The sequence below is a fragment of the uncultured Candidatus Thioglobus sp. genome, assembly GCF_963981275.1.
Taxonomy (GTDB): domain Bacteria; phylum Pseudomonadota; class Gammaproteobacteria; order PS1; family Pseudothioglobaceae; genus Thioglobus_A.
The window spans coordinates 1-47,071 of sequence record NZ_CAXCCZ010000007.1 but is presented as its reverse complement, the minus strand read 5'-3'; the positions used below and the strand labels follow the sequence as shown (position 1 = coordinate 47,071).

General features: G+C 38.3%; 54 protein-coding genes and 1 tRNA gene. 37 read left to right on the top strand and 18 right to left on the bottom strand.

The features are described 5' to 3' along the window. Together ABNR88_RS02260 and ABNR88_RS02255 are read right to left on the bottom strand one after the other, a co-directional pair. On the bottom strand, window positions 1-3,007 hold a 3,007-nt coding region (locus ABNR88_RS02260; protein WP_348669915.1), incomplete at its 3' end, for an efflux RND transporter permease subunit. A gap of 7 nt (window positions 3,008-3,014) precedes the next feature. Continuing rightward, a complete protein-coding gene (locus ABNR88_RS02255; RefSeq protein ID WP_291925840.1) occupies window positions 3,015-4,163 on the bottom strand; it encodes an efflux RND transporter periplasmic adaptor subunit in 1,149 nt (382 codons plus the stop codon). Between the two features lie 231 nt (window positions 4,164-4,394). Here ABNR88_RS02255 and pdxA point away from each other — a divergent pair, with 231 nt between their 5' ends. From pdxA to ABNR88_RS02235, 4 genes are read left to right on the top strand one after another with little or no spacing between them, the layout of a single operon-like run. Further along, a complete protein-coding gene (pdxA, locus tag ABNR88_RS02250) occupies window positions 4,395-5,357 on the top strand; it encodes a 4-hydroxythreonine-4-phosphate dehydrogenase PdxA (RefSeq protein ID WP_291925837.1) in 963 nt (320 codons plus the stop codon). Then, on the top strand, window positions 5,350-6,138 hold the full coding sequence (rsmA, locus tag ABNR88_RS02245; RefSeq protein WP_291925834.1) for a 16S rRNA (adenine(1518)-N(6)/adenine(1519)-N(6))-dimethyltransferase RsmA: 789 nt from the start codon (window positions 5,350-5,352) through the stop codon (window positions 6,136-6,138). The genes pdxA and rsmA overlap by 8 nt, the downstream gene beginning before the upstream one ends. Next, window positions 6,116-6,487: a Co2+/Mg2+ efflux protein ApaG gene (apaG, locus tag ABNR88_RS02240; protein WP_291925832.1), complete on the top strand. Its 372-nt coding sequence runs from the start codon at window positions 6,116-6,118 to the stop codon at window positions 6,485-6,487. Before rsmA ends, apaG begins: the two co-directional genes overlap by 23 nt. Continuing rightward, window positions 6,488-7,285, top strand: coding sequence for a symmetrical bis(5'-nucleosyl)-tetraphosphatase (locus ABNR88_RS02235; protein ID WP_291925831.1), 798 nt, complete (start codon window positions 6,488-6,490; stop codon window positions 7,283-7,285). On the opposite strand, the gene dapF is transcribed toward ABNR88_RS02235, so the two are convergent. After that, the gene (gene dapF, locus ABNR88_RS02230) at window positions 7,282-8,091 is read right to left on the bottom strand and encodes a diaminopimelate epimerase (RefSeq protein WP_291925883.1); all 810 of its coding nucleotides are present in this window, start codon (window positions 8,089-8,091) and stop codon (window positions 7,282-7,284) included. The two genes, ABNR88_RS02235 and dapF, sit on opposite strands and share 4 nt — an antisense overlap. 96 nt (window positions 8,092-8,187) lie before the next feature. Between dapF and ABNR88_RS02225 the strand changes: the two genes are divergently transcribed. The 16 genes from ABNR88_RS02225 to fabF all read left to right on the top strand — a co-directional run bounded on the left by ABNR88_RS02225 (window position 8,188) and on the right by fabF (window position 24,047). Then, window positions 8,188-8,541, top strand: coding sequence for a DUF971 domain-containing protein (locus ABNR88_RS02225; protein WP_291925829.1), 354 nt, complete (start codon window positions 8,188-8,190; stop codon window positions 8,539-8,541). A 5-nt stretch (window positions 8,542-8,546) separates the two neighbouring features. Continuing rightward, window positions 8,547-9,884 carry an RIP metalloprotease RseP gene (rseP, locus tag ABNR88_RS02220; protein ID WP_291925828.1) on the top strand — a complete coding sequence of 446 codons (1,338 nt, stop codon included), beginning with the start codon at window positions 8,547-8,549 and terminating at the stop codon, window positions 9,882-9,884. 13 nt (window positions 9,885-9,897) lie between these two features. Then, a complete protein-coding gene (bamA, locus tag ABNR88_RS02215) occupies window positions 9,898-12,183 on the top strand; it encodes an outer membrane protein assembly factor BamA (protein WP_348669912.1) in 2,286 nt (761 codons plus the stop codon). Window positions 12,184-12,203: 20 nt separating this feature from the next. Continuing rightward, entirely contained in the window at window positions 12,204-13,202 is a 999-nt protein-coding gene (gene lpxD, locus ABNR88_RS02210) for a UDP-3-O-(3-hydroxymyristoyl)glucosamine N-acyltransferase (RefSeq protein ID WP_348669911.1), read from the top strand. Window positions 13,203-13,204: 2 nt separating this feature from the next. Further along, window positions 13,205-13,648, top strand: coding sequence for a 3-hydroxyacyl-ACP dehydratase FabZ (fabZ, locus tag ABNR88_RS02205; RefSeq protein WP_291925816.1), 444 nt, complete (start codon window positions 13,205-13,207; stop codon window positions 13,646-13,648). 32 nt (window positions 13,649-13,680) lie between these two features. Beyond that, window positions 13,681-14,478 (top strand): acyl-ACP--UDP-N-acetylglucosamine O-acyltransferase, encoded by a 798-nt coding sequence (gene lpxA / locus ABNR88_RS02200; RefSeq protein ID WP_291925810.1) that lies wholly within the window; start codon window positions 13,681-13,683, stop codon window positions 14,476-14,478. A 14-nt stretch (window positions 14,479-14,492) separates the two neighbouring features. Next, window positions 14,493-16,022, top strand: a complete 1,530-nt coding sequence (murJ, locus tag ABNR88_RS02195) for a murein biosynthesis integral membrane protein MurJ (protein WP_291925807.1) — start codon at window positions 14,493-14,495, stop codon at window positions 16,020-16,022. Beyond that, a complete protein-coding gene (locus ABNR88_RS02190; protein ID WP_291925805.1) occupies window positions 16,019-16,288 on the top strand; it encodes an oxidative damage protection protein in 270 nt (89 codons plus the stop codon). The genes murJ and ABNR88_RS02190 overlap by 4 nt, the downstream gene beginning before the upstream one ends. Continuing rightward, a complete protein-coding gene (gene gmk, locus ABNR88_RS02185) occupies window positions 16,288-16,893 on the top strand; it encodes a guanylate kinase (protein WP_348669908.1) in 606 nt (201 codons plus the stop codon). The genes ABNR88_RS02190 and gmk overlap by 1 nt, the downstream gene beginning before the upstream one ends. 40 nt (window positions 16,894-16,933) lie before the next feature. Continuing rightward, entirely contained in the window at window positions 16,934-17,776 is an 843-nt protein-coding gene (gene rpoH, locus ABNR88_RS02180; protein WP_291925801.1) for an RNA polymerase sigma factor RpoH, read from the top strand. 50 nt (window positions 17,777-17,826) lie between these two features. Continuing rightward, a complete protein-coding gene (locus tag ABNR88_RS02175) occupies window positions 17,827-18,114 on the top strand; it encodes a co-chaperone GroES (protein ID WP_291925799.1) in 288 nt (95 codons plus the stop codon). A gap of 14 nt (window positions 18,115-18,128) precedes the next feature. Continuing rightward, window positions 18,129-19,760 carry a chaperonin GroEL gene (gene groL / locus ABNR88_RS02170; protein ID WP_291925797.1) on the top strand — a complete coding sequence of 544 codons (1,632 nt, stop codon included), beginning with the start codon at window positions 18,129-18,131 and terminating at the stop codon, window positions 19,758-19,760. Window positions 19,761-19,852: 92 nt separating this feature from the next. After that, window positions 19,853-21,736, top strand: coding sequence for a DNA topoisomerase IV subunit B (parE, locus tag ABNR88_RS02165; RefSeq protein WP_291925795.1), 1,884 nt, complete (start codon window positions 19,853-19,855; stop codon window positions 21,734-21,736). Next, complete coding sequence (gene queC, locus ABNR88_RS02160) at window positions 21,729-22,415, top strand: 7-cyano-7-deazaguanine synthase QueC (protein ID WP_291925792.1); 687 nt, start codon at window positions 21,729-21,731, stop codon at window positions 22,413-22,415. The genes parE and queC overlap by 8 nt, the downstream gene beginning before the upstream one ends. An 84-nt stretch (window positions 22,416-22,499) precedes the next feature. Beyond that, a complete protein-coding gene (gene acpP, locus ABNR88_RS02155; RefSeq protein ID WP_053952101.1) occupies window positions 22,500-22,727 on the top strand; it encodes an acyl carrier protein in 228 nt (75 codons plus the stop codon). Between the two features lie 81 nt (window positions 22,728-22,808). Then, entirely contained in the window at window positions 22,809-24,047 is a 1,239-nt protein-coding gene (gene fabF, locus ABNR88_RS02150; protein ID WP_291925785.1) for a beta-ketoacyl-ACP synthase II, read from the top strand. 48 nt (window positions 24,048-24,095) lie between these two features. Here the strand turns inward: fabF and ABNR88_RS02145 are convergent, their stop codons facing one another. Together ABNR88_RS02145 and ABNR88_RS02140 are read right to left on the bottom strand one after the other, a co-directional pair. After that, window positions 24,096-24,311 (bottom strand): hypothetical protein, encoded by a 216-nt coding sequence (locus ABNR88_RS02145; RefSeq protein ID WP_291925783.1) that lies wholly within the window; start codon window positions 24,309-24,311, stop codon window positions 24,096-24,098. A 36-nt stretch (window positions 24,312-24,347) separates the two neighbouring features. Continuing rightward, window positions 24,348-26,267 carry a M3 family metallopeptidase gene (locus ABNR88_RS02140; RefSeq protein WP_291925780.1) on the bottom strand — a complete coding sequence of 640 codons (1,920 nt, stop codon included), beginning with the start codon at window positions 26,265-26,267 and terminating at the stop codon, window positions 24,348-24,350. A gap of 467 nt (window positions 26,268-26,734) precedes the next feature. Between ABNR88_RS02140 and ABNR88_RS02135 the strand changes: the two genes are divergently transcribed. The 6 genes from ABNR88_RS02135 (at window position 26,735) to ABNR88_RS02110 (ending at window position 30,820) form a co-directional block, all read left to right on the top strand. Next, entirely contained in the window at window positions 26,735-27,637 is a 903-nt protein-coding gene (locus ABNR88_RS02135; RefSeq protein WP_291925778.1) for a sulfurtransferase, read from the top strand. An 8-nt stretch (window positions 27,638-27,645) separates the two neighbouring features. Then, on the top strand, window positions 27,646-28,563 hold the full coding sequence (locus tag ABNR88_RS02130; RefSeq protein ID WP_291925775.1) for an MBL fold metallo-hydrolase: 918 nt from the start codon (window positions 27,646-27,648) through the stop codon (window positions 28,561-28,563). Window positions 28,564-28,574: 11 nt separating this feature from the next. Next, window positions 28,575-29,108, top strand: a complete 534-nt coding sequence (locus tag ABNR88_RS02125) for a sigma-70 family RNA polymerase sigma factor (RefSeq protein ID WP_291925773.1) — start codon at window positions 28,575-28,577, stop codon at window positions 29,106-29,108. A 73-nt stretch (window positions 29,109-29,181) separates the two neighbouring features. Next, the gene (locus tag ABNR88_RS02120) at window positions 29,182-30,240 is read left to right on the top strand and encodes a permease (protein WP_291925770.1); all 1,059 of its coding nucleotides are present in this window, start codon (window positions 29,182-29,184) and stop codon (window positions 30,238-30,240) included. 10 nt (window positions 30,241-30,250) lie between these two features. Beyond that, a complete protein-coding gene (locus ABNR88_RS02115) occupies window positions 30,251-30,544 on the top strand; it encodes a hypothetical protein (RefSeq protein WP_291925765.1) in 294 nt (97 codons plus the stop codon). A 33-nt stretch (window positions 30,545-30,577) separates the two neighbouring features. After that, on the top strand, window positions 30,578-30,820 hold the full coding sequence (locus ABNR88_RS02110; RefSeq protein WP_291925762.1) for a thioredoxin family protein: 243 nt from the start codon (window positions 30,578-30,580) through the stop codon (window positions 30,818-30,820). Between the two features lie 90 nt (window positions 30,821-30,910). Here ABNR88_RS02110 and ABNR88_RS02105 read toward each other — a convergent pair whose 3' ends face one another. The 3 genes from ABNR88_RS02105 to ABNR88_RS02095 form a co-directional block, all read right to left on the bottom strand. Beyond that, window positions 30,911-31,204 (bottom strand): ribbon-helix-helix domain-containing protein, encoded by a 294-nt coding sequence (locus tag ABNR88_RS02105; RefSeq protein WP_053952092.1) that lies wholly within the window; start codon window positions 31,202-31,204, stop codon window positions 30,911-30,913. Between the two features lie 49 nt (window positions 31,205-31,253). Next, the gene (locus ABNR88_RS02100) at window positions 31,254-31,877 is read right to left on the bottom strand and encodes a hypothetical protein (protein ID WP_053952091.1); all 624 of its coding nucleotides are present in this window, start codon (window positions 31,875-31,877) and stop codon (window positions 31,254-31,256) included. A gap of 134 nt (window positions 31,878-32,011) precedes the next feature. Beyond that, on the bottom strand, window positions 32,012-32,968 hold the full coding sequence (locus ABNR88_RS02095; RefSeq protein ID WP_291925756.1) for a rhodanese-like domain-containing protein: 957 nt from the start codon (window positions 32,966-32,968) through the stop codon (window positions 32,012-32,014). Between the two features lie 341 nt (window positions 32,969-33,309). Between ABNR88_RS02095 and ABNR88_RS02090 the strand changes: the two genes are divergently transcribed. The 9 genes from ABNR88_RS02090 (at window position 33,310) to ABNR88_RS02050 (ending at window position 36,771) form a co-directional block, all read left to right on the top strand. Then, on the top strand, window positions 33,310-33,801 hold the full coding sequence (locus ABNR88_RS02090; RefSeq protein WP_348669901.1) for a YeeE/YedE thiosulfate transporter family protein: 492 nt from the start codon (window positions 33,310-33,312) through the stop codon (window positions 33,799-33,801). Window positions 33,802-33,813: 12 nt separating this feature from the next. Then, complete coding sequence (locus tag ABNR88_RS02085) at window positions 33,814-34,407, top strand: YeeE/YedE thiosulfate transporter family protein (RefSeq protein WP_291925750.1); 594 nt, start codon at window positions 33,814-33,816, stop codon at window positions 34,405-34,407. Continuing rightward, window positions 34,407-34,721 (top strand): sulfurtransferase TusA family protein, encoded by a 315-nt coding sequence (locus ABNR88_RS02080; RefSeq protein ID WP_291925746.1) that lies wholly within the window; start codon window positions 34,407-34,409, stop codon window positions 34,719-34,721. The genes ABNR88_RS02085 and ABNR88_RS02080 overlap by 1 nt, the downstream gene beginning before the upstream one ends. 3 nt (window positions 34,722-34,724) lie before the next feature. Continuing rightward, complete coding sequence (locus ABNR88_RS02075; protein WP_348669899.1) at window positions 34,725-34,943, top strand: hypothetical protein; 219 nt, start codon at window positions 34,725-34,727, stop codon at window positions 34,941-34,943. Between the two features lie 97 nt (window positions 34,944-35,040). Then, window positions 35,041-35,325, top strand: a complete 285-nt coding sequence (locus ABNR88_RS02070) for a hypothetical protein (protein WP_291925742.1) — start codon at window positions 35,041-35,043, stop codon at window positions 35,323-35,325. A 3-nt stretch (window positions 35,326-35,328) separates the two neighbouring features. Further along, window positions 35,329-35,973, top strand: a complete 645-nt coding sequence (locus ABNR88_RS02065; protein ID WP_053952084.1) for a hypothetical protein — start codon at window positions 35,329-35,331, stop codon at window positions 35,971-35,973. Between the two features lie 11 nt (window positions 35,974-35,984). Beyond that, entirely contained in the window at window positions 35,985-36,275 is a 291-nt protein-coding gene (locus ABNR88_RS02060; RefSeq protein ID WP_053952083.1) for a hypothetical protein, read from the top strand. Continuing rightward, on the top strand, window positions 36,272-36,556 hold the full coding sequence (locus ABNR88_RS02055; protein WP_053952082.1) for a hypothetical protein: 285 nt from the start codon (window positions 36,272-36,274) through the stop codon (window positions 36,554-36,556). Before ABNR88_RS02060 ends, ABNR88_RS02055 begins: the two co-directional genes overlap by 4 nt. A 17-nt stretch (window positions 36,557-36,573) precedes the next feature. Further along, window positions 36,574-36,771: a hypothetical protein gene (locus ABNR88_RS02050; protein ID WP_053952081.1), complete on the top strand. Its 198-nt coding sequence runs from the start codon at window positions 36,574-36,576 to the stop codon at window positions 36,769-36,771. 268 nt (window positions 36,772-37,039) lie between these two features. On the opposite strand, the gene ABNR88_RS02045 is transcribed toward ABNR88_RS02050, so the two are convergent. After that, window positions 37,040-37,127, bottom strand: a tRNA-Ser gene (locus tag ABNR88_RS02045). Window positions 37,128-37,322: 195 nt separating this feature from the next. Beyond that, window positions 37,323-39,326 (bottom strand): methionine--tRNA ligase, encoded by a 2,004-nt coding sequence (gene metG, locus ABNR88_RS02040; RefSeq protein WP_291925733.1) that lies wholly within the window; start codon window positions 39,324-39,326, stop codon window positions 37,323-37,325. An 84-nt stretch (window positions 39,327-39,410) separates the two neighbouring features. Here metG and apbC point away from each other — a divergent pair, with 84 nt between their 5' ends. Then, complete coding sequence (gene apbC / locus ABNR88_RS02035) at window positions 39,411-40,493, top strand: iron-sulfur cluster carrier protein ApbC (protein WP_291925731.1); 1,083 nt, start codon at window positions 39,411-39,413, stop codon at window positions 40,491-40,493. A 61-nt stretch (window positions 40,494-40,554) separates the two neighbouring features. Then, window positions 40,555-40,977 carry a hypothetical protein gene (locus ABNR88_RS02030; RefSeq protein WP_291925729.1) on the top strand — a complete coding sequence of 141 codons (423 nt, stop codon included), beginning with the start codon at window positions 40,555-40,557 and terminating at the stop codon, window positions 40,975-40,977. 92 nt (window positions 40,978-41,069) lie between these two features. On the opposite strand, the gene fdx is transcribed toward ABNR88_RS02030, so the two are convergent. The 8 genes from fdx to cysE form a co-directional block, all read right to left on the bottom strand. After that, the gene (fdx, locus tag ABNR88_RS02025; protein WP_291925726.1) at window positions 41,070-41,408 is read right to left on the bottom strand and encodes an ISC system 2Fe-2S type ferredoxin; all 339 of its coding nucleotides are present in this window, start codon (window positions 41,406-41,408) and stop codon (window positions 41,070-41,072) included. 26 nt (window positions 41,409-41,434) lie between these two features. Continuing rightward, window positions 41,435-43,279 (bottom strand): Fe-S protein assembly chaperone HscA, encoded by a 1,845-nt coding sequence (gene hscA / locus ABNR88_RS02020; RefSeq protein ID WP_291925724.1) that lies wholly within the window; start codon window positions 43,277-43,279, stop codon window positions 41,435-41,437. 3 nt (window positions 43,280-43,282) lie between these two features. Then, window positions 43,283-43,798: a Fe-S protein assembly co-chaperone HscB gene (hscB, locus tag ABNR88_RS02015; protein WP_291925721.1), complete on the bottom strand. Its 516-nt coding sequence runs from the start codon at window positions 43,796-43,798 to the stop codon at window positions 43,283-43,285. A 26-nt stretch (window positions 43,799-43,824) separates the two neighbouring features. After that, window positions 43,825-44,148, bottom strand: a complete 324-nt coding sequence (iscA, locus tag ABNR88_RS02010) for an iron-sulfur cluster assembly protein IscA (protein WP_291925719.1) — start codon at window positions 44,146-44,148, stop codon at window positions 43,825-43,827. A gap of 6 nt (window positions 44,149-44,154) precedes the next feature. Then, a complete protein-coding gene (iscU, locus tag ABNR88_RS02005; protein ID WP_291925718.1) occupies window positions 44,155-44,532 on the bottom strand; it encodes a Fe-S cluster assembly scaffold IscU in 378 nt (125 codons plus the stop codon). 76 nt (window positions 44,533-44,608) lie between these two features. Continuing rightward, complete coding sequence (locus tag ABNR88_RS02000; RefSeq protein WP_291925717.1) at window positions 44,609-45,823, bottom strand: IscS subfamily cysteine desulfurase; 1,215 nt, start codon at window positions 45,821-45,823, stop codon at window positions 44,609-44,611. Window positions 45,824-45,825: 2 nt separating this feature from the next. Then, entirely contained in the window at window positions 45,826-46,248 is a 423-nt protein-coding gene (locus tag ABNR88_RS01995) for an Rrf2 family transcriptional regulator (protein ID WP_291925715.1), read from the bottom strand. A gap of 88 nt (window positions 46,249-46,336) precedes the next feature. Further along, on the bottom strand, window positions 46,337-47,035 hold the full coding sequence (cysE, locus tag ABNR88_RS01990; RefSeq protein ID WP_291925713.1) for a serine O-acetyltransferase: 699 nt from the start codon (window positions 47,033-47,035) through the stop codon (window positions 46,337-46,339). Between the last annotated feature and the right edge of the window lie 36 nt (window positions 47,036-47,071).

Here is a 47,071-nt window from a genome sequence, read left to right as displayed (position 1 = left end):
AGATAGAGTTACGCACAATGATACCTGCCAAGGCAATCCAGCCAATCATTGAGGTAGCGGTAAATTCTGCACCTAACAACCAATGACCCGGAACAATACCCAATAGTGTTAAGGGAATTGGTGCCATGATAATTGCTGGAATAATGAAGTTACCAAATTGCCAAACAACCAACATATAGATAACAACAAGCGCAACACCAAATGCAGTACCCATATCACGGAAGGTTTCAAATGTTACTGTCCACTCACCACCCCATTCAAATCCTGGGATATTTTGATTTTTTGGTGGCCCTAAGTACTCACCTTGAAGCTGTGTACCGTCTAATGTTTGATATCTAAGTAATAAATCATCTACAGCAAACATGGCATAGATTGGTGCACTAAGACGACCTATTGGCTCGCCCAATACATACTCTACATCTGCTAGATCCTTATGGTAAATAAGATCATCTTCCTTCTTATAGCTAAACGAACCTAATTCGGAAATAGGAATCATACTGCCATGCTGAGATGGCACAGGAAGTTGTGTTAAATATGAAAGTTGAGAGCGCTTTGTCAATGGCACCTGAAGACAGATGCGTGAAGGCTCTAAGGCATTTTTCAGGCGAATAGTGCCCACATTAAAACTACTCATAGCCATAGCTAACGTTTCTTTAATAGTCATAACACTAACACCAAATCTTGATGCCTTGGCTGTATCAACCTGAAAGTCAATTACCGGATATTCATCGCGCATTAGATTATCAACATCTGCCATAGTGCCAGATTCAACAAATAATTCAGTTAAGTCATTCGCCAGTTTACGGCGAGTATCTTTATCAGGACCATAAACCTCTGCTACTACCGGTCTTAATACTGGGGGGCCAGGTGGCATCTCAACAACAGCATAATCTGCACCAGCATCTTCGGCAATTGTTTTTAATAAACCGCGAGCTTCAAGTGCAATTTCATGGCTAGAGCGTGAACGATCGGCTTTTTCTGCAAGTTGCACCTGCAACTCACCAACAGATGAAGATTGGCGTAAGTAAGAGTGCCTAACCAGGCCGTTGAAATCAAACGGTTTTGCTGTACCCGAGTATGACTGAATGTCAATAACCTCTGGAACATTGCGAAGCGTTTGCGCCATCAAGTGTAGTGTTGAAGCAGTATCCGCCAATGAGGTTCCATCAGGCATATCCAGCACAATACCAAACTCTGATTTATTGTCGAGTGGCAACATTTTAACAGGCACTGCTGTTGTATAAAACATCGACATGGCCAAGAAGAACACAACCACCAAGCCTAGTAAAAAGCTCCAACCATAAGCTGCTTTATTAAACAGTTTAGAGATGGTCGAGTGATAAAAAGAGTACATTATTTTTGCTTCTCTTTCTTCCTTTTCATGCATTTTGTGTAAGACGTTCAAAGGGGGAACGAACTTCATAATAAAGTAAGGTGTAAAGACAAATGCAGCAAACAACGAGAACATCATTGCAACAGATCCCAAAACTGGTATTGGTGCCATATATGGCCCCATCATGCCACTTACAGCCGCCATTGGTACAAGTGCCGCAACCACTGTAAAGGTTGCTAAAATTGTAGGGTTTCCTACTTCGCGCACTGCATCAATTGCGGTACCGATGGTAATTTTGTTATCAATCAGCCAGCGTCTATAAATATTTTCCGTGACAACAATTGCATCATCAACCAAAATTCCTATTGAAAAGATAAGGGCGAATAAACTCACCCTGTCAATTGTCATGCCTAAAATCCAAGCAGAGAAGATTGTCATTAATAGCACAACTGGAATAACCAGGGTAACTACGATCGCCGGACGAACGCCCAATGCAAACCAAACTAGCAAGGTAACAGCACCTGTGGCGATGAATAACTTCTTAATAAGAGCGTTAACCTTGTCCTTTGCAGATTTTCCATAGTTTCTAGTAACTGCTATTTCCACATTGTCTGGAATTAATCGACCTTTTAATTCTTCCACTTTGGCTAGAATATTTTCAGCAACTGCCACACCATTGGAGCCAAACTTCTTAGCAATTGCAATGGTGACCGCTTGCTCTCCAGTGGCTTTTTGGTTTGTCTTGTTAGCCTTGCCTGTGTAGTAACTCACCATATGTTCAGTTTCTTCTGGTGCGTAATAAACATCGGCAACATCTCGAATATAGATAGGCTTGCCATCATTAATAGCAACTACTAAATTTTCAATATCTTCAACTTTAGTAAAGAAGTCACCCGAATAAACTTCCATTTTGTAACCGTTTAGCTCGATATTGCCCGTGTGTTCACGAACATTAGCATTGCCCACTGTGCCGGCTATTTGCTGAATAGAAACACCATAGCCAGCTAAACGACCCGGATAAGCATCAATATGGAATATTTCCTTGCGACCACCAACAATGAAGCCGTTATTGGTATCTTTAACTTTTTCTAATTGCTGGATTAACTCCAGACCAAGCGAGCGCAACTGTCCATCATCTAAGGATTTGGACCATAGGGTTAAATTGATAATGGGTACATCATCAATCTCTTTAGGCTTGATCAGAGGCTGCCTTGCACCAGGCGGCATAAAGTCAAGATTGGCCAGCATCTTGTCACGAACCTTAATAATAGATGCGTTCATATCTTGACCCACATCAAATTCAACCGTGATAATTCCCTGGCCTTTGTCACTCACTGAATAGACATGTTTTACGCCTAAAATCTGCGACATTAAACGCTCTAATGGCTTAACCACGATATTAGAAACCTCTTCCGATGAAGCGCCTGGGTACTCAACAAAGAGATCAATTAGAGGAACTGAAATTTGTGGATCCTCTTGTCTAGGTGTTGAGATAAGACCGATAATACCGGCGCCCAACATAGCAAAGAAAATAATAATAGATAAAGGCGAAGTAATAAAGGCCTTGGTTAGCTTTCCAGCAATACCAAGTTCGTATTCCTTTATAGCTTCCTTAATTACTTTTTGATTTATATTCTTATCTTTAGAAAGATCAATATGTTCGTGTTTTGACATAATTCCCTTAGATACTCATTCCTGAAACCATTAATATATTTGGATTGGCAACAATCTTTTCACCAATTTTTAAGCCCGATAAAATACTTTTCTTATCCTTACCCACCTGTTCACCTAAGCGAATAAAGCGTAATTCTGTTTTGTTGGTGAGCGGATTGATAACAAAAACACTTGGTAGAGATGAGCGCCACATAATAGCCACCTCGGGAACAACTGGTGTTAGTACGCCTGAATCTGTTTCAAAAATTTCCACCTCTGCATACGCACCCGGAAGAACTGGAACGTTAGCAGGTAAGTCAAGCTTTACTTTAACACTGTGCTTAGCGTTATCAGCAATTGGATAAATTTGTGCTAATTTGGCATCAACTACAATATTAGCAATATCTAACTTAACTCGATAGTCTTTATTAAGTTTTAAACTTCTAACCAGTCTTGACGGAATGTTAACTTCAACTTGAAGTTCTTTAATGTTGGCAAACTTTAGTAAAATTTGACCTGGCTGGACAATGTCACCTTCATTAATCGATTTAGCAACAATAACGCCGTCAAATGGCGCGCTAACATTGGCATCTTTTAAGCGTGATTCAATTTGTTTTAAATTATTTTCCGCCTGAGTAAGTTTATTTTTAGCTTGTTGATAAGCTGTATATCTTGAGGTTCTATTAGCAAATTTGTCAAATTCAGGGTTGCCTTGGCCACTCATCTTTAACATAGGATCAGTAAACATTGAGAACATACCAGGCACACCACCAAGCATACCGCCCCCATTAGGGGAGACGATAGATTGTGAATACTGTACACCTGCATTTCTCAAAGCCTCATTAGCTGAAGCAATTTCAGCATAGGCAGAGTCACGCTGTGCTTGAATAGATTCTTGTTCCAGCGTTACAATGGTTGAGCCTTTCTTAAACATATCACCTTCACGACCGTTAACAACCAAGACATCACCTGACACTTGAGCTGATAAATTAACCTGTGAAGAAGATACTACCGCACCCCCTAAAAGAGCTCTTTTATCTAGTGACATGCCACTAACTGTTTGAATGTTATAAACGGAATCAAAATTGTTGGCATTTTGATTCATGATTTGCGCCTGTAAAGGCACTGAAAATGTGAGTAAAACTGATGTGACTAAAGGTGTAATTGTGAAGCGCATAGTTAACCTGTTTTTTAGTATGAATTTAATTATTATTAATCGGAATTTTATAGGAATCATTTTACTTATGTTTATTATTTAATTTAAATAGCCGGCAAACTCTTTTTTTAAATTATAAGTATTTGATTTTTAACTATTTTTTTTATAAAAAAAAATATCCTAGTATATAAAATCTTGCTTATATATTAACACTATAATATAAGTTATTAATTTCACTAATTTATGCTATAAATGACGATTGCATTTACCCCAGGAGAGCCTGGCGGAATTGGCCCAGATTTGGCTGTTATTTTTGCTCAAAAAAAGTCAACTAATAATTTGTTGACTTTTGCCGATCCTGATATCTTATTAAAGCGTGCAAAGCAGCTTAATTTACCCTTAAAAATTGTTGAATCTGAGCACTCTTCAGCTAAACAACAGCTTTGTGTCTATCCTATTAAAACGAACGGTGTAGTTAATACTGGAATGTTAAATGTGGAAAATGCACAATATGTACTTAACACCTTAGATATAGCCACTGAATTTTGTTTAAATGGACAGTGTGATGCTTTAGTTACTGGCCCTATCCATAAAGGCATTATTAACACGGTTAATCCTGGGTTTACTGGACATACAGAATATCTAGCTTCATTAGCCAACACCGAAAAAACGGTGATGATGCTAGCCACCAAAGGATTGCGCGTTGCATTAGCAACAACACACCTTCCCCTTTCCCAAGTTGCCCAAAATATTCAGCAAGAGTCGCTTGAAAAAACCATACGCATCATTCATAATTCACTAGAGGGTTACGGCATCATTCATCCGCGTATCGTTGTTTGCGGGCTTAATCCTCATGCTGGCGAAGATGGTTGCTTGGGTCGAGAAGAGATAGACATTATCAACCCGCTGATTCAGCAGCTTAATCAACAAGGGTTAAATTTGGCCGGCAGTGTGCCTGCCGATACTGCCTTTACAGTTGATGCACTTAAGGGGGTTGATTGTGTACTCAGTATGTATCATGACCAGGGTTTGCCAGTACTTAAAACGCTAGGTTTTAAAAAAGCGGTAAATATCACCCTTGGACTGCCTTTTATTCGTACCTCGGTTGACCATGGTACCGCCTTGTCACTTGCTGGTAGTGGCAATATTAGCTTAGGGAGCTTGCATACTGCGTTAGAATATGCGCAAGATTTCATTAATAAGAAAAATGTCTAAGCGATACACTACCAATCCTACAAAGCATAAGGCGCGAAAACGTTTTGGTCAAAATTTTTTGACAGATCAAAAGATTATTGATCAAATCATTGCCACCATTGCACCTAAACGTGATGACAATTTACTTGAAATTGGCCCTGGACAAGGCGCTATGACACTGCCTTTGCTAGATCGAGTGGATGAGTTAAATGTAATTGAAATCGACCGAGATTTAATCGACATATTAAATAGTCATAAAAAACCCAATTTAACGATTCATCAAGGTGACGCGCTTAATTTTGATCTTGATGATTTTAATCCGCCGATTAGAGTGGTGGGCAATCTTCCTTATAATATCTCATCTCCCATTTTATTTCACTTGCTTGAGCATCGAGACAAGGTTATAGATATGACCTTTATGCTGCAAAAAGAAGTGGTAGAGAGAATGTCAGCAAATCATGGTTCTAAAATTTACGGTCGATTGAGTGTCATGATGCAAGCATTTTTTGATGTGGAATTGATCTTTGTTGTACCTCCAGAATCTTTTGATCCGGCACCAAAGGTTGATTCTGCTATTGTTTATTTAACACCTCTAAAAACCTGTAAAGTTGATAACATTAAGCCTTTTGAAGAATTGGTAAAGGCTGCCTTTGCCCACCGTAGAAAAACCCTTAGAAATTGTTTAAAATCATTAATAACGCAAGAGCAAACCAATATTGACCTTTCTCAGCGCGCTGAAATGCTAGATGTCGATACCTTTATTACCCTAACCAAAGATTATGAAAAACTCCATCAAAATTGAAGTTCAAGTTAATTTTATTAAAGAGCAGTCTAGTGCTGCCATTAATCAACATACTTTTGCCTACACCATCACCATGACAAATAACGGCTTGATTGGCGCCCAACTACTTACTAGACGTTGGCGCATTCAAGATGAAACAGGCCATACTGAAGATGTGATTGGTGAAGGTGTTGTGGGACAGCAGCCACATCTAATGCCAGGAGAGTCTTATCAATATTCGTCAGGCTCAGTAATCAAGACCGCCACCGGAACCATGAAAGGCGCTTACGGCATGGTAAATGACGAAGGTGAGCGTTTCGAAGCTGAAATCCCTGAATTTATCTTAAGTGAGCCCTACACCCTACATTAGATGTCTGATTATTTAATTGGTGATGTTCAGGGTTGTTACGATTCATTACAACGCCTATTAAAAAAAATAAACTTTTCCCTGGATAAAGATCGTCTTTATTTTCTGGGAGATGTGGTTAATCGTGGCAACAAATCCTTGGAAACTTTAGAATTTATCAAAGAAAATGCTGACAACACATCTATGGTTTTGGGTAATCATGATTTTCATTTATTAGCCTGTACTATTGGCAATATCAATCCCAATAAAAAAGACACTTTTAGCGATATAACAAATGCAAAAAATGCTACAAAACTATTAGAGTTTTTGACTCAACAACCTTTAGTTATTCATGAACAAAACGCCTTAATGGTTCATGCTGGTATTCCACCAAATTGGGATAAAAACACTGTATTGACTCAAGCAGCTCTAGTTCAAGCGAACTTGCAAAGTGAAAATTTAGCTGAATTTTTAACAAAAATGTATCACAATCAGCCAGATACCTGGCATGCCAATTTAGGTGAGATCGAGCAATGTCGATACACTGTTAATGCACTTATGAGAATGCGCTTTTGTAAGGCTGATGGTCAGCTAGAATTTGCCCACAAACTAAATTTTGACCAGGTGCCCAAGGGTTATAAAGCTTGGTTTATGCATGAACACCGACTACTTGAGCAAACAGATATCTTTTTTGGACACTGGTCTACGCTCACCAATGTCGTGCAAAAGCGTATTTTCCCAATGGATCACGGTTGTATATGGGGCGGACGTTTGAGTGCTATTAGACGATCAGACCAGCAAGTATTCTCTATAGATTGCTAAAGGTTCACTTGACCCTCAAAGACAAACTCAGCAGGCCCTGATAAAAATACTGAGCCACCCTTTTGATATTCAATAGTTGCATCGCCGCCAGTAAGATGTGCGCAGACAGTTTCATCTAATAAGCCTTGCTCAACCCCATGAACTACAGCTGCACACGCACCACTGCCACAAGCCAGCGTTTCACCAGAGCCACGTTCATAAACTCGTAGCCTTATTTCTTGACGATTAATAATTTGCATAAAGCCAATATTAGCTTGATCAGGTAAGGTGTCACTTGCTTGAATTTGTGTAGCGATACTAGTCACATCCAACGTTGACAATTCTTCTACAATTAAAACACAGTGAGGGTTGCCCATAGACAAAACACCCATTTCAAATCCTTCAATGAAATAGGTTGACTGAACTTCTGGTTCAATCAGTGGAATGCTGCTTGGTTCAAAATTTGGCTTACCCATATCAACACGCACGGTGCTGTCTGGATTGATGTGTAATGTAATAACACTTGAGTGAGTTTCAACAGTAATAGGATTATGACTGGTCAGGCCTTTTTGGGTGACAAAACGCGCAAAACAGCGAGCACCATTCCCGCATTGTGACACTTCAGATCCATCTGCATTATAAATAATATAGCGAAAATCAACATTTGGAGAAATACTTGACTCAACAACCAGTAACTGATCAAAACCAACACCGAAATGTCGATCAGACAAATTAGTAATCACTTCGGCGCTAAAGTTTATGTCACCACTTGTATTATCGACCATCATAAAGTCGTTTCCAAGCCCGTGCATTTTTGTAAAATTTATCAACATAGGCTTTATTTTATCCACTTATAAAGCTAAAGGTTAATGAAAACGATAGTTCTGCTAAAATATCGCCTATATTTATCCATAAGGAAAATCATGCAAACACCAAGTAATATCACTCTGAATAAAGACAAAAACCTATTAACTTTGACTTTTGAGGGTATCGACTACCCATTAAGTGCTGAGTTCTTAAGAGTTTACTCACCTTCAGCAGAGGTGGTTGGTCATGGCCCTGGTCAAGAAACCTTGCAACTAGATAAAGAGAATGTAAAAATTGATCGGATTACACCTACAGGCAATTATGCCATTATTCTATTTTTTAGTGATGGACATGATAGTGGTATTTATTCATGGTCACATCTGCACAAGCTAGCTATAAATCAAGAATCTCTGTGGACAACCTACTTAAAACGCCTTAAAGATGCGGGGCATTCTCACACTCAGCTATAGCTCACATGGGCTTTTTAACCGCTCTATTATCATTTGCCATCACTATTGGTATTTTGGTTACCATCCATGAGTATGGCCACTATTGGGTGGCTAAAAAATTCAACGTCAAAATACTTAGATTTTCTGTAGGATTTGGCAAAGTTATCAAATCTTTTCAACGGGGTGAAACTGAATTCACCCTGTGCGCAATCCCTTTGGGTGGTTTTGTTAAAATGCTGGATGAAAATGAAGCGCAAGTTGCGGATGATGAAAAGCATCGCGCCTTTAACAGGCAATCTGTATACAAGCGATTTGCCATTGTTGCAGCAGGACCAATTGCCAACTTTTTGCTAGCCATTATTCTTTATACCTTTATCTTTATTGCTGGCGTAAGTGGCATTAAGCCAATTGTTGAATCTGTTACAGAATCAGGATTTTTTGATCAAGCGGGCTTACAAGCAGGTGATGAGTTACTTAGTATTAACAACATTCCAACGCCCAGTATTAGTGAATTTTCTACTCAGTTCATTCAAGCAGATGAAGATCAACCTTTAGTTATACAAGCCCGCTCTAATCATGAAAATCTTAAAACAACCACCCTTAATTTAACAAATGACTTTTTAGCTAATCCGGAGCAAGGGCTTGATCGCTATTTAGGGTTTAAATTTGCAATGCCTAGACTACCTGCAATTATTGATCAAGTTGTGCCTAATTCTGCCGCCAGCAAAGCAGGATTAAGGTCTAATGATGAGGTGCTTAGCGCCAATGCTCAAAAAATTAGCACTTGGCAGGACTTTGTTGTTGCTATACAAGTCAAGCCTATTAAACCTATTGATCTGCTGATTAAGCGTAATGGCGCCACTTTAATGCTGACACTAACGCCAGAGCTGTACAACAACTCTCCTAAGGCTGGTGTCAGTGTTGTGGTGCCTGAGAATTACTTGGAAGATTGGCAAGTTGTGCTTGAAAAAGAGCCGATTGAAGCGCTTATTTCTGCAGGATCCAAGGTTTATCAATTAACAGTATTAAACCTAAAAATGATCAAAAAAATGATTATTGGCGAGGCTTCAATGGATCAAATTAGCGGTCCGGTGAGTATTGCTAATTATGCCGGTAAAAGTGCAGAGGTTGGCCTGATACCTTTCTTATCTTTTTTAGCGCTAATTAGTATTGGCCTTGGCCTGCTAAATTTACTCCCCATTCCCCTGCTAGACGGCGGACATTTACTCTTCTATGTGCTTGAAATTATCAAAGGCTCACCTGTGAGTGACTCTATACAGCAAATATTCGCCAAATTTGGACTCTTTGTTATTTTGTCATTAACCCTTGTTGCGCTGTATAATGACTTGATACGTTTATTATAATCTTATAAATTCTATGAAAAAATCGCTACTTAAAATTTTAGTTTCTGCCAGCATTATTAGCTCTTCTGTAGCACTTGCTGACCCCATTAAAAGCATTGAAATACTAGGCCTAAGCTCTATCTCTAGAGGAACCGTGTTGAGCTATTTGCCGGTTGAAACAGGAGATGATTATAACAATCAGGTTTCTGGCCAGATTATTCGAGATTTGTACAAAACTAACTTCTTTAAAGATATTGAGGTTTCTCAAAAGGATAGCATCTTAAAAATCAATCTTCAGGAAAATCCACACATCAAATATATTGATGTTCTTAATTATTCAGACAAAGTTATCGATGAAGAAAGGCTGACTCAAATCCTTAAGAATATGGACTTATCTCAAGGTAAGATTTTTAATAAACGTCAGCTCAATAAGCTTATTGAGCAACTAGAATCTACTTACGTTTCTAAAGGTTATTACGGTATAAAAATCACTAAAAAAATAGAGACTGACGCTCAAAATCGTGTTGGTATTGAACTGGATGTTCACGAAGGTGAAGTGGCTAGAATTGGTTCAATGAAAATTACAGGTGGCAATATTCATGATGAAGATGATTTGCTTGACTTATTCGAAATTGGTGAAGCTGATTTTTTCATTATTAATTATTTTACTGAAAAAGACCACTATTCAAAAGTTGCGCTAGATGCCGGTGTTGAGGCCATGAAATCTCTTTATGTTAATTCAGGCTACTTAGATTTTAAAATTAACAAAATCGAAACTGAGCTATCAACTGATAAGCAAAACATTGATATTGACATTCAAATTAGTGAAGGTGCCGAATACAAAGTAGGCGCTATCAGCTTTACAGGTGACCTTCTTAACCAGTCTGTTGAAGAGTTAAAAGAGCTGTTAACCATTAACACTAACGACGTTTTTGAACGTAAAAAAGTTATTGAAAGTATTCAGGCAATCACCGATGTGTTTGCAGATCAAGGCTATGCTTTTGCTAAAATTAATCCAATTACTAAAGAAAATACTGACTCACACATTATTGATCTAGAAATTGACATCGCGCTTAATAAAAAAGTCTATATTAATCGTATCACCATTGTCGGCAACACCCGAACTCAAGATGAAGTTATCCGTCGTGAAATTGGTATTAACGAAGGCGGCTTGTACTCAAATACCGAACTAGATGAATCCATTAAGAAAATTAAGCGTCTAGGCTTCTTCTCTGATGTAAAAATGGAAGTTTCGAAACTCAAAAACTTTAGCGATAAAATCAATCTACACTTTAGTGTGGAGGAAACCAAAACAGGTACCTTTTCAATTGGTTTGTCGCATTCAAACAGCTCGGGCGCCTCATTTAATATGGGTGTTAAAGAAAACAATTTCCTAGGCACGGGCAACACACTCAATGCTGCATTTTCTAATTCAGAGGCAGTACAAGAGATGAGTTTTTATTTTGCTGATCCATACTTTACCGAAGATGGCCACTCTATTAGTTATGGTATTTTTACCAAATCTATTGATGGTGCAAGCCTTGATGTGTCCTCATATAAAATTGATGAAAATGGTTTTAGTCTAGGCTACGGCATTCCAATCACTGAAAAGACACGCATTGGTGCAGATATTAGGGTTTCAAGTCGCGATATTTCTTGTGGCACCACCTTTGCAACACAAGAAGTAACCCAATGTGCGAGTGGTGATAAAACCGAAGTTAAAACCAATCTTAATTGGTCTAATAACACTTTGGATAATTTTAATTATCCAACTGAAGGTAGTAAAAACAATCTGAGCCTTGATTTAACCTTGCCGATTGCAGATTTTCAATACTACAAACTTGATGCTTCACATAAAAGTTATTACCCATTGGGCAATGATTTAACCTGGAAAATAAACGGTAGTTTAGGATTGGCACAAGGCTATGGTGATAAAGAACTACCTTTCTTTAAGCGCTACTATGGAGGTGGCTCATCCTCAGTAAGAGGCTTTGACTTTAACTCGTTAGGTGCCACCTATACTGGAACGACAACAGCAAAAGGTGGTGAGCTTTCTATGCTGGCTGGAACATCAATTATCTCACCAATGAAGTTTATTAATGATAGTAAAAATATGCGTATGAGCGCCTTTATTGATACGGGCGCTATTGAAGAAAAGGCATCCAATATTGGTTTTGATCAGATTCGAGCTTCAGCCGGTGTTGCATTCTCATGGTTAACCCCGGTTGGGCCTCTAGGTATTTACGCTGCCAAGCCTCTGGTTAAAAAGACAGATGATCAAACCAAGACCATTGAATTTACACTGGGTACCAGCTTTTAAAAATACTGTACTAGGATAATATGCATACACTAGGGGAGATTGCCAAACTTGTTAATGCTGAATTAGTTGGCGATGGCGAGCTAAAAATTACCAGTCTGGCCAGTATTGATTGTGCAAAATCTGACCAACTCAGCTACGTGGTCAGTGAAAAATATCAAGAGCAATTATCAAGCACCCAAGCAAGTGCTGTTATTATTAGCAAATCCTTGCAAAAATACTGTAACACCAGCGCTATTATTGTCGAAGATGTGTATTTGGCTTTTGCACAAATAACTCATCTGTTTAAACCAAAAGTAATTCACATTAGTGGCATTCACTCCAGTGCCGACACACATAACGCTACAATTGCACCAAACTGTTGTATTGGTAAAAACACTTCGCTAGGTATTAACACCATCATTGGCGCCAATACCATTATTGAAGATAACAGCTCAATTGGCGACAACTGCATTATTGGTTCAAATGTTAGTATTCTTCAAGGCTCCACCATTGGTAATAATACCGTTATTGAATCTGGCGCTGTAATTGGCTCTGAGGGCTTTGGCAATGCTAGAGATAAACACAAACATTGGCATTCAATTGCTCATTTGGGTAATGTTATTATCGGTGATCGAGTTAATATTGGCGCTAATACCACGATAGATCGTGGCACTTTAGAAGACACCCATATTCATCAAGGAGTTCGCCTTGATAATCTTGTGCATATCGCTCATAATGTTATTATTGGTGAAGACACCGCGATTGCTGCATGCACTGGCATTGCAGGCAGTACACAAATTGGAAAGCGCTGTATGATTGGCGGCATGGTAGGTGTTGTTGGCCATTTGAGCATTTGTGATGATGTCATTGTGAATGCTAAAAGTACCATTGATAAAAATATTACAGTAGCCGGCATGTATACCGGGATTATGCCGTTAATGCCTCATAAAAAATGGCAGATTATTGGTGTTTGGCTAACAAAACTTGATAAAATCACGCAATATTTAAATATCAAACTCTCTCATTTAAAAGGAAAATAATTATGGAAATGAATATTCAGGACGTTAAAAATTACCTACCACACCGCTACCCTTTTTTACTGATTGATCGTGTTTTAGAGATTGAAATTGGAAAGACCTTGGTGGCCTTGAAAAATGTCACCTTTAACGAGCCTCAATTCACTGGTCACTTCCCTTCACAGCCTATTATGCCAGGTGTTTTAATTGTAGAAGCATTGGCACAAGCAACGGGAATTTTGGCGTTTAAATCAGAAGTTGGAAAGCCCATTGATGGGCAGATTTATATGTTGGTTGGTGTTGACAAAGTGCGCTTTAAGCGTATGGTTGAGCCAGGTGACCAACTACGCCTAGAAGTGGAAGTGATGACGGTTAAGCGTGGCATCTGGAAATTTAAATGTAGAGCGCTGGTAGATGGTAAAGTAGTGACAACTGCTGAACTTATGTGTACGCAAAAAGCAGCAGAATAAAATAATAACCAAAAATTCTTGAGGAGAATCATGTGGCTATAGATCCGAGTGCAATTGTTGACCCAAGTGCAAAAGTTCATAAAAGTGCAGAGATTTGCGCTTACGCAGTAATTGGTGCGAATGTTGAGATTGGTGCTGGAACCATCATTGAGTCTCACGCAGTGGTCCAAGGCCCTACCAAAATTGGAAAAAATAACCATATTTATTCATTTGCCTCTATTGGCGGTGACCCTCAAGATATTACCTACGAAGAGGGGCAAGAATCCAACCTAGTCATTGGTGATGAGAATTTAATTCGTGAATTCTGCACCATTAATCGTGGCACCGAAAAAGAACAATCGTTAACTCGAGTTGGCTCCAATAACATGTTGATGGCTTATGTTCATATTGCCCATGATTGTCATATTGGCGATCATGTAATCATGTCTAACAATGCCTCACTAGCCGGACATGTTAAGGTTTTTGATTGGGCGATTTTAGGAGGCTTTACCCTAGTTAAGCAATTTTGCATGATTGGTATCCACACCTACATCGGCATGGGTTGTCAAGTAAACAAAGACATTCCAGCCTATATGGTGGCCTCTGGAACTCCAACTCGAGTTCGAAGTATTAATGCCGAGGGGATGCGTAGACGCGGTTTTTCATCAAGCGCAATTGCCTCAATCAAGCGTGCCTTTAAAGTAGTATACAGAGAGTCAACAGGCCGACTATTAGATCAAATGCTTCAAGAATTAGAAGCTTCAGAGTCTGATAGTCCTGAGGTTATGCAGTTTGTTAACTGTATTCGCGGCTCAAAAGTGGGCATTATGCGTGGCCCTGTCGAGGAATAAAGTCTTTCCTATTAATGGATAAAAATTTTCTAAAGTCAAGCGGTATTGTCACTAGCATGACTTTCTTATCTAGAATTTTGGGCTTAGTACGAGATTATTTTATTGCTAAATATTTTGGTGCAAATGGCTTAACTGACGCGTTTTTAGTAGCCTTTCGCATACCTAATTTTCTCAGAAGGCTGTTTGGTGAAGGTGCCTTTTCTCAAGCTTTTGTCCCTATTTTGGCAGAAGCCAAGGCTCAGGAAACTCAAGAAGAAGTTCAAAACATCATTAACCACATTAGTACCAAATTCCTAATCGTACTAATTATTATCACCCTAATCACGGTTGTTATTGCGCCAGTGGTTATCTTTGTATTTGCCTGGGGTTTTTATTTTGATGAGGATTTGACCAAATTTAACCTCGCATCAGACATGCTACGCATCACTTTTCCTTATCTTTTACTCATATCGTTAACCGCCCTTTCTGGCAGTATTTTAAATACTTATGATAAATTTGCAGTGCCTGCATTTACACCAGTATTGCTCAATATTTCTATGATCTTATCCAGTGTTTATTTATCGCAACACCTAGATGAGCCGATTATGGCACTTGCCTGGGGTGTGCTAATTGGCGGTTTATTGCAACTGGCCTTTCAAATTCCATTTTTAATTAAAATTCGAAAATTACCCAAACTTGTTCGAGGCGATCATAAAGCGGTTAAAAAACTTAAAAAACGCATGTTGCCGGCTTTATTTGGTGTGTCAGTCTCGCAGATAAATCTGCTAATTGACACCATGATCGCCTCGGTTTTGGTTAGTGGTAGTGTTTCTTGGTTGTACTATTCGGATCGTTTATTGGAGTTACCTTTAGCGCTTATTGGTATCGCTTTAGCAACTGTTGCATTGGCTAAGCTTAGTAAGCACTATGCAAACAAAGACACCAAACAATTTACTCGAACCATTGATTATGCATTAAAAATTGGCTTGATTTTAGCTTTGCCCGCTTGTGCAGGATTGATACTACTTGCCGAACCGCTGATCATCACCTTGTTTCAATACGATAAATTTAGTGTATTTGCCGCGCATCAATCCTCTCTTAGCTTAATAGCCTATGGCTCAGGTCTGGTTGCTTTTATTATGGTTAAAATTCTGGCACCAGTTTTTCTAGCCAGAGGCGACACTAGAACGCCCGTTAAAGCTGGCGTTATCGCCATGCTTTCCAATGTAGTTTTAAATGGTATTCTTGGCTATTACTTTGACCACGTTGGCTTGGCGATTGCTACCTCAATTTCCGCCCTACTCAATGGCTCACTTTTGTATTATTATTTAAAAAAACAATCAATCTTTACTTTTTCTCAAGATTTAATCAAAATGCTTTTTAAAGTTTTAATGGCAAGCTTTATAATGGTGCTCTTTATTTTGAACTTTGATCAAACACAGAGTGTTTATGTTAATGCAGATGCATTATCTAGAGTTAGTATGCTTATCACCACTGTTTGTTTGTCAGCGTTCATTTATTTTTTAAGCCTAAGAGTATTAGGCGTTAGGATGAAAAAATTATGAATACCGTACAGTGTGTCAAACTTAACCAAGAACTTGAAGCGCTAGATCGCGCACCCTACCCAGGCGAGCTAGGCCAAAGAATTTTAGCCAATGTCTCTAAACAAGGCTGGCAACAATGGCTTGATCATCAAACTATGGTTATCAATGAAAATAACTTAAGCATGATGGATCCTAATGCGCAGAAATACCTAAAAGAGCAAATGGATAAATTCTTCTTTTCAGAGGAAGGTGCTGATGATGTTCAAGGCTATACACCACAATCATAATGGCTAATTTATTTATTGTAGCCGCACCTTCAGGCTGTGGCAAGACCTCTCTGGTCAAGGCGCTTATTGAAAAAACTAAAAATTTGTGTGTATCAGTTTCTCACACAACACGTGATGCACGCCCTGGTGAAGAGCATGGTAAAAACTACTTTTTTGTCTCAAAGCAAGAGTTTGATCAAATCAATCAGGAAAATGGCTTTATTGAATCTGCACAAGTATTTGACAATTATTACGGTAGTGCCAAACAAACCGTTAAAGACTTGCTAGATACAGGCACAGATGTTATTTTAGAGATTGATTGGCAAGGTGCTAGGCAAGTGAAAGAATCATTTACCAATGCCATTGGCATATTTATTTTGCCACCCTCTGAATCAGCATTGCGAGAACGTCTAACTGATCGAGGTCAAGATGACCAAAGCATTGTTGATAGACGCATGCGTGATGCCGTTAGCGAAATGCAGCATTACAATGAATTTGACTACCTAGTGATTAACGATGATTTTGAAGTGGCGCTAGAGGATTTATCAAAAATAATCCACACTCATCGTCTGCAACTTTCTCAACAAACAATAAGGTATCAATCCTTGCTTAACTCATTGATTTAACCTATAATATTACTTCCTAATTATATTAATCTTTTTTTAAATGAGTTCAGAGTTCGCCCTACCGATAGCAAGCACTTCAGGTGCACTAGGTGTTCAAAAATACCCCCCGATACTCACCGCTGAGCAGGAACATGATTTGGCCATCAAGCTATACGAAAATCACGATTTAAGCGCAGCAAGGCAGTTAGTCTTATCACATATGCGTTTTGTTGCCTTTATTGCGCACGGTTACAAAGGCTACGGCCTTGAACAAGCAGACTTAATACAAGAAGGCACTATCGGTTTGATGAAAGCGGTTAAACGCTTCAACCCTCATAAAAACGTACGCTTAGCTTCATTTGCCGTATATTGGATTCGCGCTGAAATTCATGAGTTTATTTTTAAAAATTGGAAAATTGTCAAAGTAGCAACGACAAAAGCTCAGCGTAAATTGTTTTTCAAATTAAAACAAGCCAAATCAAAAATATACAATTCTTTAAATAATGACCAAGCCGATCAAATTGCGCAAGATTTAGGTGTTAGGCGTAAAGATGTGTTGGAGATGGAGTCTCGCCTGCAATTTAATGATGTGGCGTTTGAAAATTCTGACGATGAGGATTCAAATGCACCAGAGCAATATCTGACCAATGAAGATACACAAACACCCGAGCAGCTATTATTAGCTAACGATACTCAAAAAAATCAACAACAACAACTCTACAAAGCACTTTCTTCACTTGATGAAAGAAGTTTGGATATTTTGCAGTCTAGATACTTGAAAGAAGAAAAAACAACCCTACATACTCTAGCAGACAAGTATGGTGTTTCTGCAGAAAGAGTTCGCCAACTTGAAAACAAAGCCATGCAAAAAATTAAATTAAATCTAGAAGAATCTTCTATTTAATTTTTTCAAACATTAGCTTTAAATTTATCATTCATTAATCAGGAGAAAAAATGAATATCCGTCCCCTTCACGACCGTGTGATTGTTCGTAGAATAGAAGAAGAAAAAACAACTGCAAGTGGCTTAATTATTCCAGATTCAGCTACTGAAAAACCCTCTCAAGGTGAAATTGTAGCCGTAGGTAAAGGCAGAATAACGAGCAATGGCAGTATTGTTGAGTTGGAAGTAGCAGTTGGTGATAGCGTTATATTTGGCCAATTTGCAGGATCAGAAATTAAGTCGGATGGCGAATCTCTTCTAGTGATGCGCGAAGATGACATTGTGGCAATCATTGATTAAAGGAGAATAAAATCATGTCAGGAAAGGATATTAAATTTAGTTCAGACGCTAGAAACTTAATGCTAGATGGCGTTAACATGTTAGCTAACGCAGTTAAAGTAACACTAGGTCCAAAAGGTAGAAATGTTGTTATTGACCGTTCATTTGGCTCGCCTCATATCACCAAAGACGGTGTTTCAGTTGCTCAAGAAATTACACTTGAGAACAAATTTGAAAATATGGGTGCGCAGATGGTTAAAGAAGTTGCCTCTAAAACCAACGATATTGCTGGTGACGGAACAACAACTGCAACCGTACTAGCGCAAGCATTAGTTGTAGAAGGTGTTAAATCTGTAGCAGCAGGCATGAATCCTATGGATCTTAAGCGAGGCATTGATAAAGCAACCGAAGCTGCCGTTAGCGCATTACGCGAGCTTTCTCAGCCTTGCAACGATACAAAGGCAATTGCTCAAGTGGGTACAATTTCTGCTAACTCAGATTCTTCTGTTGGCGACATTATTGCCGAAGCAATGGAACGAGTTGGACAGGCAGGTGTTATCACTGTGGAAGAAGGCTCAGGCTTTGATAACGCACTAGAAGTAGTTGAAGGTATGCAATTTGATCGTGGTTACCTATCTCCATACTTTGTAAATAATCAAGATGCAATGACAGCTGATCTTGATCAGCCATTTGTATTGCTACACGATTCAAAAATTTCAAATATCCGTGACTTATTGCCGACTTTAGAAATCGCTCAAAAATCAGGCCGTCCTTTATTGATTGTTGCTGAAGATATCGAAGGTGAAGCTCTAGCAACACTTGTCGTTAATAATATGCGAGGTATCGTTAAAGTTGCTGCAGTCAAGGCGCCAGGATTTGGTGATCGTCGTAAAGCAATTTTACAAGACTTAGCAATCCTAACAGGTGGTGAGGTTGTTTCTGAAGAGGTTGGCTTGTCACTTGAAGCGGTTACTGAACAACATTTGGGCAATGCAAAGCGCGTAGAAGTTGGTAAAGACAATACGGTTGTTGTTGATGGTGCTGGTAGTAAAGAGACTATTGATGGTCGTGTTGCTCAAATTAAGGCACAAGTTGAAACAACTACTTCTGATTACGATAAAGAAAAGCTACTTGAGCGCTTGGCTAAGCTTTCTGGTGGTGTTGCTGTTATCCAAGTTGGTGCTGCAACTGAAGTTGAAATGAAAGAAAAGAAAGATCGTGTTGATGATGCATTGCATGCAACTCGAGCTGCTGTAGAAGAAGGTGTTGTACCAGGTGGTGGTGTTGCTTTAGTCCGCGCAATTAGCGCAATGGCTGATCTTAAAGGTGATAACCACGACCAAGATATTGGTATACAAATTCTGAAGCGTGCAATGGAATCGCCACTAAGACAAATTGTTTCTAATGGTGGTGGTGAAGCTTCTGTTGTACTTAACAACGTTGCCAATGGTGAAGGTAATTATGGATTCAATGCTGGTAGCGAAGCTTATGGCGATATGCTTGAAATGGGTATTCTAGACCCAACCAAAGTAACGCGTGCAGCTTTGCAACATGCAGCAAGTATTTCTGGCCTAATGATCACAACAGAAGCTATGATTACTGATACTCCTCAAGAAACTGCAGCACCTGCTGCACCGGACATGGGTGGTATGGGTGGCATGATGTAAATCAGCCGCTAATAGCAATTAAAAAGCCCCGTTTTACGGGGCTTTTTTTTGGTATGATACTTGGCAGATATATTCTTGGGTAGGCATAAAAAATGAGTAATTACGATTCTTCCTCCATTGAGGTTTTAACTGGTCTAGAGCCTGTTAGAAAGCGCCCTGGTATGTATACTGAAACCGAGCGCCCAAATCATTTAGCTCAAGAAGTGATTGACAATAGTGTCGATGAAGCGGTTGCAGGGCATGCAAATAAAATTAACGTTGTCCTGTATAAAGACGGCTCTCTTTCAGTTGAAGATAATGGTCGTGGCATGCCAGTCGATATGCATGCTGGCGAGGGTCAGTCAGGTGTTGAGGTTATTCTAACCAAGCTCCATGCAGGTGGTAAATTCTCCAATGATTCTTACCAATTTTCTGGTGGCTTACACGGTGTAGGCATTTCAGTGGTTAACGCACTCTCCACTTTGGTAGAAATTTGGATTAAACGGGATGCTAAAGAGCACCATATTAGCTTCTCAAATGGATCTAAAAAAACCGAATTAGAGGTTATTTCCAGTGTTGGAAAGCGCAACACAGGCACCAAGGTAAGATTTACACCAGACGCTCAATTCTTTGATACCGCCAAATTTTCTGCCACAAAACTACGCCATAATTTACGCTCTAAAGCAGTCTTATGTCCAGGTCTAGAAGTTAATTTTTATAATGAAATTGATGATACTACCGATAAATGGATGTATCAAGAAGGCTTGAAAGATTACCTATCAATGGCGCTTGACGGGCTAGACAATCTCCCTGAAAAACCTTTTGTGGTTAATTTTTCTTCAGATGAGCAACAGTTGAATTGTTCATTGGCTTGGACTCAATACAATACCAACGTTGTTGCTGAAAGTTATGTCAACCTTATTCCTACAATTAATGGCGGCACGCATGTTAATGGTTTACGCTCAGGTTTGACTGATGCACTCAAAGAGTTCTGTGAATTCAGAGATCTCATTCCAAAAAACATTAAACTCACCCCAGATGATGTTTGGCAGCGAATTGCTTACGTGCTTTCGATTAAAATTTTAGACCCTCAGTTTTCAGGTCAAACTAAAGAAAGACTGTCATCAAGAGAGTGTGCCGCTTTTGTATCTAACGTGGTCAAAGACGCCTTTAGTCTGTGGCTTAATCAGCATACTGACGTGGCTGAACAAATCGCCCAACTGGCTATTTTAAATGCCCAGTCACGGCTTAAAACTAACAAAAAAATTGTCCGTAAAAAAATTGTTAGTGGCCCCGCCCTACCCGGAAAATTATCAGATTGCACCAGCACCGACCTCTCTCAAACTGAAGTATTTTTAGTTGAAGGTGACTCAGCTGGCGGCTCTGCTAAACAAGCACGAGACAAGGAATATCAAGCTATTCTACCGCTTAGAGGTAAGATTCTAAACACCTGGGAAGTTGACTCAGAACAAGTACTGGCCAGTAATGAAATACATGATATTAGTGTTGCCATAGGGCTTGAGCCTGCTTGCGAGGACTTGTCAAATTTAAGATATGGAAAAATCTGTATTTTGGCCGATGCTGACTCAGATGGTGCTCATATTGCCACACTCATCTGCACCTTATTTGTTAAACATTTTCCAAAATTAGTTAAAGAGGGGCATATTTATGTTGCTATGCCACCTTTATATCGTATCGATGCTGGCAAGCAGGTGCATTACGCCCTAGATGATGGCGAGCGTGATAGCATTATTCGCAAAATCGAATCTGAAAATAAACGCGTTAAAATTCAAGTTCAGCGCTTTAAAGGCTTGGGTGAAATGAACCCTGCACAACTCAGAGAAACCACCATGCTGCCGGATACTAGACGTTTAATTCAGCTAACGCTCGACAACCCACTGCAAGTTGAACAAACCATGGACATGCTTCTGAGCAAAAAACGTGCACCTGATCGCAAACAATGGCTAGAAGAAAAAGGTAATTTGGCCAATGTCTGACGCCAAACCTAAAGCCGTTGTCTTGCTTTCTGGAGGGTTGGATTCAACCACCACACTCGCCATCGCAAAATCCCAAGGTTTTGAGTGTTTTGCACTCAGCTTCGATTATGGTCAAAAACAAAAATCTGAGCTGGTTACTGCCGCTAATGTTGCTAAAATTTTCAATGCAACTGAGCATAGAATTATGAAAATATCTTTGTCAGATATTGGTGGATCAGCACTAACCGATGACAACATCGATGTACCCGATTTTAAAGAAAGTGACGAAATCCCCATCACCTATGTTCCTGCTAGAAATACGATTTTTTTATCTTATGCATTAGCATGGAGTGAAGTGCTTGATTGCCAACATATTTTTATTGGTGTCAATGCACTAGATTACTCTGGCTATCCAGATTGCAGACAAGAATACATTGATGCTTTTTCAGTTATGGCAAACCTTGCCACCAAACAAGGCGTTGAGGGGCAAAAGATTAACATACAAACCCCGTTAATAAATCTGAGCAAGGCTCAAATCATTCAGCAAGGAGTGGCGCTAGGTGTTGATTATGCCAACACCACTACCTGTTATCAAGCCAATGAAAACGGGGAAGCCTGTGGCGTTTGCGACGCCTGCGAATACCGCAAAATAGGCTTTTTTGAAGCAAAAATAAAAGATCCAACTCGTTATCAGGCTTAATTCATATTTTTTGCAATTTAGTCTTGTTTTGCGGTCAATAATCGATAAAATAATAACTTTATTAAACCAAACAGGAAGTAACAAATGAGCATTGAGGAAAGAGTTAAAAAAGTTGTATCTGAGCAATTAGACGTAAGTGGTGATATTGATAATAACGCTTCATTTATCGATGACTTAGGTGCAGACTCTCTAGATACTGTTGAGTTAGTAATGTCTCTTGAAGAAGAGTTTGACTGTGAAATCCCTGACGATCAAGCAGAAAACATTACAACAGTTCAACAAGCCATTGACTACGTTAATAACAATTTGTAATTTCCGTTTAGCTTGCTAAACAACAAGGCGCTTTCTTCTTGGAATTAAGCGCCTTTTTTATTTTTTTAATACAGTGACATTATGAGCAAAAGAAGAGTTGTAATTACTGGTATGGGTATCGTTTCTCCTGTTGGTAACACGGTTGAGCAATCTTGGAGTAATATTCTTGCAGGCAAGTCCGGCATTAATTCTCTAACCAATATTGAAACCGAGGGTCAGTCTGTAACTTTTGGTGGTTCGGTTAAAGACTTTGATATTACTGATTATCTAAAACCTAAAGATGCCAAAAAAATGGATACTTTCATTCATTATGGCATGGCGGCTGGTATTCAAGCTTTTGAAGATTGTGGTGTTGAAGTTACCGAAGAAAATGCTGAGCGTATTGGTGTTGCTATTGGTGCCGGCATTGGTGGCTTAGGAACAATTGAAAAAACAGCTGACCTATTCAGAGAAAAAGGCGCTAAACGCATCTCACCTTTCTTTGTCCCCTCTTCAATCATCAACATGATCTCTGGCAACCTATCAATCAAATATGGCCTTAAAGGGCCAAATTTTGCCATTGTGACAGCTTGCACAACTGGCACGCACAATATTGGCGATGCATCACGTCTAATTGAATATGGCGATGCAGACGTAATGATTGCCGGTGGCGCTGAAATGTCAACCACCAATTGTGGCTTAGGTGGTTTTGCAGCTGCGCGTGCACTCTCTACTCGCAACGATGATCCAGCAACAGCCTCACGCCCTTGGGATAAGGATCGTGACGGATTTGTTTTGGGCGATGGTGCAGGCGTTGTCGTACTTGAAGAGTTTGAGCATGCCAAGGCGCGTGGTGCCAAAATTTATGCAGAAGTTTCAGGCTACGGCATGAGTGGTGACGCCTATCACATGACTCTACCTTCAAAAGGTGGCGAAGGTGCTGCGCGTTGCATGAAGAATGCCATGCGTAATGCCGGCATCAATACCGAACAAATTGATTATATCAATGCACATGGTACTTCAACACCTGCAGGTGATCAAGCCGAAACAGACGCCGCTAAGCTTGCATTAGGTGATCATGCTTATAACTTAGTGATGAGCTCGACTAAATCCATGACTGGACACTTACTTGGCGCTGCTGGTGGTATTGAAGCTATTTTTACCGCGCTTGCTATTAAAGATCAAGTGGTGCCACCAACTATTAACATTATCAATCAAGATGAAAATTGTGATTTAGATTATTGTGCCAATGAAGCTCGACAAATGAAAATCGATCACGCTATTTCCAACTCTTTTGGATTTGGTGGCACAAACGGCAGTATCTTACTTTCTAAAGTGTAAAAAAATGCCCAACATTAAGTTGGGCATTTTTATCATAATATCTTGTGATTATTTATCAACTACAAGATCTACTCCTTTAATTTGATCAGCATCTGCAATCAAACCCATGAAGAATTCATAAACGGCCATCGCACCATTTTGAATGCTACTTAATGCCGCTTCTTTATTAACCACTAACGCCCAACTTTCCGCTGTAGAAACAAACTGAATTGCACCACCAATTAAAGCCAGAATAATAATAACACTTAAGATAAATTTAATCATTGTCTTTTCCTTGAAAAATAATAAAAAGCATTGTACCTAAATCACAATGCCATTGGCTTGTAACAGCGCATTAATCTCTGGTTTTTTACCCCTAAAGGCTTTATAGCTATCCATAAAGTCCTGACTTCCACCTGTTTCCAGGATATGGTGTAAAAAATCAAGTGATGCATCTGAACCAATACCGCCATGCTCTTGCACATAATAATAAGCATCAGCCGCCAACACCTCTGCCCATTTATAGCTGAAATAACCCGCCGCATATCCGCCAGAAAAAACATGGCCAAAGGTGTTTAAAAATCGGTTTTCATCAATAGCTGACATGAGTGCCGTTTGCTGGCGAACCTGTGTTAAAACCTCATAAGTATCACACTTGCCTAAGTGCGTTTGTAAATCCCATAGAGAAAATTCACACTGACGCAACATACCCATGGCTGATTGGAAATTTTTAGATGCGATTAGCTTGTTATATAATTCATCAGGCAAAGATTTTTGAGTCTCAACATGTTCAGACATTTTGTCAATCACCGATCGCTCATAGCAAAAGAACTCCATATATTGGCTTGGCAATTCAACCCCATCCCAAGGAACACCAGAAATGCCGGCTGCACAAGGATACTTCACCTTGGTTAACACATGGTGTAGCGCATGGCCAAATTCATGGAATATAGTCACTATCTCGTCAAATTCAAACAAAGCTGGCTTACCTTTACTCGGAGAGTTAAGATTACAAACGACAAATGCAATGGGCTTTTCATTCCCAATAAGAGGCTGATAGTCTGCCATCCAAGCTCCGCCACGCTTATCTTTTCTAGCGTATAGATCTAGATAAATTTTTCCAATCAGTTGGTTATTGCTTGTTATTTCCAATACACGAACATCATTATGATAACTCGACTCATCTATTTGCTGAACCTTTACCTTGTACAAACTTTCAATCGTAGAAAATAAGCCTTCCAGTACTTTTTGTTCAGGAAAATAAGGGGTTAAGTCTGACTTTTTAAAACCAAACTTTTTCGCCTTTAACTGCTCACTATAAAAACCCAAATCCCAAGGTTGTAACACTATGCCTGCAAACTGAGATAATTCGTCAAACTCTGCTTGCGCTTGTGACTTTGATTTTTGAACCAAATTTGTTAAAAATTCTAAAATTTGATCAACGCTCTCCACCATTTTTGACTCAATAGAGAGTTGAGCATAATTCTTAAATCCTAGAATATCAGCCATTTCTTGTCTTAGCGCAAGAATTTCATCCATGATTGCTTTATTGTCAAAATCAACTGAGGTGATACCCACCTCTGAAGCTCGAGATGCATAGGCCCGGTAAACCTCCTCTCTAAGCTCTCGATTGTCCAGATAAGTCATAACATCCATATATACTGGCATTTGCAAGTTAAGCTCATAACCTTTGTCTGTTTTAATCTTGGCCAGCTCAGTTTCACTGTAACCCTTTAACTCCTCCAATTCGACAATCTTTATCCATTCATTGGTAGCTTTAAGAGAATTTTTAGAAAACTGATTACTGAGCAAGCTTAATTGTTCTTTAATAGCTTTAAAGCGCTTAGAGTCTTCACCCTCCAGCCCAACACCAGAAAGCTCAAAACCATCGATAGATTCTTGCAAAATATGCTGCTGCTGTTCATTTAAATCAGTATTTTTCAGGTTTTTGTAAGCTGTATAGAGTGCTTTATTACTGGAAATATCTGAATAAAAATTGGTAATAATGGGCAGAGTTTGCTCATACTGAGTATTAAACTCATCACTAAACATCACCGCATTTAAATGAGAATTAACGCTAGTTAATCGACCCAGCTCACACTCAAAATTATCTGTAGCAGTAATTACCTCATCCCAGTTGCCACCCTTTTCAGCCGAAGAGACAACCTCAAACCCTTTTTTAGTAATGTTTTCAATAGATTGAACAATGTTTTCAGGTTTGAAATTTGGTATAAGATTCATGATTACCTTTGTGTAAGCAATTGGATAGATGCTTTAATATTGTCCATAGAGATTCTAAAAAATCAACAAAGGACGCTATTAAAACAGCAAGTAATTTGGTGGAGAGAGAGGGATTCGAATCCAACTTAAAACGTATTATATAGTTAAATATAGCTATACAGCAGCGTTTTAATGATCCACTCCAGCCTGTATTTAGCTATATTTATGACAGGCGTAGTGAAAATGTGGTTAAACTTTTATTGATTAAGCTGACACTCATAAGACACTAAAAATGTGTCCAAAATTAACGAACTATTGCAGTTTATCAAATCAATAGCGCTTACCTTGCACTTGGAATCAAATTACAATATAACTAAATGTAAAAAATAATTAATATTTACTGCATCTTTACCCTACTTTGTTCGTCTACTTATCAAGGTACAATTAATATATCTATATTTTGGAGGAATTTTGTGAAAATAATAACAATGAGTATTTTTCTTTTTGGCTTGATGATGGGCAATGCACAAGCAGACAGAAGTTTTTTGGTTGATTCAGATTGGTTAGCAGAGAACATAGAAGGTGATAAAACGGTAGTTCTAGAAGTGCGCTACGAGCCACACCGCTATTTTACTGTTGGACATATTCCTGGTGCAATTCAGGTAAAGCGATTTAAAGACTTGGCTGATAATAACTCACTCACAGTGACTCGCTTTCCATCTCGGGAGCAATTTCAGAAAACTTTACGCCGCTGGGGTGTTCAGTCTGATTCCACAATTGTTATTTATGATGATACTCGTACTGTCACTGCATCGCGTTTATGGGTTTTACTAAAATTATATGGCTTTAGTGACTCACAACTAAAAATTTTAGATGGTGGCACCATCGGTTGGGCCACATTTGAAGATATGACAACCGAAATCTCTCCAGCACGCAAGCCGAGCAATATTGTATTAAAAGAGGCTGACAGTTCTATGTTTGTGAGATTCCCAGATGTGTACGATGTTATTACAGGGCCACGAGACAATGAAACAACTTTGATTGATGCTAGGCCTCCTGAACGCTATGCAGGCTCAAGTTCCCATGGAGTTCAAGAGGGTCATATACCTGGCGCAATTAATATAGTTAGCATGGATGGCACTGACAGTGCTTCACAAACTTGGCTAGATGAAGATACCATGAAAGAGTTGTATCAATCAGTCTCTAAAGACCAATCAATTATTGTTTATTGTGATGATGGATTCCGTATGAGTAGTGCATACTTACAGCTTAAATCATTAGGCTATAAGAATGTAAAGCTATATGACGGGGGCTGGTCACAATGGGGTAATTGGCTAGACTTGCCAACAGTTAAAGGTGACAAGCCATTTGATGATACTTTCTCTTTGTAGGGTTTAATATGAGGTTCTTGCTTTTATTGGGTACGCTTATTTCTGTTTTCTCAACACCTGTATTTTCTTTAGAAACACAAAAAGTCCATAATAATATTTATGCTTTAGTCGGCGAAACAGGTCCAAGAACTGAAAAAAACTTTGGCTCGAACAATACTGTCGGTTTTGTTGTTACTGATAAGGGGGTTGTGCTAATTGGTTCTGGTGCTATGCCTGCGGGTGCTAAGGTTATTCATCAGGCAATTCAAGAAATAACTTCAAAACCTATTCTCTGGGTTGTTAATATAGGTGCGCAAGATCATCATTGGTTAGGCAATAGTTATTTTGTAAAGCGCGGTGCAAAAGTACTGGCTTTATCAAAAACTGTAAAAACTCAAGAACACCATACAAAAGATCATCTTAATCGCCTTGAATCAACGTCTGGAGAGTCAATTAAAACCATCAACCCAATGCACGCTGGTCAAACCTATAACAAAGATAACAATCTCTTCAACCTTGGCGGGGTTGACTTTGAATTAATTTGGCCGGGTAATGGGCATTTTCCAGGTGATGGAGTGCTTTGGCTACCACAGCAAAGAGTGCTGTTCAGTGGTGACTTTGTTTTTCTCGACCGCATGCTTGGCATTCATCCCTTTAGCTCTGTAAAAGAGTGGCAAAAATCTGTACACCAGCTAGCCAAATTAAATGCAAAACATGTCATTCCTGGCCATGGGTACGCCGCAGATTGGAAAAAAGCTAAAGCACAAACTATTGACTATCTTGATTATTTAGTTAAAGGCGTAACAGCTGCTCAAAAAGAATGGCTTGAGCTCGACGAAACAATTGATCAGTTATCAACAGCATCTAAATTTAAATCATTAAAGAACTTCGATGGTTGGCATAGGCGAAATATACACCGTACTTTTTTACAATTTGAGTCTGAGTAGAGTATCCATGTATGAAATGCATCACTAAAGCCTGGGACCAGTACGAAAATGAGCTTAGATATTTTCTATATAGTAGAATTTCTGACCACTCCACAGCCGAAGATTTATTACAAGATGTATTTGTAAAAGCGCTAATCAAGCGTGATGATTTTTGCAATTTAAGCAATACTCGAGCTTGGCTATTTCGGGTAACTAAAAACCGTCTTATTGATTACCATCGAACTCATAAAAATCATGATGAAGTGGATGAGCAGTATCCAGAAATAATTAGCGAAGGCAGGGACACCCCTGTTGTTCATTTATCAAAATGCTTACCGACAGCATTAAAACATTTATCTGATGATGACCGAGAAATTATTAATCAATGTGATCTTGAAGGGGTGAGTCAGACTAATTTTGCCAAACTTAATAACTTAAGTCTCGTCGCTACCAAATCTCGTATTCAACGTGCACGTAAACGCCTAAAGCAAGAGCTTCACACCGCATGCAAAATTGTATTAGATGACATGGGTAACGTATGCTGCTTTGACCCTAAGTGTAAATAAAAATAAAACTTACCTTATCTTACCTGCATCTTTTTTGCGTCTTAATCGTCTTCTTGGTATCAAGGAGATTAACATGAGCAACGCAACAATTGACACTTCTCAACAAAAGAGTAATGCGCTATTCTACTGGATTGGCGCAATTAGTCTAGCCATTCCAACCTGGTTTTATACTTATTCACAGCTTATTCCTTTTGCAGATTTTATTTTATCCTTAACAGGTTATGATCGCAGCTCACATACTGGTGAAGCAATACACTTCTTTTTCTATGACACCCCTAAAATTATGTTGCTATTGGCCGGCGTGGTCTTCTTTATGGGAATAGTTCAAACCTTTTTTTCACCAGAACGCACACGCTCCTTATTGGCAGGAAGACGCCTGGGAGTTGGAAATAGTTTGGCGGCAAGTTTAGGCATTGTAACTCCATTTTGCTCCTGTTCTGCAGTTCCATTATTTATCGGTTTTTTATCTGCTGGAGTGCCACTAGGCGTGACTTTTTCTTTTCTTATTGCAGCCCCTATGGTGAATGAAATTGCACTGATCCTTTTGTTTGGATTATTTGGCTGGCAGGTTGCGGTACTTTATCTAGGTCTTGGCCTGACCATTGCTATAGTTTCTGGAATGATTATTGGACATTTGAAAATGGAAAATGATTTACAGGACTGGGTACATGATATTCATATAGGAAAAGATCTTCCAGTAAATAACGCATTGATGAGCTGGGAATCTAGATTTAATGCTGGATGGAATTACGTAAAAGAGATTATATATAAAATCTGGTTTTATGTTGTTATAGGAATAGCTGTAGGTGCAATCATTCACGGCTTCGTCCCTGAAGACTTTATGACTTCCATTATGGGTAAGGATGCCTGGTGGTCAGTTCCTGCAGCTGTGGCATTAGGAATGCCTATGTATACGAGTGCAGCTGGAGTAATTCCAATCGTTGAAGTGTTAATCGGCAAAGGTGCGGCATTAGGCACTACCTTAGCATTTATGATGAGTGTCATCGCCCTATCATTGCCAGAGATTTTAATATTACGAAAAGTGCTAAAAACTAAACTAATTGCTACTTTCGTCAGTATTGTTGCCAGTGGAATTTTGCTGGTTGGTTTTATATTTAATAGTATTTTATAAGGAGAAAATTATGACAGAACTACATCCATCTATCGTGGCATTGGTATCACTCGCATCAGGCATTGCCAGCAATCACCCTGCTATGGGACGGTGTCAACTGAAAAAATTACGTTCAATGGGTATTACTGAAAAACAGATCGACATGGCAATTGAAATAGCTAGGCACATTCGTGATGAAGCAGCGCAAAAAACAGACCTTGCTTTTGATAACGCATTAGACCCTAAAGCTTCAAATACAAAACAACCTAATAGTACAGCGCAAAGCTGCTGCTCATCAACAGATAACGGAACTCCATGCTGCTGAAAATGAAATTAATTTTTTAATAAGGAAGTCAAAATGCAAACAATAAAAGTGTTGGGCACAGGATGTGCTAACTGTAAAAACACCCTAGAATTGATAAAAACGGCGGCAGAAGCCAAAGATATTAAAATTAACCTAATTAAAGTTGAAGAGATGAGTGAGATTGTTGGCTATGGTGTGATGTCGACTCCAGCTGTAGTAATTAATGATAAAGTCGTTCATTCTGGTGGCATACCTGATCGCACAATAATTAATGACTGGCTTAGTGATAATTTTTAATAAAATCTAAAATTACTAAAGTAGTGAGAATAGCCCTCTACATATGTCTGGGAAATGCAATAAAGGCGCAAGAGGAGTTGCTAAAGTGTGCTAATAATAAATATTAATATACTTTAAACATAATACTCGCAAACAAGAGGCAAGGTTTTTATCATTTGCCACTAAACAGGTGTCGCTAATCAGCTCCAGCAATTTTGCCAATGACAACTCTTCATCTTCCGCCATTTGCTCTAAAACTGTCCAATAAGCTTCTTCCAGTCTAATGGTCGTACCATGCCCATGTATGCGAATACTTCTCTTAAGTGGGACGAACTCTTTTACTTGTTCAGTTGAGCAAACGTTAAACAAGTGCTTAAGTTTACGATCAGAAAATAATGTGGACATATTTAACTACCTAAAAAAATGTGATGACAGGACATCATGCTGTTGTAATTTATTCTTTATACAGTAAATAGCTATAAATACTGGAAATATCTTTACGACTCAAAGGGTTTCTTAGCGCAATTACACCATTACCCTTAACTCCGGCAATCATACGCGCAATAAACTCTTCAGATGAAAGATTTTTAGCCATTATCTCTAATGATAATGCTGGCATCTTTATTTGGTCGTTATGGCTCAAATGACAGCCGTGGCAATAATGCTGATAAATTTTCATCCCAACCTTTGTATCTTTTTTTGATGCGCTACCTGGTAAGTATTGATCAAGATTTAGTGGATATTTTTTTATTAAAAAATCAAGCTTCAAATACAACTCTTGAAACTTTTTTGCTATAAACAATTGCTCTAACTCTTTAAATAAATATGAAACATTGAGGTTATTATCAATAACCCCTCTGCAAATCCAGTTAAGTGTTCTAAAAGCTCCATCTATTCGGATTTTTAACCCTTTTTTATATAATTCAGGCGTTGTTATTTTGGTTAGCTTTGCAAGATCGCCTCTAATAATAACCAGCTCTGAACTACATAGTTGCTCATCATATTCAATTAAAGACACTTGTTTTATACCAATAATAGAATTGGCCTTTATGGGACCACCTAAAAAGATAAGTACCATAAAGACCAATATAATTTTTCTAGTTGAAATATTGCCGCCCTAATTAGAATGTTTTTATATTTAAATTTAAATTAAACCTAAATATAAATATAAAAACATTCAAACCATCTATTAAATGGTTTGAATGTAAGTGATTATTCGTAAATAATTTTATTTACAAGTCTCTTGTTTCCTTTTGTCCAAGCATGCATTGAACCATCATATAGCTTGAAGTTTTTATTGCCTAAAATCTCATGTTGTATAAACCATGTTCCACTTCCCCAATGACCACTATTACAATAAGCTATGCCCTTTCCTGTAGTCGTTATTCCTTTAGCCTTAAAAATATCCGCTATGTTTTTCTTTGTTTGAAAGGTCTTTCCTTTATGCTTTAAGAATGTTCCACCAAAAGCCGATTTACCACCAGGGATATGTCCTGCTTTATAAACATACTTTTTCTTATAAAACAATCCTAAATATTGGTCCTCTTCTCTACTATCAACCAACACAGTATCTCCACTTTCTACAGCTTTTTCTACATCTGATGTTGTAGCCAGAAGCTCCTTTCTTTCAGTTGTTGAAACAAAACTACCTTTAGAAAGTGTTGCGCCATGACCCATTGCTTTCTTCTCGTTATTCCATTTTGCATTACCACCATCTAACATTGCTACATTATCGTGACCATAGTATTTTAGCTGCCAATACAACCTTGTTCCTAAAAATATATTAGAAGCACCATCTCCTGATGTTGTAATTACTATTGCACTATTATTATTCACACCTAAACTTTGCATGTGCTTATTAAACTCTACTTTGGTGGGAAGCATTTTAATTAACCCCATTCCTTCTTCTGTTTTTTTGGCTCTAACTTTAGACCAGTCAACCAAAACCGCCCCAGCTATTGTCTTCATATCTTTTTTTATCTTTTTTTGTACATCGAGCACAATTACTTTGTCTTTATGATCTGATAACCAATAGGTGCTTACTAATGGTGTACCAATAGTTATTGATGCATTTGCTTGTAATACCATTGCAAATAACATTGTTGTAAATATTAATAGTTTGTTTTTTAACATCATTGTTTCTCCGTTTTTTTGTGTTTTTACTTTCATACTACAGCCTCTTTTATTGTTTCGAATTTGATTATGCACTAAAGAATATATTAAAAGGTAGTAGCATTTGCTATACATTTTTTTTAAATCGGAAAGTGTTCTATATAAACCCATCAATTATTAATAATAAAAATGTATTGATTAATATTGCTTATAAACTTACATGACAAAAAATAGTATTAACAACTACTATAAAAAAATACTTGTGTAATTTTTTAGTTACAAGGGCTGTATTTATATAGTTGAAAAATATCATTTTAAAAACTAATACAATAATACTACCCATGAATTCAAAATAACAAATATAGTGCTCACAACTTCTATAAAAATAAATAACCAACATGGACTTTTTTAAAAAATCACTTGATCCAAGAATTGCATTAGTGGCTATTGCTTTTTTTGATATTTTTCTTTTTTTGATTTTAGGTGCATGGACAGTTGGAGGTGGCGAAACAATGATGACTGGCTTAGCCGCTGAGTTAATTATAGGAGATAAAATTAATGAAATACCTTTCTGGCAAATAGTATTTCCACCTGATTTCGGTTATTGGAAAATTTACATTTCTCTTGGCATGCTTTTTGGCGCATTTGTTGGGGCAAAGTTAAGCAATGAATTCTTTTGGCGCTTTCCAGCTAGTTTATCTGAATGGGTAATGATTACTATAGGCGGCCTGATGATGGGCATTGGAATACGCTTAGCTTTTGTTTGTAACGTATCAACATTCTTTGGATTGACGCCACAACTAAACCTTGGAGGCTATCTATCAATGACCGGGATTATTGCAGGCGCCTGGGTCGGATCTCACATTTATAAAAAAATTTTAAAATTTTAAAAAAGGAATGATATGTCAGTAATTGGTGAAATTTTAGTCGCATTTTTATTTGGATCTGTAGTTGGATTACTGGTGCAACGCTCTAGGTTTTGTAATACAGCAGCATTAAGAGATGCAATATTGTTTAAAACCTACCGAAATACCGAAGCTTTATTGCTCGCTATGATGGTTTTAACCATAGGATTTACAACGTTTATTACCTTTGGCCAAGGTCATACCATGAAATTTGATGTTGGCCTTAATCAGGTTATCGGCTTATTTATATTTGGAATAGGCATGGTGTTAGCAGGCGCTTGCACTGTATCGACATGGGTTAAATCTGGTGAAGGAAATGTTGGTGCAATCTGGGCATTAATATTCACATTTATAGGCATGTTTTTATTTTCATTATTATGGTCATTTGATTACTGGCCCCCTGCCCCTATTGCAATGACTGGCGAGCCTAATTTAGAAACTTTACAACTAGGATTTGCAAATGCAGAAACACTTCAAGAAAAAACTGGAATTCCAGCTATATTTTTTGGATTGATACAATTTGCAGTTTTACTTTTCATATATTTAAAAATTCAAGCAAAGAAATCTTTAAAAACAACAGGAGAAGGATAATGGGTTTATTTACAAAAAAAACTACTAACAAAGTAAGCAGCGACAGCGACAATGATTCAACAATAACTCTTGACAATGGTGACGTGATAAACATCACAAGGACTATTGATTGTCTTGGATTCTCGTGCCCTAGGCCACAATTAATGGCTAAAGGGGCAATGAATGACGCTAAAAGCGGTGATATTATTAAAATAGTGATTGACAACCCTACCTCAATGGAATCTTTAGCATCCATGCAATCAGAGTTAAACAGTATACATCTAGGAACAGTTTTCTCCGATCAGAGCTGGAAAGTTCTTTTACAAAGAAATTAACACATGTCTTTTAACACAACACAAGATAAACAGCTTTTAGTCATATCGATATTAATTATGATAATCACAGTCGTTATTTTTATCTATATGTTTGCTAAAACACCCGAGTCTTTGAAAGCTTCTAGCCACGGCGTTCCATTCTTTACGCCAGATACAATTCATCCAGAATCAGGTGAAATAATTTCAATAGAAAAACTTGTAAAACACTTTAAAGGTAATTGAATAATGGATTATGAAACAACCGCACAATTAATTGCTTTTGTGACTGCATTCTACTTAATGTACATTGGCATTACTTAAATAAAAAAATAAAGGTATTATGAAATATCAAACAAAAATAGGTTTAATTTTTTGCTCATTTGCATTATCAATTAGTTTAATTGTACTGCTTCTTATTTTCCCATTTGCCAAGCTATCGCCAGAAGAAATTAAGCATATGAATACACCACAAAATATTGAAAATTTTGATCTAAATATAAATATGGGGGACGACTATGGATTTCTTCCAGTTGTTGAATTAATGGATCACTATATGGAGAACCCCCCTACAACTAATAACAATACACTCTTAAAAATACCTGAGCGCCAATTCGGAGGCTGTTAATTAATGCTCTACATTATTGGGATAAGTATTTTTCTACATCTTGGTGAGTCGATAGCCAATACCGATATTAGTTATACAAATAATTTAAGCAAAGAATTCTTAGAAAATATAGTCCCTGTAAATTCCAGTAAACTCCAGGAATGTACACTTTATAGTGCTAAAAAAACTAAATGCATGCCCTTTAACGACTTTGAATCTAAAGGAGAACTGGCTAGTTTTAGGGATATTTTTTGGGCTTTTTCCACATCCAACATAGTCCATACCGATGAATTATTGATTTATGGAGAAAGTCAAAAAGAAAGCCAAGCGTTGGCAGCTTTATTTTTTCTTGCTGGGCAAAAAAAAATATGGATTTGGTCAAATAACAATATTAAACAATTAGTTGAGGCAACAGGTAAAGCTAGTGGAAGTAAGAGGCAACTGTTCCGCTCTAGCGCCTATCTAGGAAGAATGAGAGAAAATTTTCTAGTACTAAAAAGTCAAATTCAAAAAATGAAAGATCAAAACTGGAGGTTTGTCGATAACCCTAAAACCCAGTCAAAACATGAAAAGATCATCATTCAATCAAAAGATATTTCTACATCACTTGCAGTTTTTGCCAACCTTGTAGCTTTAGATTACACAAATGTAAAAATAATTATTGATTAAGGAGTTAAAAAATGAGCTTATTATTTATTATTAGCCAAGAGCGTGGTGCAGACCTATTACTTCCACTAAGCGATGCATGTATAAGGAAAAAATATCAATACAGCTGCTTTTTTACAGGTGCAGGCATAAAGACTTTAGAAGATGCAAAAATTAAGCAAAATCTAAACATAATAGAAAACTCTGTAGCATGCCACCACTCTTGGGATCGATATCTTCCCAATACAACTTCAATTGCTACTATGGGTAGTCAAACAAACCTAAGTGAAATGATTGCCAACCATGATAAGGTGGTATCAATATGACAATATCTAACACTAAAAAAGATATTCTAGTATTTGCAATAAGTGATCATGCGGAAGCAATGAGAGTGGCAGCTGGATTGACAATATTTGGACACCGTGTCAGCTGTATTTTTGTTGATAGGCATATTGAAGAAAATGCAGAGACTATTGAAAATGCAGAGCTATTGGAATTGTGTGAAATTGAGCCTTTATCAATACTTGACGATGCCAACATGCAACAAATAGACCAAGTTCAATTTCGTGCAGAATTAGACAAATCTAATCACATACTTACCATTTAACCGATAAAACATACAACATGACTAACTTAAAATATTTTGTTCTAGATGTAGGCTACTTCCCAGATTCTAGCCACCTAAAAAATGAATTAAAATTCATTGAAACGCAAAACGAAACCTCAATAATAGCTAATTTTTCTATCAATAAAATGGCTGATCAGGATTGGGATCAAGTTTTAAATCACATCATTGATTCTGAAAAAAATATTATTTTATAAGGTGGGTCGCCTGTTTAAATAAAAGTGATTAAAAGTCCTTGGCTGACACATAAGGGCTAACACTTATTACCTAAAAGACCCATTGAAAATGTCCAGCCAATTTACTCCTTGCTTTGATAATTGGTAGAGGGCAAGAATCCCTCATTTTTATTCAAAAAATACAGTAACAGTGGCAATTCTAGGAAAAACTTAAGTACATTTTCACGTGAAAAATGTAGTGTCAATGACTTGTAAACATTTATAAGTCATTGATTTTTAAGTAAAAATATGGTGGAGAGAGAGGGATTCGAACCCTCGGTACGTTGCCGTACACCCGCTTTCCAAGCGAGCAAATTAAACCGCTCTGACATCTCTCCAGAAAGAAGTATTTTACGTTAATATCTCTATCAAACCAGTCATTTAAGGAATTTGCTAAATTTTTCCAGTGGCGCTAGCTTTTTTTCAAATAAACATCAAAAATAGGCTAATATTGGGCTTAAAAATGCTGTTTTAGCGTTAATTTAAGTCTATTTCTGTAAATATTAGACTGGTTTTAAAAATTTACTAAATTTTTAACTGATTTTCATACCTGGTGTTGCACCAGAATCTGGCGATAAAATATGTAATGACTTGCCATTACCTGCAGCCAGAACCATGCCTTCAGATAAGCCAAATTTCATTTGTCTTGGAGCGAGGTTGGCCACCATAACAGTTAAACGCCCTTCCAAGTCTTCTGGATTGTAGTGTGCCTTTATTCCAGCAAACACATTACGCGTTTTTTCTTCACCAATATCAAGAGTGAGCTGCAAGAGCTTATCAGCGCCTTCAACATGCTGTGCTTTAACAATTTTGGCAATTCGTAAATCTATCTTAGTGAAATCATTAATTGAAATCATATTGTCATCCTCTTCTTGTTCAGGCTCTTGCTGCTCAGTGGTTTGCTTTGAAGCCTCAATAACAGAATTGATTTGTTCATCTTCAATGCGTGACATTAATGGCTTAAATTTATTAATTTGATGCTTGGTTAGCGGATGCTTAAGGTCTGCCCAATTAAACGCATCGATATTTAAAAAATCCTCCGCTTGCTTTGCCATTTCTGGCAATACTGGCTTAAGGTAAGTCATTAATACCCTAAATAAATTAAGTGCCAGAGAAGTGACATCGTGCACTTGTGCTTCGCTACCCTCTTCTTTAATTAACTGCCATGGTTTGTGCTCATCGATGTATTGATTAGCTTTATCAGCTAGTTTCATAATCTCACGCATGGCTTGATTATAATTACGCGCCTCATACAGCTTGGCAATGTCATCGCCTTTTGCTATAAACTCATTGTAAAGCTCAGGCTCAATCGCATAAGCAGATAGTGTTTTATCGAACTTTTTAACGATAAATCCTGCTGATCGTGAGGCAATATTAACCACCTTACCTACTAAATCAGAATTAACTCGCTGCTTGAAATCTTGCAGGTTAAGGTCAATGTCATCAATTTTGCTTGAAAGCTTATAGGCATAATAATAACGTAAACACTCAGGATTAAGGCTATCTAGATAAGTTCTAGCTTGAATAAATGTGCCACGAGATTTACTCATTTTTTGGCCGTTAACGGTTAAAAATCCGTGCGCATAAATTGCTGTTGGCGTGCGGTAATCAGAGCCCATTAGCATCGCTGGCCAAAATAGTGCATGGAAATATACAATGTCCTTTCCAATAAAATGATACAGCTCAGTTTTAGAATCTTTATCAAAGTACTCGTTGAAATCAAGCCCAGTATCAGTACATAGTTTTTTGAAACTGGCCATATAGCCAATTGGCGCATCCAGCCACACATAAAAATATTTATTTTCCACACCAGGAATTTGAAAGCCAAAATATGGTGCATCGCGAGAAATATCCCACTGCTGCAATCCTTGCTCAAACCACTCTGCCAACTTATTGCTGATTTCTACTTGCAAGTGACCTGCTTCTGTCCAGGCTTTAAGCTGATCTTCAAACTGAGGCAAATCAAAGAAATAGTGCTCTGAATCTTTGGTAATTGGCTTTGCCCCGGAAACTGCCGATTTAGCATTGACCAGCTCAGTAGGCGAATAAGTTGCGCCACAGACCTCACAGTTATCGCCGTATTGATCTTTAGCACCACACTTAGGGCATTCACCACGAATAAAACGATCAGGTAAAAACATTTGTTTTTCAGGGTCAAATGCTTGAGAAATGGTGCGTGACTTTATAAAACCACGCTCATTTAATTTATTGTAAATACCAGATGAAATCTCCTTGTTTTCAGGACTATGAGTCGAGTGGTACTGGCTAAAACCAATGGAGAATTCTTTAAAATCTGCTTGATGGCGCTCACTTACCCCTTTGATTAACTCTTCAGGTGTAATGCCTAGTTCATCAGCTTTAAGCATGATTGGTGTACCGTGTGCATCGTCTGCACAGACATAATGACACTCATGACCCATCATTTTTTGGAAGCGCACCCAGATATCAGTTTGAATATATTCAAGCAAGTGCCCAAGGTGAATTTCGCCATTGGCGTATGGAAGTGCTGAAGTAACTAGGATTTTTCTTGTTGCCATAGGATAGTATTGTTAATATTAAGGTTACGTGATATCGTTATACGATAAAATAGCATCATTTTACTGAAATACAGGCGCACGAATATGGCAGATTTAACCATTGACAACATTAATAGTATTTTAAGCAGTGTTATTGATAAATATACTGAACAAGATATCGTCTCTTCTAATGTAATTAACAATATTGATTTTGATGGTGATAAGGTTGAAATTACCATTGAGCTTAATTATCCTGCAAAAGGCTACCATGAAGAGCTTAAAAAGCAAATAACAGATGCTTTAGCTGAAAATGGTATTAACAATTCAAGCGTTAATATAGAAACGAAAATCGTTAAGTACTCAACCCAAAAAGGCGTTGAAATTCTTTCAGAGGTTAAAAATATTATTGCAGTTGCCTCAGGCAAAGGTGGCGTTGGTAAATCTACTACCTCTGTTAATTTGGCGCTAGCCTTGCAAGCAGAAGGCGCAAAAGTCGCTATTTTAGATGCAGATATTTACGGCCCGTCACAACCAAGAATGTTAGGTGTAAGCAAGCTTAAGCCTGACACTTCAGCAGAGGGAAAGTTACTGCCAATTTTAGGCCATGGCATGCAAAGCATGTCGATTGGCTATTTGGTAGACGAAGACAACCCAATGATTTGGCGTGGTCCAATGGTAACGCAGGCTTTAGAGCAGATGTTGCGTGATACGTTATGGCGCGGGATTGATTATATGATTATCGATCTACCACCAGGAACGGGTGACACACAACTAACACTGTCACAAAAGATTCCAGTTAGTGGCTCTATTATTGTTACAACACCTCAAGACATCGCCCTTCTCGATGCTACAAAAGGCTTAAAAATGTTTGAAAAAGTCAATATTCCAATCTTGGGTATTGTTGAAAATATGTCGCTACATATCTGTTCTAAGTGTGGCCATGAAGAGGCTATTTTTGGCGTTGGTGGTGGTGAATCAATGGCAAAAGATGCACAGGTTAATTTCTTAGGCGCCCTACCATTAGAGATGGATATCAGAACTGATGTAGACGAAGGCACACCAACGGTTGCCAAAGATCCAGATGGGAAAGTGGCTGAAATTTACAAAGAAATTGCAAGAAAAGTGAGTGCCAAACTTACTCAACAAGATCGCGCAATGAGCGCTTTCCCAAGTATTACAATTGAATAACTTATTAATAAGTTTTAAAAATCAGTAAACTATAAAGCCTTAATCAGGCTTTTTTTTATCTATGGACTATTTTCAACAATTTAAAGGTCGTTTCATCGGTGTTATGCAACTAGATGACTGCGACGTATTACTACAAAATTTAATTGATACACCTGATGATTGGTTTATTTATGACACACTAACAACAATGCCAAGTGAGACGCTTAGCGCCGATGTCTTTGTTAAAAAAATTAAAAACATCAAGTCAATTGTTGATGAAGAACATGACGAGCGTTATTGTGGCATTGTCTATACAGATGACTTAAAAAACCCGTCTTTTGTTAAGATATTTCACCCTAAAAACTTAGGTAAAACTTGTGGCAGTAGTGAACACCCGCCTATGCCTCAGTGGCTTATTTCTAAAGAAAAACCAATGGATGTAGTGGCAGAATTTGGCCCCAAAGAAGAGTCTGAAGGCTTTGTTTCTAAATTTCTAAAATTTTAGAAAAGAAGTTTTTTATTTTACAAGGAAAATTTATCTTCTCTAGCTGGGCGTTTATATTTGATAAACAGCTTAAATATCAATAAAATTTAAGCTTAATGGTTTTCAGATACTTGATTGATCGTATACTTTGGAATCTCCACCACCAGGTCTGTATCACCCAGAACTGATTGGCAAGACAAGCGCGAATCCGGATCTAGACCCCATGCCTTATCAAGCATATCGTCTTCTGTTTCGTCTGACTCAGCCAGCGAATCAAAGCCTTCACGCACGTAGATATGGCATGTTGTGCAGGCATTTGACATTTCACAGGCGTGCTCAATTTCAACATCGTTTGCCAGCATAGCACTGCAAACCGTCTCTCCTGCTTGCGCTTCAATAACAATACCTTCAGGGCATAATTCATGATGAGGTAAGATGATTATTTGTGGCATGTTATTTTCCTAATTTATATAATGGGTTAAAATTCGTCGACGCTGTGGCCTTGCATGGCTTTCATGACAGAGCTGTTCATCCGCATTTCCACAAAGCCAGCACACACCTTTTCAAGGTTATCGATTTTATTTTTGATAATTTTTTCTTGTGAATCTTGCTTTACGGCATCAAGCTCAGATCTGGCATTGAGAATATTTTCAAGCATTTGAGCATTGAGCATAGCTTTGTCTTTAATAAGTGCCGAGTCAATGGCTTCAAGCGTTCTACTTGCTTCCACTTGAATTTCATGAAGCTGTCGAGCCTGGATGTCTGATTTGGCAAATAAAATAGAATCCTTCAGCATTTGCTCCATTTGGCCGTCAGATAAGCCGTATGACGGCTTAATAAGCACTTCAGCCTTAACCCCGGAGATTTGCTCGGTCGCACTAACAGATAACAGACCATCAGCATCCACTTGAAACTCAACACGAATACGCGCATTGCCTGCAACCATTGGTGGAATACCGGTTAAATCAAAACGTCCTAATGAGCGACAATCTTTAACCAGCTCTCGCTCACCTTGTAAAACATGAATACTCATGGCAGTTTGACCATCTTTAAAGGTGGTAAATTCTTGTGCGCGTGTAATGGGAATGGTGGTGTTACGATGCACAACTTTCTCAACCAGACCACCCATGGTTTCAAGACCCAATGACAATGGCAACACATCAAGTAATAGCATATCGCCCGCTGACTTATTCCCAGCCAAAATATTAGCCTGAATAGCAGCGCCTTTAGCCACTACCTCATCTGGATTTATTGAGCATAGTACCGGCTTGTTGAATAGATCCCCCACCATGCTTCTTACCAATGGCATACGAGTTGAACCGCCAACCATAATAATATCTTTAACGTCGCTTAGCGCTGTATCTGCATCTCTAAGCGCTCGCTTGGTTAATAGCAATGTTCGCTTGATTAACTTACTTGAAAGTTCATCAAATTTTTCACGGGTAATTTCGTAAGGCGTCTCAATGCAGTCAAATTTTGCAAACCCTTGAGTGCTTAGAGTTTCTTTGGCGGCACGTGCAAATTGCTTAATTTTTTGCATTTGAGTTGGAGTTAGCTCACTAACACCCATTTTTTCAATACAATCATCGATAATTAATTGATCGAAATCATCCCCACCTAAAGTGGAGTCACCTCCGGTGGCCAGTACTTTAAAAACACCCTGGCTAAAACTTAAAATTGAAATATCAAAAGTGCCGCCGCCCAAGTCATAAATAGCATGCACACCCTCTTCGCCCGATTCCAATCCATAAGCAACTGCAGCTGCTGTCGGCTCATTTAAAAGCCTTAAGGTATTAAGCCCTGCTAAGGTAGCCGCATCTTTAGTAGCTTGACGCTGAGCATCGTTAAAATATGCTGGTACGGTGATCACCGCACCAGCCAAATCACCTTCTAGTGCTTTTTCAGCGCGCTGTTTTAAGGAGCTAAGGATAGTACTAGAGATTTCAACCGCTGATAGATCGCCCATGGCAGTATGAAACAATACATTATTGGCATTTTCAACCAATGTATATGGGCAATTTTTAAATGCACTAACCTCTTTATAGCCAAGCCCCATAAAGCGCTTAACTGACACAATGGTATTGGTTGGATCTGTTTTGGCATAAGGACAGGCATCACAACCTACAGTCAGCTTATTGTCTTTGCCACAGTGTACAACCGATGGCAAGATAGCCTGGTTGTTTTCATCCGTTAAAATAACACTTTTTCCGCTTTTTACTGAAGCTACTAAAGAGTTTGTGGTTCCCAAATCTATGCCAATGGCTAGTTTGTGTTGGTGGGGAGCGCTAGACTGTCCTGGCTCTGATATTTGTAATAATGCCATGTTTTACATCCACTCGTCCATAAGCTGTTTTGCGTGAATATTAAGCTGCTCATAGAATTTTAATTCTCTAACCGAATTCTTTATTTGCTCTTTATCTTTTGTAGATTCAAAAATATTGCTAATGCGCTTGATATTGTTTTTAATTTTTTCAGAAATTTGTTCGATAAAGTCATCCAAGTCTAACTCATCTTTGCTAAGCTCAATACCCTCTAAAGCCTCTCTTAACTCTATTTGTGACATTAAAAAATCCACATCCATCTGGGTGTCTTTTTCATCAAACGCATTTATACCGTCTAATTCTAAAAGATAAGTAGCACGTAAAAGTGCAGATTTTAAGGTGTCATAAGCGCTGTTGATTAACGCTGTATTTTGTAAGGCATGATTTTTTTCTTTATCACTACCAGTAGCAAAATTATCGGGATGAAACCTTGCCACCTGATGCTGATAAGCTGACTCCAGCTGATTTGTATCGATATCAAAATTCGGTGTTAATGAAAATAATTCGAAATAATTTTGCATAAACTGTGTTTTAGTAATATATGTTTTTATACGGTAAAGGACTCACCGCAACCGCACTCGGCCTTAGCATTAGGGTTGTTAAATTCAAACCCCTCATTCAAACCTTCTTTAACATAGTCCACCTCAGTACCATCAAGATAGATAAGGCTTTTAGCATCAATAATTACCTGAACGCCGTTATCTTTAAATACCGTATCGTCCTCATTAGCACTATCAACAAACTCCATGTTGTAGCCTAAACCAGAACAACCTGTAGTTTGTACGCTTAGGCGAATGCCAATACCAGATCCTCGATTGGCTAAAAAATCAACAACGCGCTTAGCAGCTGTGTCTGTTAGGGTGATGGACATTGTTAACTATGCTTTGCTTTTAATATCGTTAATAGCCGCTTTAATGGCGTCTTCGGCAAGCACTGAACAATGCACCTTAACTGGTGGTAATGCCAGCTCTTCAGCCAAATCTGTATTTTTAATTTCAGCTGCTTCGTCTAGAGTCTTGCCTTTTACCCATTCGGTTAATAGTGAACTAGAAGCGATCGCTGAACCACAACCATAAGTTTTAAACTTAGCCTCTTCAATGATACCGTCATCATTGACTTGAATTTGCAAACGCATAACGTCGCCACAAGCGGGTGCACCAACCATGCCAGTACCCACATTTTTTGCATCTTTATCAAGTACACCAACGTTACGTGGATTTTCATAATGATCCATTACCTTTTCGCCGTATGCCATGTTATTTCTCCTTGTTCTTATTGTTAGTTATTCTAACCCTTTTAGGAAAGTCTAACTCTTGTATTTTTTGTGTAATCTAGTGCGCTGACCACTCAACTTTACTAATATCAATGCCCTCTTTGAACATATCCCAAAGCGGAGATAAATCACGTAATTTTTGAACTTTATCACGTACCAAATCAATAGCTTTATCAACATCTTGCTCGGTGGTATAACGACCAATGGTAAATCTAATTGAAGAATGTGCCAATTCATCCGATAAGCCTAAGGCGCGCAATACGTACGATGGCTCTAAGCTAGCTGAGGTACAGGCAGATCCACTTGAAACGGCAATATCACTAATTGCCATCATCAAAGACTCACCCTCTACATAGTTAAAACTGATGTTAAGATTGCCTGGAATACGTGACTCCATGTCACCATTAATCACCACCTCTTCCATGCCGTCAAAACCAGCCAGTAGACGATCACGCAAAGTTCTAATTTTGGTATTTTCCTCAAGCATCTCAGCATTTGCAATGGCAAAAGCCTCGCCCATACCAACAATTTGATGTGTTGCTAGTGTGCCTGAACGCATACCACGCTCATGCCCACCACCGTGCATTTGCGCTTCTAAGCGAATACGTGGCTTACGCTGAACATATAATGCACCCATACCCTTTGGACCGTAGATTTTATGTGCCGAAAAACTCATTAAATCAACTGGCAATACACTTAGATCAATCGCCACTTTACCCGCAGATTGGGCCGCATCCACATGGAAGAAAATTTTGTTTTCACGACATAAGTTACCAATAGTTTCAATATCTTGAATCACCCCAATTTCATTATTAACATGCATAATTGATACCAAAATTGTATCCTCACGCATGGCTGCTTTTAAGACGTTAATATCTAACAAGCCATTGGGCATCGGATCAAGATAGTCTACCTCATAGCCTTCACGCTCAAGCTGTCGACAAGTGTCAAGCACAGCCTTGTGTTCGGTCTTAAGGGTAATAATATGTTTACCCTTTTTATGATAAAAATGAGCAATACCCTTGATAGCCAGATTGTTAGATTCAGTTGCGCCTGAAGTCCACACAATCTCTTTTGAATCGGCACCAATTAAATCAGCCACCTGCTGGCGTGCTTTTTTAACAGCTTCATCCGCTTGCCAGCCATAATAATGCGAATTCGATGCAGGATTGCCGAAATCACCATCCATGGTTAAATATTGCATCATTTTTTTAGCGACACGGGTGTCTACCGGCGTAGTAGCCGAATAATCCATATAAATTGGCGTGGTCATACTTATAAAATTCCTATATTTTGTTGTTGGTCATCAATAACCATTTGTAATGTTTTAGAGCTTAAAAAACCTCTAATTTGACTACTAACCTCACACCATAATCTGTGTGAAATACACTGCTTTCCATCATGACAACCTGTAGTACCAGCACATCTACGAAGGTCAATATTTTCATCCACTGCCTCAATAATTTGAGTCAGGTTAATATTTTTTGCCTCAATATTAAGTAAGTAGCCGCCGCCAGGGCCACGCACACTTTTAACTAATTCTGCACGACGAAGTTTGGCAAATAACTGCTCCAAATAAGACAAAGAAATATTTTGTCTTTGAGAGATTATATCCAAAGTAATGGGCCTACCAGTATCGTTAGATGCTAAATCTAACATCGCTGTAACTGCGTAACGACCTTTTGTGGTTAATTGCATATCGACCTCTTATCAGAAAATAAATAGACACTCATTATACGCTTAACCTAGCTTTTTAGTCAAGTAAAAAACCTTTTCCAAGATAAGGTTATTTACTCTCTATCTCCAGGCCATTAACAGAGCTATCTTTTTGATCTTTAATATTGAGCTCTTTAGAGACTTTATGCAGCTGGGAATCAACATCATGCAAATGCTTTAAGATAGAGTTAATCGCCTTAATTGTTGGGTCATCTTCACTGCCGCCTACTGCATAAGAATCAAAATGTTCTGACTTAACAGTTTTATCTTTTAGCACACGTCCAGGCACACCAACAACAGTTTTCTCCGCTTCAATTGATTTCACTACCACAGAGTTTGAGCCAACTCTTACGTGATCACCTAAGGTGATCGGGCCCAAAATTTTAGCACCAGCACCAATCACCACGTTATTGCCCAAAGTAGGATGGCGCTTACCTTTTTGCCAAGATGTTCCACCTAAAGTAACACCATGATACAAAGTAACATCGTCACCAATTTCAGCAGTTTCTCCAATCACCACACCCATGCCATGATCAATAAAAAAACGCCTGCCAATAGTAGCGCCCGGGTGAATTTCAATACCGGTAAACCAGCGTGACAACATAGAAATAAAACGAGCCAACCATTTTAGTTTTAATAGCCATAAGCGGTGCGTTAGCCGATAAAACAACATCGCTTGAACCCCAGAATAACAAGTAATTACCTCAAAGGTATTTCGAGCTGCTGGATCGCGATTAAAAACGCTTTGAATGTCTTCTATAAATCTCATGGCAAAATTATATCATAAATTACTAATAAACTTAAT

Coding starts and splice junctions, on each gene's coding strand:
- ABNR88_RS02255 (WP_291925840.1), bottom strand. CDS start 4,163: ATGCGCTTCACAATTACACCTTTAGTCACATCAGTTTTACTCACATTT.
- pdxA (WP_291925837.1), top strand. CDS start 4,395: ATGACGATTGCATTTACCCCAGGAGAGCCTGGCGGAATTGGCCCAGAT.
- rsmA (WP_291925834.1), top strand. CDS start 5,350: ATGTCTAAGCGATACACTACCAATCCTACAAAGCATAAGGCGCGAAAA.
- apaG (WP_291925832.1), top strand. CDS start 6,116: ATGAAAAACTCCATCAAAATTGAAGTTCAAGTTAATTTTATTAAAGAG.
- ABNR88_RS02235 (WP_291925831.1), top strand. CDS start 6,488: ATGTCTGATTATTTAATTGGTGATGTTCAGGGTTGTTACGATTCATTA.
- ABNR88_RS02225 (WP_291925829.1), top strand. CDS start 8,188: ATGCAAACACCAAGTAATATCACTCTGAATAAAGACAAAAACCTATTA.
- rseP (WP_291925828.1), top strand. CDS start 8,547: ATGGGCTTTTTAACCGCTCTATTATCATTTGCCATCACTATTGGTATT.
- bamA (WP_348669912.1), top strand. CDS start 9,898: ATGAAAAAATCGCTACTTAAAATTTTAGTTTCTGCCAGCATTATTAGC.
- lpxD (WP_348669911.1), top strand. CDS start 12,204: ATGCATACACTAGGGGAGATTGCCAAACTTGTTAATGCTGAATTAGTT.
- fabZ (WP_291925816.1), top strand. CDS start 13,205: ATGGAAATGAATATTCAGGACGTTAAAAATTACCTACCACACCGCTAC.
- murJ (WP_291925807.1), top strand. CDS start 14,493: ATGGATAAAAATTTTCTAAAGTCAAGCGGTATTGTCACTAGCATGACT.
- ABNR88_RS02190 (WP_291925805.1), top strand. CDS start 16,019: ATGAATACCGTACAGTGTGTCAAACTTAACCAAGAACTTGAAGCGCTA.
- gmk (WP_348669908.1), top strand. CDS start 16,288: ATGGCTAATTTATTTATTGTAGCCGCACCTTCAGGCTGTGGCAAGACC.
- rpoH (WP_291925801.1), top strand. CDS start 16,934: ATGAGTTCAGAGTTCGCCCTACCGATAGCAAGCACTTCAGGTGCACTA.
- ABNR88_RS02175 (WP_291925799.1), top strand. CDS start 17,827: ATGAATATCCGTCCCCTTCACGACCGTGTGATTGTTCGTAGAATAGAA.
- groL (WP_291925797.1), top strand. CDS start 18,129: ATGTCAGGAAAGGATATTAAATTTAGTTCAGACGCTAGAAACTTAATG.
- parE (WP_291925795.1), top strand. CDS start 19,853: ATGAGTAATTACGATTCTTCCTCCATTGAGGTTTTAACTGGTCTAGAG.
- queC (WP_291925792.1), top strand. CDS start 21,729: ATGTCTGACGCCAAACCTAAAGCCGTTGTCTTGCTTTCTGGAGGGTTG.
- acpP (WP_053952101.1), top strand. CDS start 22,500: ATGAGCATTGAGGAAAGAGTTAAAAAAGTTGTATCTGAGCAATTAGAC.
- fabF (WP_291925785.1), top strand. CDS start 22,809: ATGAGCAAAAGAAGAGTTGTAATTACTGGTATGGGTATCGTTTCTCCT.
- ABNR88_RS02145 (WP_291925783.1), bottom strand. CDS start 24,311: ATGATTAAATTTATCTTAAGTGTTATTATTATTCTGGCTTTAATTGGT.
- ABNR88_RS02140 (WP_291925780.1), bottom strand. CDS start 26,267: ATGAATCTTATACCAAATTTCAAACCTGAAAACATTGTTCAATCTATT.
- ABNR88_RS02135 (WP_291925778.1), top strand. CDS start 26,735: ATGAGTATTTTTCTTTTTGGCTTGATGATGGGCAATGCACAAGCAGAC.
- ABNR88_RS02130 (WP_291925775.1), top strand. CDS start 27,646: ATGAGGTTCTTGCTTTTATTGGGTACGCTTATTTCTGTTTTCTCAACA.
- ABNR88_RS02125 (WP_291925773.1), top strand. CDS start 28,575: ATGAAATGCATCACTAAAGCCTGGGACCAGTACGAAAATGAGCTTAGA.
- ABNR88_RS02120 (WP_291925770.1), top strand. CDS start 29,182: ATGAGCAACGCAACAATTGACACTTCTCAACAAAAGAGTAATGCGCTA.
- ABNR88_RS02115 (WP_291925765.1), top strand. CDS start 30,251: ATGACAGAACTACATCCATCTATCGTGGCATTGGTATCACTCGCATCA.
- ABNR88_RS02110 (WP_291925762.1), top strand. CDS start 30,578: ATGCAAACAATAAAAGTGTTGGGCACAGGATGTGCTAACTGTAAAAAC.
- ABNR88_RS02105 (WP_053952092.1), bottom strand. CDS start 31,204: ATGTCCACATTATTTTCTGATCGTAAACTTAAGCACTTGTTTAACGTT.
- ABNR88_RS02100 (WP_053952091.1), bottom strand. CDS start 31,877: ATGGTACTTATCTTTTTAGGTGGTCCCATAAAGGCCAATTCTATTATT.
- ABNR88_RS02095 (WP_291925756.1), bottom strand. CDS start 32,968: ATGAAAGTAAAAACACAAAAAAACGGAGAAACAATGATGTTAAAAAAC.
- ABNR88_RS02090 (WP_348669901.1), top strand. CDS start 33,310: ATGGACTTTTTTAAAAAATCACTTGATCCAAGAATTGCATTAGTGGCT.
- ABNR88_RS02085 (WP_291925750.1), top strand. CDS start 33,814: ATGTCAGTAATTGGTGAAATTTTAGTCGCATTTTTATTTGGATCTGTA.
- ABNR88_RS02080 (WP_291925746.1), top strand. CDS start 34,407: ATGGGTTTATTTACAAAAAAAACTACTAACAAAGTAAGCAGCGACAGC.
- ABNR88_RS02075 (WP_348669899.1), top strand. CDS start 34,725: ATGTCTTTTAACACAACACAAGATAAACAGCTTTTAGTCATATCGATA.
- ABNR88_RS02070 (WP_291925742.1), top strand. CDS start 35,041: ATGAAATATCAAACAAAAATAGGTTTAATTTTTTGCTCATTTGCATTA.
- ABNR88_RS02065 (WP_053952084.1), top strand. CDS start 35,329: ATGCTCTACATTATTGGGATAAGTATTTTTCTACATCTTGGTGAGTCG.
- ABNR88_RS02060 (WP_053952083.1), top strand. CDS start 35,985: ATGAGCTTATTATTTATTATTAGCCAAGAGCGTGGTGCAGACCTATTA.
- ABNR88_RS02055 (WP_053952082.1), top strand. CDS start 36,272: ATGACAATATCTAACACTAAAAAAGATATTCTAGTATTTGCAATAAGT.
- ABNR88_RS02050 (WP_053952081.1), top strand. CDS start 36,574: ATGACTAACTTAAAATATTTTGTTCTAGATGTAGGCTACTTCCCAGAT.
- metG (WP_291925733.1), bottom strand. CDS start 39,326: ATGGCAACAAGAAAAATCCTAGTTACTTCAGCACTTCCATACGCCAAT.
- apbC (WP_291925731.1), top strand. CDS start 39,411: ATGGCAGATTTAACCATTGACAACATTAATAGTATTTTAAGCAGTGTT.
- ABNR88_RS02030 (WP_291925729.1), top strand. CDS start 40,555: ATGGACTATTTTCAACAATTTAAAGGTCGTTTCATCGGTGTTATGCAA.
- fdx (WP_291925726.1), bottom strand. CDS start 41,408: ATGCCACAAATAATCATCTTACCTCATCATGAATTATGCCCTGAAGGT.
- hscA (WP_291925724.1), bottom strand. CDS start 43,279: ATGGCATTATTACAAATATCAGAGCCAGGACAGTCTAGCGCTCCCCAC.
- hscB (WP_291925721.1), bottom strand. CDS start 43,798: ATGCAAAATTATTTCGAATTATTTTCATTAACACCGAATTTTGATATC.
- iscA (WP_291925719.1), bottom strand. CDS start 44,148: ATGTCCATCACCCTAACAGACACAGCTGCTAAGCGCGTTGTTGATTTT.
- iscU (WP_291925718.1), bottom strand. CDS start 44,532: ATGGCATACGGCGAAAAGGTAATGGATCATTATGAAAATCCACGTAAC.
- ABNR88_RS02000 (WP_291925717.1), bottom strand. CDS start 45,823: ATGACCACGCCAATTTATATGGATTATTCGGCTACTACGCCGGTAGAC.
- ABNR88_RS01995 (WP_291925715.1), bottom strand. CDS start 46,248: ATGCAATTAACCACAAAAGGTCGTTACGCAGTTACAGCGATGTTAGAT.
- cysE (WP_291925713.1), bottom strand. CDS start 47,035: ATGAGATTTATAGAAGACATTCAAAGCGTTTTTAATCGCGATCCAGCA.